General features: G+C 47.0%; 46 protein-coding genes, 18 tRNA genes, 3 rRNA genes and 1 pseudogene (2 of these 68 only partly in view). 49 read left to right on the forward strand and 19 right to left on the reverse strand.

The annotated features are described in order from the left end of the window. The 3 genes from EGM68_RS02730 to EGM68_RS25945 form a co-directional block, all read left to right on the forward strand. A protein-coding gene (locus EGM68_RS02730) for a MerR family transcriptional regulator (RefSeq protein ID WP_013369110.1) crosses the window boundary here: on the forward strand, nucleotides 1-301 show its final stretch. Its footprint begins 515 nt before the window's first position; the window shows 301 of its 816 coding nt (coding positions 516-816); its start codon lies off the left edge, out of view; the stop codon is at nucleotides 299-301. Nucleotides 302-446: 145 nt separating this feature from the next. Beyond that, the gene (locus EGM68_RS02735) at nucleotides 447-1,274 is read left to right on the forward strand and encodes a serine/threonine protein kinase (RefSeq protein WP_129548609.1); all 828 of its coding nucleotides are present in this window, start codon (nucleotides 447-449) and stop codon (nucleotides 1,272-1,274) included. A gap of 107 nt (nucleotides 1,275-1,381) precedes the next feature. Continuing rightward, nucleotides 1,382-1,501: a hypothetical protein gene (locus EGM68_RS25945; RefSeq protein WP_013369112.1), complete on the forward strand. Its 120-nt coding sequence runs from the start codon at nucleotides 1,382-1,384 to the stop codon at nucleotides 1,499-1,501. Nucleotides 1,502-1,684: 183 nt separating this feature from the next. On the opposite strand, the gene EGM68_RS02740 is transcribed toward EGM68_RS25945, so the two are convergent. From EGM68_RS02740 to EGM68_RS02750, 3 genes are all read right to left on the reverse strand, one after another. Further along, nucleotides 1,685-1,864: a hypothetical protein gene (locus tag EGM68_RS02740; RefSeq protein ID WP_080567850.1), complete on the reverse strand. Its 180-nt coding sequence runs from the start codon at nucleotides 1,862-1,864 to the stop codon at nucleotides 1,685-1,687. Nucleotides 1,865-1,955: 91 nt separating this feature from the next. After that, a complete protein-coding gene (gntK, locus tag EGM68_RS02745; RefSeq protein ID WP_129548610.1) occupies nucleotides 1,956-3,503 on the reverse strand; it encodes a gluconokinase in 1,548 nt (515 codons plus the stop codon). Between the two features lie 239 nt (nucleotides 3,504-3,742). Beyond that, nucleotides 3,743-4,438 carry a GntR family transcriptional regulator gene (locus tag EGM68_RS02750; RefSeq protein ID WP_025678719.1) on the reverse strand — a complete coding sequence of 232 codons (696 nt, stop codon included), beginning with the start codon at nucleotides 4,436-4,438 and terminating at the stop codon, nucleotides 3,743-3,745. Nucleotides 4,439-4,630: 192 nt separating this feature from the next. Here EGM68_RS02750 and map point away from each other — a divergent pair, with 192 nt between their 5' ends. Beyond that, nucleotides 4,631-5,377 (forward strand): type I methionyl aminopeptidase, encoded by a 747-nt coding sequence (gene map, locus EGM68_RS02755; protein WP_013369117.1) that lies wholly within the window; start codon nucleotides 4,631-4,633, stop codon nucleotides 5,375-5,377. 281 nt (nucleotides 5,378-5,658) lie between these two features. On the opposite strand, the gene EGM68_RS26475 is transcribed toward map, so the two are convergent. After that, nucleotides 5,659-5,886: an SDR family NAD(P)-dependent oxidoreductase gene (locus tag EGM68_RS26475; RefSeq protein ID WP_129550282.1), complete on the reverse strand. Its 228-nt coding sequence runs from the start codon at nucleotides 5,884-5,886 to the stop codon at nucleotides 5,659-5,661. A 577-nt stretch (nucleotides 5,887-6,463) separates the two neighbouring features. On the opposite strand from EGM68_RS26475, the gene EGM68_RS02765 reads away from it, so the two are divergent. From EGM68_RS02765 to EGM68_RS02865, 21 genes are all read left to right on the forward strand, one after another. Then, nucleotides 6,464-8,017 (forward strand): 16S ribosomal RNA (locus EGM68_RS02765). A gap of 274 nt (nucleotides 8,018-8,291) precedes the next feature. Further along, nucleotides 8,292-11,217, forward strand: a 23S ribosomal RNA gene (locus EGM68_RS02770). A 78-nt stretch (nucleotides 11,218-11,295) separates the two neighbouring features. Beyond that, nucleotides 11,296-11,412 (forward strand): 5S ribosomal RNA (gene rrf, locus EGM68_RS02775). The 16S, 23S and 5S rRNA genes sit together here with 17 tRNA genes alongside, the layout of an rRNA operon. 82 nt (nucleotides 11,413-11,494) lie before the next feature. Further along, nucleotides 11,495-11,570, forward strand: a tRNA-Ala gene (locus tag EGM68_RS02780). A 4-nt stretch (nucleotides 11,571-11,574) separates the two neighbouring features. Next, nucleotides 11,575-11,650: transfer RNA gene (locus tag EGM68_RS02785), tRNA-Asn, on the forward strand. 3 nt (nucleotides 11,651-11,653) lie between these two features. After that, nucleotides 11,654-11,745, forward strand: a tRNA-Ser gene (locus EGM68_RS02790). A 19-nt stretch (nucleotides 11,746-11,764) separates the two neighbouring features. Beyond that, nucleotides 11,765-11,836, forward strand: a tRNA-Glu gene (locus EGM68_RS02795). A 9-nt stretch (nucleotides 11,837-11,845) separates the two neighbouring features. Further along, nucleotides 11,846-11,921, forward strand: a tRNA-Val gene (locus tag EGM68_RS02800). A gap of 29 nt (nucleotides 11,922-11,950) precedes the next feature. Further along, a tRNA-Met gene (locus EGM68_RS02805) sits at nucleotides 11,951-12,024 on the forward strand. 25 nt (nucleotides 12,025-12,049) lie between these two features. Then, a tRNA-Asp gene (locus tag EGM68_RS02810) sits at nucleotides 12,050-12,126 on the forward strand. Nucleotides 12,127-12,139: 13 nt separating this feature from the next. Then, nucleotides 12,140-12,215 (forward strand) — tRNA-Thr (locus EGM68_RS02815). A gap of 4 nt (nucleotides 12,216-12,219) precedes the next feature. Then, nucleotides 12,220-12,305, forward strand: a tRNA-Tyr gene (locus EGM68_RS02820). A 102-nt stretch (nucleotides 12,306-12,407) separates the two neighbouring features. Continuing rightward, nucleotides 12,408-12,482 (forward strand) — tRNA-Gln (locus EGM68_RS02825). Between the two features lie 4 nt (nucleotides 12,483-12,486). Then, nucleotides 12,487-12,562 (forward strand) — tRNA-Lys (locus tag EGM68_RS02830). A gap of 12 nt (nucleotides 12,563-12,574) precedes the next feature. Continuing rightward, nucleotides 12,575-12,655, forward strand: a tRNA-Leu gene (locus tag EGM68_RS02835). Between the two features lie 10 nt (nucleotides 12,656-12,665). Continuing rightward, nucleotides 12,666-12,740, forward strand: a tRNA-Gly gene (locus EGM68_RS02840). A gap of 5 nt (nucleotides 12,741-12,745) precedes the next feature. Further along, nucleotides 12,746-12,822: transfer RNA gene (locus tag EGM68_RS02845), tRNA-Arg, on the forward strand. Between the two features lie 12 nt (nucleotides 12,823-12,834). Then, nucleotides 12,835-12,914, forward strand: a tRNA-Leu gene (locus EGM68_RS02850). 7 nt (nucleotides 12,915-12,921) lie between these two features. Continuing rightward, a tRNA-Pro gene (locus tag EGM68_RS02855) sits at nucleotides 12,922-12,998 on the forward strand. Between the two features lie 7 nt (nucleotides 12,999-13,005). Next, nucleotides 13,006-13,076 (forward strand) — tRNA-Gly (locus tag EGM68_RS02860). A gap of 1,126 nt (nucleotides 13,077-14,202) precedes the next feature. Further along, a complete protein-coding gene (locus tag EGM68_RS02865) occupies nucleotides 14,203-15,165 on the forward strand; it encodes a glycoside hydrolase family 26 protein (RefSeq protein ID WP_129548611.1) in 963 nt (320 codons plus the stop codon). A gap of 230 nt (nucleotides 15,166-15,395) precedes the next feature. Here the strand turns inward: EGM68_RS02865 and EGM68_RS02870 are convergent, their stop codons facing one another. Further along, on the reverse strand, nucleotides 15,396-15,893 hold the full coding sequence (locus EGM68_RS02870; protein ID WP_025676051.1) for a CcdC family protein: 498 nt from the start codon (nucleotides 15,891-15,893) through the stop codon (nucleotides 15,396-15,398). A gap of 164 nt (nucleotides 15,894-16,057) precedes the next feature. Continuing rightward, a complete protein-coding gene (locus EGM68_RS02875) occupies nucleotides 16,058-16,534 on the reverse strand; it encodes a disulfide oxidoreductase (RefSeq protein ID WP_013369120.1) in 477 nt (158 codons plus the stop codon). 230 nt (nucleotides 16,535-16,764) lie between these two features. Here EGM68_RS02875 and EGM68_RS02880 point away from each other — a divergent pair, with 230 nt between their 5' ends. Then, nucleotides 16,765-17,391: a nitroreductase family protein gene (locus EGM68_RS02880; protein ID WP_013369121.1), complete on the forward strand. Its 627-nt coding sequence runs from the start codon at nucleotides 16,765-16,767 to the stop codon at nucleotides 17,389-17,391. A 105-nt stretch (nucleotides 17,392-17,496) separates the two neighbouring features. Here the strand turns inward: EGM68_RS02880 and mprF are convergent, their stop codons facing one another. After that, on the reverse strand, nucleotides 17,497-20,139 hold the full coding sequence (mprF, locus tag EGM68_RS02885; RefSeq protein WP_013369122.1) for a bifunctional lysylphosphatidylglycerol flippase/synthetase MprF: 2,643 nt from the start codon (nucleotides 20,137-20,139) through the stop codon (nucleotides 17,497-17,499). A gap of 211 nt (nucleotides 20,140-20,350) precedes the next feature. Between mprF and EGM68_RS02890 the strand changes: the two genes are divergently transcribed. The 4 genes and pseudogenes from EGM68_RS02890 (at nucleotide 20,351) to EGM68_RS02905 (ending at nucleotide 24,305) form a co-directional block, all read left to right on the forward strand. Continuing rightward, entirely contained in the window at nucleotides 20,351-21,112 is a 762-nt protein-coding gene (locus EGM68_RS02890) for an AAA family ATPase (RefSeq protein ID WP_019685961.1), read from the forward strand. Between the two features lie 47 nt (nucleotides 21,113-21,159). Continuing rightward, complete coding sequence (locus EGM68_RS02895) at nucleotides 21,160-21,678, forward strand: GyrI-like domain-containing protein (protein ID WP_058711009.1); 519 nt, start codon at nucleotides 21,160-21,162, stop codon at nucleotides 21,676-21,678. A gap of 146 nt (nucleotides 21,679-21,824) precedes the next feature. Beyond that, nucleotides 21,825-23,027: an MFS transporter gene (locus EGM68_RS02900; protein WP_013369125.1), complete on the forward strand. Its 1,203-nt coding sequence runs from the start codon at nucleotides 21,825-21,827 to the stop codon at nucleotides 23,025-23,027. A 224-nt stretch (nucleotides 23,028-23,251) separates the two neighbouring features. Beyond that, a pseudogene (locus EGM68_RS02905) lies at nucleotides 23,252-24,305 on the forward strand (lactonase family protein). A 120-nt stretch (nucleotides 24,306-24,425) separates the two neighbouring features. On the opposite strand, the gene EGM68_RS02910 reads toward EGM68_RS02905, so the two are convergent. Both EGM68_RS02910 and EGM68_RS02915 read right to left on the reverse strand, forming a co-directional pair. Beyond that, a complete protein-coding gene (locus EGM68_RS02910) occupies nucleotides 24,426-25,382 on the reverse strand; it encodes an ArsR/SmtB family transcription factor (protein WP_025676046.1) in 957 nt (318 codons plus the stop codon). A 275-nt stretch (nucleotides 25,383-25,657) separates the two neighbouring features. Next, on the reverse strand, nucleotides 25,658-26,626 hold the full coding sequence (locus EGM68_RS02915; RefSeq protein WP_058830761.1) for a hypothetical protein: 969 nt from the start codon (nucleotides 26,624-26,626) through the stop codon (nucleotides 25,658-25,660). A gap of 143 nt (nucleotides 26,627-26,769) precedes the next feature. Here EGM68_RS02915 and EGM68_RS02920 point away from each other — a divergent pair, with 143 nt between their 5' ends. The 3 genes from EGM68_RS02920 to EGM68_RS02930 all read left to right on the forward strand — a co-directional run bounded on the left by EGM68_RS02920 (nucleotide 26,770) and on the right by EGM68_RS02930 (nucleotide 29,635). Beyond that, nucleotides 26,770-27,243, forward strand: a complete 474-nt coding sequence (locus tag EGM68_RS02920) for a GNAT family N-acetyltransferase (protein WP_013369129.1) — start codon at nucleotides 26,770-26,772, stop codon at nucleotides 27,241-27,243. A gap of 85 nt (nucleotides 27,244-27,328) precedes the next feature. Then, nucleotides 27,329-27,961 (forward strand): NAD(P)-dependent oxidoreductase, encoded by a 633-nt coding sequence (locus tag EGM68_RS02925; protein ID WP_013369130.1) that lies wholly within the window; start codon nucleotides 27,329-27,331, stop codon nucleotides 27,959-27,961. Between the two features lie 33 nt (nucleotides 27,962-27,994). Beyond that, a complete protein-coding gene (locus EGM68_RS02930; RefSeq protein WP_129548612.1) occupies nucleotides 27,995-29,635 on the forward strand; it encodes an NAD(P)H-hydrate dehydratase in 1,641 nt (546 codons plus the stop codon). On the opposite strand, the gene EGM68_RS02935 is transcribed toward EGM68_RS02930, so the two are convergent. Next, a complete protein-coding gene (locus tag EGM68_RS02935; RefSeq protein WP_025676247.1) occupies nucleotides 29,619-30,113 on the reverse strand; it encodes a hypothetical protein in 495 nt (164 codons plus the stop codon). The genes EGM68_RS02930 and EGM68_RS02935 overlap by 17 nt on opposite strands. 170 nt (nucleotides 30,114-30,283) lie before the next feature. On the opposite strand from EGM68_RS02935, the gene EGM68_RS02940 reads away from it, so the two are divergent. Beyond that, on the forward strand, nucleotides 30,284-31,120 hold the full coding sequence (locus tag EGM68_RS02940) for an HAD hydrolase-like protein (protein WP_013369133.1): 837 nt from the start codon (nucleotides 30,284-30,286) through the stop codon (nucleotides 31,118-31,120). A gap of 228 nt (nucleotides 31,121-31,348) precedes the next feature. Here the strand turns inward: EGM68_RS02940 and EGM68_RS02945 are convergent, their stop codons facing one another. The 3 genes from EGM68_RS02945 to EGM68_RS02955 form a co-directional block, all read right to left on the reverse strand. Further along, nucleotides 31,349-33,103, reverse strand: a complete 1,755-nt coding sequence (locus EGM68_RS02945; protein WP_129548613.1) for a methyl-accepting chemotaxis protein — start codon at nucleotides 33,101-33,103, stop codon at nucleotides 31,349-31,351. A gap of 171 nt (nucleotides 33,104-33,274) precedes the next feature. Further along, the gene (locus EGM68_RS02950; RefSeq protein WP_025676245.1) at nucleotides 33,275-34,306 is read right to left on the reverse strand and encodes a ribonucleotide-diphosphate reductase subunit beta; all 1,032 of its coding nucleotides are present in this window, start codon (nucleotides 34,304-34,306) and stop codon (nucleotides 33,275-33,277) included. Between the two features lie 20 nt (nucleotides 34,307-34,326). After that, entirely contained in the window at nucleotides 34,327-36,660 is a 2,334-nt protein-coding gene (locus EGM68_RS02955) for a ribonucleoside-diphosphate reductase subunit alpha (RefSeq protein WP_064964256.1), read from the reverse strand. 523 nt (nucleotides 36,661-37,183) lie between these two features. Between EGM68_RS02955 and EGM68_RS02960 the strand changes: the two genes are divergently transcribed. The 3 genes from EGM68_RS02960 (at nucleotide 37,184) to EGM68_RS26350 (ending at nucleotide 37,994) form a co-directional block, all read left to right on the forward strand. Continuing rightward, nucleotides 37,184-37,531: an MTH1187 family thiamine-binding protein gene (locus EGM68_RS02960; protein ID WP_013369137.1), complete on the forward strand. Its 348-nt coding sequence runs from the start codon at nucleotides 37,184-37,186 to the stop codon at nucleotides 37,529-37,531. Between the two features lie 73 nt (nucleotides 37,532-37,604). Continuing rightward, nucleotides 37,605-37,676 (forward strand) — tRNA-Thr (locus EGM68_RS02965). A gap of 195 nt (nucleotides 37,677-37,871) precedes the next feature. Next, entirely contained in the window at nucleotides 37,872-37,994 is a 123-nt protein-coding gene (locus EGM68_RS26350) for a hypothetical protein (RefSeq protein ID WP_276311692.1), read from the forward strand. A 305-nt stretch (nucleotides 37,995-38,299) separates the two neighbouring features. On the opposite strand, the gene EGM68_RS02970 is transcribed toward EGM68_RS26350, so the two are convergent. From EGM68_RS02970 to EGM68_RS02985, 4 genes are all read right to left on the reverse strand, one after another. Then, nucleotides 38,300-39,397, reverse strand: coding sequence for a GerAB/ArcD/ProY family transporter (locus EGM68_RS02970; RefSeq protein WP_058830613.1), 1,098 nt, complete (start codon nucleotides 39,395-39,397; stop codon nucleotides 38,300-38,302). 29 nt (nucleotides 39,398-39,426) lie between these two features. Beyond that, a complete protein-coding gene (locus tag EGM68_RS02975) occupies nucleotides 39,427-40,653 on the reverse strand; it encodes a Ger(x)C family spore germination protein (RefSeq protein ID WP_129548614.1) in 1,227 nt (408 codons plus the stop codon). An 11-nt stretch (nucleotides 40,654-40,664) separates the two neighbouring features. Next, nucleotides 40,665-42,281, reverse strand: a complete 1,617-nt coding sequence (locus tag EGM68_RS02980) for a spore germination protein (RefSeq protein WP_090739144.1) — start codon at nucleotides 42,279-42,281, stop codon at nucleotides 40,665-40,667. A gap of 261 nt (nucleotides 42,282-42,542) precedes the next feature. Next, the gene (locus tag EGM68_RS02985; RefSeq protein ID WP_129548615.1) at nucleotides 42,543-43,442 is read right to left on the reverse strand and encodes an AraC family transcriptional regulator; all 900 of its coding nucleotides are present in this window, start codon (nucleotides 43,440-43,442) and stop codon (nucleotides 42,543-42,545) included. A gap of 163 nt (nucleotides 43,443-43,605) precedes the next feature. On the opposite strand from EGM68_RS02985, the gene EGM68_RS02990 reads away from it, so the two are divergent. From EGM68_RS02990 to EGM68_RS03025, 8 genes are all read left to right on the forward strand, one after another. Further along, on the forward strand, nucleotides 43,606-44,367 hold the full coding sequence (locus tag EGM68_RS02990; RefSeq protein ID WP_129548616.1) for an SDR family oxidoreductase: 762 nt from the start codon (nucleotides 43,606-43,608) through the stop codon (nucleotides 44,365-44,367). A gap of 284 nt (nucleotides 44,368-44,651) precedes the next feature. Next, nucleotides 44,652-45,479, forward strand: coding sequence for a TIM barrel protein (locus tag EGM68_RS02995; protein WP_129548617.1), 828 nt, complete (start codon nucleotides 44,652-44,654; stop codon nucleotides 45,477-45,479). Between the two features lie 16 nt (nucleotides 45,480-45,495). Beyond that, nucleotides 45,496-46,842, forward strand: a complete 1,347-nt coding sequence (locus EGM68_RS03000; RefSeq protein WP_129548618.1) for an amino acid permease — start codon at nucleotides 45,496-45,498, stop codon at nucleotides 46,840-46,842. A 161-nt stretch (nucleotides 46,843-47,003) separates the two neighbouring features. Further along, nucleotides 47,004-48,017, forward strand: a complete 1,014-nt coding sequence (locus EGM68_RS03005; RefSeq protein ID WP_019685995.1) for an SIS domain-containing protein — start codon at nucleotides 47,004-47,006, stop codon at nucleotides 48,015-48,017. Nucleotides 48,018-48,111: 94 nt separating this feature from the next. Further along, complete coding sequence (gene frlD / locus EGM68_RS03010) at nucleotides 48,112-48,894, forward strand: fructoselysine 6-kinase (RefSeq protein ID WP_040102266.1); 783 nt, start codon at nucleotides 48,112-48,114, stop codon at nucleotides 48,892-48,894. A gap of 63 nt (nucleotides 48,895-48,957) precedes the next feature. After that, on the forward strand, nucleotides 48,958-49,686 hold the full coding sequence (locus EGM68_RS03015) for a GntR family transcriptional regulator (protein ID WP_129548619.1): 729 nt from the start codon (nucleotides 48,958-48,960) through the stop codon (nucleotides 49,684-49,686). 319 nt (nucleotides 49,687-50,005) lie between these two features. After that, on the forward strand, nucleotides 50,006-50,656 hold the full coding sequence (locus EGM68_RS03020) for a glycosyltransferase (RefSeq protein WP_206099041.1): 651 nt from the start codon (nucleotides 50,006-50,008) through the stop codon (nucleotides 50,654-50,656). Between the two features lie 468 nt (nucleotides 50,657-51,124). Beyond that, complete coding sequence (locus EGM68_RS03025) at nucleotides 51,125-51,940, forward strand: DUF2935 domain-containing protein (protein ID WP_129548621.1); 816 nt, start codon at nucleotides 51,125-51,127, stop codon at nucleotides 51,938-51,940. 239 nt (nucleotides 51,941-52,179) lie between these two features. On the opposite strand, the gene EGM68_RS03030 is transcribed toward EGM68_RS03025, so the two are convergent. Beyond that, the gene (locus tag EGM68_RS03030; protein ID WP_129548622.1) at nucleotides 52,180-52,722 is read right to left on the reverse strand and encodes a GNAT family N-acetyltransferase; all 543 of its coding nucleotides are present in this window, start codon (nucleotides 52,720-52,722) and stop codon (nucleotides 52,180-52,182) included. 347 nt (nucleotides 52,723-53,069) lie between these two features. Between EGM68_RS03030 and EGM68_RS03035 the strand changes: the two genes are divergently transcribed. Continuing rightward, complete coding sequence (locus EGM68_RS03035) at nucleotides 53,070-53,669, forward strand: dienelactone hydrolase family protein (RefSeq protein WP_040102258.1); 600 nt, start codon at nucleotides 53,070-53,072, stop codon at nucleotides 53,667-53,669. Nucleotides 53,670-53,727: 58 nt separating this feature from the next. Beyond that, nucleotides 53,728-54,897 carry a hypothetical protein gene (locus EGM68_RS03040; RefSeq protein WP_013369160.1) on the forward strand — a complete coding sequence of 390 codons (1,170 nt, stop codon included), beginning with the start codon at nucleotides 53,728-53,730 and terminating at the stop codon, nucleotides 54,895-54,897. 11 nt (nucleotides 54,898-54,908) lie between these two features. Here EGM68_RS03040 and EGM68_RS03045 read toward each other — a convergent pair whose 3' ends face one another. Next, the gene (locus EGM68_RS03045; RefSeq protein ID WP_129548623.1) at nucleotides 54,909-55,598 is read right to left on the reverse strand and encodes an ArsR/SmtB family transcription factor; all 690 of its coding nucleotides are present in this window, start codon (nucleotides 55,596-55,598) and stop codon (nucleotides 54,909-54,911) included. A gap of 98 nt (nucleotides 55,599-55,696) precedes the next feature. Here EGM68_RS03045 and EGM68_RS03050 point away from each other — a divergent pair, with 98 nt between their 5' ends. Both EGM68_RS03050 and EGM68_RS03055 read left to right on the forward strand, forming a co-directional pair. Beyond that, the gene (locus EGM68_RS03050; RefSeq protein ID WP_129548624.1) at nucleotides 55,697-56,335 is read left to right on the forward strand and encodes a flavin reductase family protein; all 639 of its coding nucleotides are present in this window, start codon (nucleotides 55,697-55,699) and stop codon (nucleotides 56,333-56,335) included. Between the two features lie 153 nt (nucleotides 56,336-56,488). After that, nucleotides 56,489-57,671, forward strand: partial view of a homocysteine synthase gene (locus tag EGM68_RS03055; RefSeq protein ID WP_129548625.1) — the 5' portion only. The gene runs 110 nt beyond the window's last position; 1,183 of the gene's 1,293 nt are visible here — the first part of the coding sequence; the start codon lies at nucleotides 56,489-56,491; the stop codon falls past the right edge of the window.

Here is a 57,671-nt window from a genome sequence, read left to right on the forward strand (position 1 = left end):
ACAGGAGTCTGTAGAGCCGCAAGAGCTGGCGCAGATGCAGGATATGGTGCAAACCGCTTTGTCGGAAATGCGGAGCCGTTTGGAGGAGCTGGAAGCAGAGCACAGCCGTTTGGTGGAGAAGAATGTTAGCTTATCTAACCAACTGGAGGATCATAAACGTTGGATGAAAGAAAGGGTCGAGGAAGAACGGGATCGGCAGTTAATCACTAATTTACGTACCTACCAGGGCCGGCAACGCAAAACGCGCAGTTCGCTGTTGTCCTGGCTCGGTCTGACACCGCGTAGCCGTAGAGAGGCATAACGAACATTATCTTGCCTAATAAGACCATCAGACCTAATCGGTTCTGATGGTCTTTTGGCGTGGATGATATAATAACGGAATACAAGAATACGAGGATAAGTCGCATAGGAAACGTGGTGCGGCATGTATAAGAAAGGATCTAAGTATGTTTGCTTGGTTGCGGAATATTTATGAATCATGGATGGATTATCCCAAACAGCCTGGTGATTTGCTCAGCGGACGTTATTGTGTTCGTTCGCTTTTAGGCATGGGTAGCTATGGTTTAACCTACCTCTGTCTGGATCGGCACAGCGGGCAGGAGGTGGCGGTCAAACTGCCCAGACCGAGCAAACGAGCGCAGGCAGTTCAGCTATTGCAGCGCGAGGCTCACATTATGCGACAGATGGAGCATCCTTATATTCCGAAGCTGCTTGAGAATGACATACATTCGGACGAAATGTATATGGTCATGGAATACGTCTCCGGTATGACCTTGGAGGAGCTTATCTTTGAGCAGGGGCGTTCCTTTACGGAACAAGAATGTATCGTCTACATTTTAGAGTTAATGGAGCGAGTTTTGCATGTGCATGAACGGGGATATATCCATCGTGATATCCGCATCCCTAACGTAATTCACCGCGAAGGGAAGCCGTGCCTAATCGACTTTGGGCTTGCTCTGGCCGTGGGAGAACGACAGGAGGATGTATTCACCGAAGCCATGCTGGAAAAGCGCGCACCTGAGCGACAAGATGTCGCTTTTTACAGCGATTTGTACGATATCGGGCATTTCATGCTCTTTATGCTGTATAGCAGTTATGAGCCTCAGCCGGATCAACCGCCTGGAAGCTGGCAGGAAGAATTAGTATTAAGTCAACCAGTGCGTCATATATTGGAGCGGCTTTTTCAAATTCGCCCACGTTATGAAAACAGTCGACAGTTTATGCAGGAGCTGGAGGAGGCGTTGTTGCTGCTAGAGGTTAATCCAGAATGGTAGCTGAAAATAAACAGGCATTCGCCGCAAAAATGGGGGAATGCCCCCCTTACGCATTAGGCCAGGTCTACATACAATGATCCTGTAAATGAGCGAAGGGAGTGTTGTAAATGAGTCATATGTGCGGAGTAGGCGGTATGGGTTGCGGTGTAGGTGCCTGGACCTCTGTAGGGGCGATTCTGGTACTGTTTATTTTGCTGGTGATTATCTCTAAAACTCTGTTTCTGTAATTTATGTAATTTCGGTTATAGACGATTTCCTGTAAAGTGCACTGATGTTGCTCTGCAAAACGAAGGGCGCACAACAATAAAGCGAAGGCCCTTGATGAGAAGGGGCTTCGCTTTATAAGTTTAAGGAGCCTGTGGTTTGCTTCTGTGTTACGTTGTACTCCGCCCCTGCTTCGTGTGGTTTGGCTAGGAACTGGAGTAATGACGGCGTTTATCCTTGTAATATCGGTGACCGTTATGGCTGTTCTTGTATCCGTCTGATGAAGAATGGCGTTTACGGTCGTAATAACGATCTGAGCTGCTGTATCGCCGCTTATGGGAATGAGAGGTGGAATGTAGCAGGCGGTGCAGTAAGTTTTTGAGCATCGTCTAATCCTCCTTCTTATCCTATCCAACTGACATAGACAGGTCTTATAAAACGATAATACGCAACAGTGTTAGAACAGGTTCCACTAATTTAAAATTGTAGGGACTTGGCCTGAAATTCTGCGATATCCTTGAACTCTTCTTCAAATTTACGGGAAATGCGAATATAGATCGGCAGTAAATCGCGATAGATATCTACATGCTCTGCCGCAGGTTTATGCTGATGAGTGGTGCCGATCATACCGGATACTGCATCTAGCGAATCAATTCGCCCTAACGCGTACAAGCCTAGAATGGCTGCACCTAGACATGAGCTTTCCAGACTTTCGGGAATAATGACTTCCTGGTCGAAAATATCCGCCATGAGCTGTCTCCATAGCTCCGAGCGTGCAAATCCACCCGTGGCATGAATGACTGACGGTCTGTCGATGACTTCTTCCATAGCGAGCATGACTGTATACAGATTGAACAGTACGCCCTCCAGTGCGGCGCGAATCATGTGCTCTTTTTTGTGCCGCAGGGACAGGCCGAAGAAGGATCCGCGCGCATTTGGGTCCCACAGAGGAGCGCGTTCGCCGGATAGATACGGAAGGAAAAGCAGACCGTCCGAGCCGGGCCGCACCTGTTCCGCGATTTGGGTCAGTACATGATACGGATCAATTCCCAAGCGTTTGGCAGTTTCCACCTCAGAGGCTGCAAATTCATCCCGTATCCAGCGGAAAACGATACCGCCGTTGTTCACCGGGCCGCCGATGACCCACAGCTTTTCGGTCAAGGCGTAACAGAAAAAGCGCCCTTTGGCATCGGTGAGAGGCTTATCAACTACAGTACGGATGGCTCCGCTGGTGCCGATGGTAACAGCGACAACTCCAGGTTTGATTGCATTCACACCGAGGTTGGATAAGACACCGTCACTGGCTCCGATCACAAAAGGTGTCGTCTCCAGCAGGCCCATGTCATGTGCATAGGCTGCGTCAAGCCCTTTTAGCACATGAGTTGTCGGCACCAGTTCGGACAGTTGCTCCTTCGTCACACCTGCAATAGTGAGCGCTTCCTCGTCCCAATCCAGCTGCTTCAAATTCATGAGTCCGGTAGCGGAGGCGATCGAGTGATCCACGACATATCGGTGGAATAACCGGGCAAAGACATATTCCTTTATAGAAATGAATTTGTACGTCTGGGCCGCAACATCCGGTAAATCTCGTGTAATCCACATCAGTTTCGTCAGCGGTGACATGGGGTGAATGGGCGTTCCAGTGCGTAAGTAAATATCGTGTCCATTGTATTTGTGTTTGAGCGCTTTAGCCCATTTGGCACTACGGTTATCTGCCCAAGTGATGGAGGCGGTCAGTGGTTTACCGTTCTTGTCTACCGCCAGTACGCTGTGCATAGCGGAACTAAAGGAGACGAACAGCACATGTTCGGCGGGTACTCCGCTTTGTGTCATGACCTCTTGCACCGTCGTTACGACAGCTTTGAAAATATCTTCAGGGTCCTGTTCTGCCGCATCTGGCTCAGGTGTATGGAGTGGATAGCCCACATGATACTGCGCGGCAATATTGCCGTTTTCTTCGAAAAGCACTGCCTTGGTACTGGTTGTGCCAATATCGACGCCGATCATATATCGGGTTTCAGTCATATTCATTCTCCTCTTCACTTACCTTATTAGCTCATTATCGTTAAATTAACACATTCAGCAGCATAATCAAACCGAAAGCGACCAGGGAGAGGATGGTTCCATAACATTCAAAAGAATGAAGGCAACAATATGTATAGATAAATGTATACTTGTCGACAATTGAGTCTAAAAAAAGAGCCGCGTCAGCTGGAGCACGCATAAAGACGCGGTACATTTGCTCTTTGCCAAGCATGTTGCAACTAGGATAATGTCTTTCTATAGGAGGACAAAACGCTATCGTTAACCGCGTTGCGGGTGTCTCGATAATGTTCCTCGATAAGTCGTGACAACTCCTGAGCATTCGCTTGTTTTAAAGCATTTGCAAAGGTGCGGTGCTTGCGAATTGTGACTTGAGATTCTTCGATGTTAGACGCAAATCGTTGTTCTGTCGCAGCCAGCATAACTGTCAGGATCAACTGTCTCATACCATTCCAGGTATGGAGAATACGGGTATGGCCTGCTTCCAGAACCAGAGCTTCATGAAAATTAAAATCCTGAAGAGAAAACTCAGCGATATCCCTGTGCTTGAGAGCGACTTCCATTTTGTCGATCATCTGATTTAAAGTGGTTACCAATATGCTATTATCCTTATGTACATACCTTTGAACAACAAAATGCTCAATCAGCATTCGTACGTCGAATAGCTCCTCCATATCACTGGGTGTCATGCCGATCACAACCGCCCCCATGCGCTCCAAACGGATAAGTCCTTCGCCTGAGAGCACTTTCATGGCTTCACGCACAGGAGAACGACTGGTACCAAAATCGGTAGCAATCTGATTCTCAGATAGAACAGTGCCGGGTGTCTGCATACCGCGTATAATCTGAAGTCGGAGTTCACAAGCAATCCTCTCTCCAAGCGATGCGCCCTGTAACCAGGTTGTTGGATATTTCATAGAATACTCCTATCTTGCAAATAATTTTGCATACTTGTATACAAATTATGGAGTATTATAAACCCCGTTTAAGCCCCTGTAAACGGTATCAATTGACATCGGTTCCATTTCACTGCTTTTAGCGTTACAATAGAAACAGAAAAAAGAAGCAGCGAAAAGTGGAACGAACACGGATAAGAAGGAGAACGTTTAATGATTATCATTAAAACCAAAGAACAAATTGAAAATATGAAGAAAGCCGGCGAAATTTTGGCTGCTTGCCACCGGGAAATTGCCAAAATGATTAAGCCGGGTATTACGACACTGGAAATCGACGCCTTTGCAGAATCATTTATGAAGAAGCACGGCGCAACGCCGGAGCAAAAGGGTTATAACGGCTACCAGTTTGCAACTTGTGGTTCACCTAATGATGTGATTTGCCACGGCTTTCCTAACAAAACACCATTGAAGGACGGCGACATCGTGACGATCGACATGGTTGTGAACCTGAATGGCTGGTTGGCGGATTCTGCTTGGTCGTACGCGGTAGGGAATGTGTCTGAGCAGGCACAAAAGCTGTTGGACGTTACCAAAGAGTCTCTGTATAAAGGGATTGAGCAAGCTGTTGTTGGTAATCGGATCGGGGATATTTCCCATGCGATCCAAACTTACGCGGAAGCGGAAGGCTTCTCGGTCGTACGCGAATTTATTGGGCATGGCATTGGGGAAGAAATGCATGAGCAACCGCAGGTTCCACATTACGGACCTCCGCACCGTGGACCACGCTTGAAAGAGGGCATGGTCATTACAATTGAGCCGATGCTCAACACAGGCACATACCGTAGTAAAATTGATGCGGACGGCTGGACCGCGCGTACGTTGGACGGCGGTTTGTCGGCACAATACGAGCATACGCTGGCAATTACAGCAGACGGTCCAATCATTTTGACCCAGCAATAAAAGCATGCATCCATCAGTAACGTACAGACTAACGAATTAAATAAGTAGACATATTACAGAAAAGAGGCTGTCCAAAGGACAGCCTCTTTTACCACGTGCATTCTATAAAAGAATTCTCTGACGCGGATTAGTTCTGTAAGTGGACTGTATTTCACGGTTCTGCATGTAGTGAGAATGACCGGACTGACAACCTATGGAAGAAGGCTACTTTTCTGCTGAAGAAAAGAAGAGCCTGATGCTGACGGTGATGGGAAAGCATATATGTGAAATATACAAGGATGCTATTTTTTTGGGTAAGTAATTTTAAAAAGTACCAAGCCAACATCAATCGTTAATGTTGATCCAATTATATAGGAAGCTTCGTCAGAGAGAATCAAGCGATACCTTTTGCAACTGCTGGATCGCCAGCTCGCTTCATTGGTAAGACCTTGAATTGCATGTTTTGATGCCACGTAAGCGCCGTATGCCGGAAATGTTTTCAGACCAGCAATGGAAGAAACATTGACAATTGACCCTCCGCCATTTTAGCATTTGTTGGATCTCGATTTTCATGCTTCAATATACACTTAAATGCATTAGTTTTATGGTGTTCAAAACAAGGTCATTATCTGACTTTAGCTAATGATGCTTGCTCTAAAGCAATTGCCTGCATGCAATAGATCCAGTTAAATACTCATGATGTCTATAATGAAGAAAAACAAATTCAAAGGTTTAATGGATACAGTTGTAGAACTGATGTTGAAAAAAATCGATTGGTGGTTATTAACTGGAATTTTTTACATGTTGTAATCAGTAAAGCTTAATGGTATATTATTTGAGCTGACAACAAAACAGCCGTTTCGAAAAAGAATAATTAGGGCGAAACAATCTTCGAAAAGAAGAAAAAAATAACCCTTGCATTTTTGGAATGAACATGATATGATCTTATAGCTGCTGAAAAACGCAGTGAAAAAGAATTTGATCTTTGAAAACTGAACAACGAGTGAGTAAACTGATTTTGTTCGCAAAATCAACAATGAGATATTTTATCTCGTCAGTTTCAACATGAGCTAATCGCTCTTTCTATAAACCAGCTTCGGTTGGTCTTTAATGGAGAGTTTGATCCTGGCTCAGGACGAACGCTGGCGGCGTGCCTAATACATGCAAGTCGAGCGGGGTTGTTTAGAAGCTTGCTTCTACATAACCTAGCGGCGGACGGGTGAGTAACACGTAGGCAACCTGCCCACAAGACAGGGATAACTACCGGAAACGGTAGCTAATACCCGATACATCCTTTTCCTGCATGGGAGAAGGAGGAAAGGCGGAGCAATCTGTCACTTGTGGATGGGCCTGCGGCGCATTAGCTAGTTGGTGGGGTAAAGGCCTACCAAGGCGACGATGCGTAGCCGACCTGAGAGGGTGATCGGCCACACTGGGACTGAGACACGGCCCAGACTCCTACGGGAGGCAGCAGTAGGGAATCTTCCGCAATGGGCGAAAGCCTGACGGAGCAACGCCGCGTGAGTGATGAAGGTTTTCGGATCGTAAAGCTCTGTTGCCAGGGAAGAACGTCTTGTAGAGTAACTGCTACAAGAGTGACGGTACCTGAGAAGAAAGCCCCGGCTAACTACGTGCCAGCAGCCGCGGTAATACGTAGGGGGCAAGCGTTGTCCGGAATTATTGGGCGTAAAGCGCGCGCAGGCGGCTCTTTAAGTCTGGTGTTTAATCCCGAGGCTCAACTTCGGGTCGCACTGGAAACTGGAGAGCTTGAGTGCAGAAGAGGAGAGTGGAATTCCACGTGTAGCGGTGAAATGCGTAGAGATGTGGAGGAACACCAGTGGCGAAGGCGACTCTCTGGGCTGTAACTGACGCTGAGGCGCGAAAGCGTGGGGAGCAAACAGGATTAGATACCCTGGTAGTCCACGCCGTAAACGATGAATGCTAGGTGTTAGGGGTTTCGATACTCTTGGTGCCGAAGTTAACACATTAAGCATTCCGCCTGGGGAGTACGGTCGCAAGACTGAAACTCAAAGGAATTGACGGGGACCCGCACAAGCAGTGGAGTATGTGGTTTAATTCGAAGCAACGCGAAGAACCTTACCAGGTCTTGACATCCCTCTGACCGGTCTAGAGATAGGCCTTTCCTTCGGGACAGAGGAGACAGGTGGTGCATGGTTGTCGTCAGCTCGTGTCGTGAGATGTTGGGTTAAGTCCCGCAACGAGCGCAACCCTTATGCTTAGTTGCCAGCAGGTCAAGCTGGGCACTCTAAGCAGACTGCCGGTGACAAACCGGAGGAAGGTGGGGATGACGTCAAATCATCATGCCCCTTATGACCTGGGCTACACACGTACTACAATGGCCGGTACAACGGGAAGCGAAGCCGCGAGGTGGAGCCAATCCTAGAAAAGCCGGTCTCAGTTCGGATTGTAGGCTGCAACTCGCCTACATGAAGTCGGAATTGCTAGTAATCGCGGATCAGCATGCCGCGGTGAATACGTTCCCGGGTCTTGTACACACCGCCCGTCACACCACGAGAGTTTACAACACCCGAAGTCGGTGAGGTAACCGCAAGGAGCCAGCCGCCGAAGGTGGGGTAGATGATTGGGGTGAAGTCGTAACAAGGTAGCCGTATCGGAAGGTGCGGCTGGATCACCTCCTTTCTATGGAGAATCGTTTCCTGCAATGGAAACATTCAAATATGAAGCGTAAGCTTCAAACTTACTCACTCGTTGCTCAGTTTTGAGAGTTCAAACTCTCAAATTGCACCTTGAAAACTGGATACCGAAACGAAATTGCGTTTTAGAATATTCCTTTAAGCTGATCTTGTGTAAACAAGTGAAATAAAGGTAGCAGATAAGGAAAGATATTTTGCTTGTAGCAAAAATCATTTTCTTATTAAACATCGACATTTTCTTTCTGCGAAAGAAAAGTCTAGGTTAAGCTACAAAGAGCACACGGAGGATGCCTAGGCGCCAGGAGCCGACGAAGGACGTGGCGAACAACGATAAAGCCTCGGGGAGCTGTAAGCAAGCTTTGATCCGGGGATGTCCGAATGGGGAAACCCGGCTGTCTTCATCGACAGTCACTACTCACTGAATTCATAGGTGAGTGAGAGGCAGACCAGGGGAACTGAAACATCTAAGTACCCTGAGGAAGAGAAAACAATAGTGATTCCGTCAGTAGCGGCGAGCGAACGCGGATTAGCCCAAACCAAGGAGCTTGCTCCTTGGGGTTGTGGGACGTCTCACATGGAGTTACAAAGGAACCGGTTAGATGAAGAGGTCTGGAAAGGCCCGCCAGAGAAGGTAAAAGCCCTGTAGTTCAAAACTTGTTCCCTCCGAGACGGATCCCGAGTAGTGCGGGGCACGTGAAACCCCGTATGAATCCGGCAGGACCATCTGCCAAGGCTAAATACTCCCTGGCGACCGATAGTGAAGCAGTACCGTGAGGGAAAGGTGAAAAGCACCCCGGAAGGGGAGTGAAATAGATCCTGAAACCGTGTGCTTACAAGAAGTCAGAGCCCGATCTATGGGTGATGGCGTGCCTTTTGTAGAATGAACCGGCGAGTTACGTTCCCGTGCAAGGTTAAGGTGAAGAGCTGAAGCCGCAGCGAAAGCGAGTCTGAATAGGGCGACTGAGTACGTGGACGTAGACCCGAAACCGGGTGATCTACCCCTGTCCAGGGTGAAGGTGCGGTAACACGCACTGGAGGCCCGAACCCACGCATGTTGAAAAATGCGGGGATGAGGTGGGGGTAGCGGAGAAATTCCAATCGAACCCGGAGATAGCTGGTTCTCCCCGAAATAGCTTTAGGGCTAGCCTCGGAAAAAAGAATCGTGGAGGTAGAGCACTGATTGGGTGCGGGGCCCGCAAGGGTTACCAAGCTCAGTCAAACTCCGAATGCCATAGATTTAGTTCCGGGAGTCAGACAGTGAGTGCTAAGATCCATTGTCGAAAGGGAAACAGCCCAGACCATCAGCTAAGGTCCCCAAGTGTGTGTTAAGTGGGAAAGGATGTGGAGTTGCACAGACAACCAGGATGTTGGCTTAGAAGCAGCCACCATTGAAAGAGTGCGTAATAGCTCACTGGTCGAGTGACTCTGCGCCGAAAATGTAACGGGGCTAAACACACCACCGAAGCTATGGCTTGATGCATTGCATCAGGGGTAGGGGAGCGTTGAATGCGGGTTGAAGGTGTACCGGAAGGAGCGCTGGACTGCATTCAAGTGAGAATGCCGGTATGAGTAACGAAAAGATCTGTGAGAATCAGATCCGCCGAAAGCCTAAGGGTTCCTGAGGAAGGTTCGTCCGCTCAGGGTAAGTCGGGACCTAAGGCGAGGCCGATAGGCGTAGTCGAAGGACAACAGGTAGAAATTCCTGTACCACCGTAATCCGTGATGAGCGATGGGGTGACGCAGTAGGGTAGTGACGCGGACTGATGGATGTCCGTCTAAGCAGTGAGGCTGATGTGTAGGCAAATCCGCACATCGTAAGGCTGGGCTGTGATGGGGAGCGAAAATTATAGTAGCGAAGGTCATGATCTCAGACTGCCAAGAAAAGCCTCTAGCCAGGAGAAGGTGCCCGTACCGCAAACCGACACAGGTAGGCGAGAAGAGAATTCTAAGGCGCGCGGAAGAACTCTCGTTAAGGAACTCGGCAAAATGACCCCGTAACTTCGGGAGAAGGGGTGCCTCGGTAGGGTGAATAGCCCGAGGGGGCCGCAGTGAAAAGGCCCAAGCGACTGTTTAGCAAAAACACAGGTCTGTGCGAAGCCGCAAGGCGAAGTATACGGGCTGACGCCTGCCCGGTGCTGGAAGGTTAAGGGGAGTGGTAAGCCTTCGGGCGAAGCTATGAACCGAAGCCCCAGTAAACGGCGGCCGTAACTATAACGGTCCTAAGGTAGCGAAATTCCTTGTCAGGTAAATTCTGACCCGCACGAATGGCGTAACGACTTGGGCGCTGTCTCAACGAGAGATCCGGTGAAATTTTAATACCTGTGAAGATGCAGGTTACCCGCGACAAGACGGAAAGACCCCATGGAGCTTTACTGCAGCTTGATATTGAATTTGGGTACGATCTGTACAGGATAGGTGGGAGCCGTTGAACTTTGAGCGCCAGCTTGAAGGGAGGCATCCTTGGGATACCACCCTGATCGTATCTAGGTTCTAACTTGGTACCGTGATCCGGTGCGAGGACAGTGTCAGGTGGGCAGTTTGACTGGGGCGGTCGCCTCCTAAAGAGTAACGGAGGCGCCCCAAGGTTCCCTCAGAATGGTTGGAAATCATTCGAAGAGTGCAAAGGCAGAAGGGAGCTTGACTGCGAGACCTACAAGTCGAGCAGGGACGAAAGTCGGGCTTAGTGATCCGGTGGTACCGCATGGAAGGGCCATCGCTCAACGGATAAAAGCTACCCTGGGGATAACAGGCTTATCTCCCCCAAGAGTCCACATCGACGGGGAGGTTTGGCACCTCGATGTCGGCTCATCGCATCCTGGGGCTGAAGTAGGTCCCAAGGGTTGGGCTGTTCGCCCATTAAAGCGGTACGCGAGCTGGGTTCAGAACGTCGTGAGACAGTTCGGTCCCTATCTGTCGTGGGCGTAGGAAATTTGAGAGGAGCTGTCCTTAGTACGAGAGGACCGGGATGGACGTACCGCTGGTGTACCAGTTGTTCCGCCAGGAGCACCGCTGGGTAGCTATGTACGGAAGGGATAAGCGCTGAAAGCATCTAAGCGTGAAGCCCCCCTCAAGATGAGATTTCCCAGTATGTAAGACCCCTTGAAGACGACGAGGTAGATAGGTTGGGGGTGGAAGTGCAGTAATGCATGGAGCTGACCAATACTAATCGGTCGAGGGCTTATCCTAAAGATAAGACGCAAGGAAGTTTCGGATCCAGTTTTCAAGGTGTAACCTTGAAGTTAGAATTTGCGAGGCAAATTCATGTTTGGTGGCGATAGCGGAGGGGTTCCACACGTACCCATCCCGAACACGACCGTTAAGCCCTCCAGCGCCGATGGTACTTGGACCGCAGGGTCCTGGGAGAGTAGGACGCCGCCAAGCATAAGCCCCTTCTCTGGGGATTTTTTTTCGCCTGTAAGACTAACCTCTACATAATCAGAATTTTAATGGTTATTTCTAAGATGGGGCTATAGCTCAGCTGGGAGAGCGCCTGCCTTGCACGCAGGAGGTCAGGGGTTCGATCCCCCTTGGCTCCACCAATATTCCCTGATAGCTCAGTTGGTAGAGCACTCGACTGTTAATCGAGTTGTCACAGGTTCGAGTCCTGTTCGGGGAGCCATATGGAGAGGTGTCCGAGTTGGCCGAAGGAGCACGATTGGAAATCGTGTAGGCGCCAAAAGCGTCTCGAGGGTTCGAATCCCTCTCTCTCCGCCAGCTCTTATAATAGATATGTGGCCCGTTGGTCAAGGGGTTAAGACACCTCCCTTTCACGGAGGTAACAGGGGTTCGAATCCCCTACGGGTCATAGTAGTATGGAGGCTTAGCTCAGCTGGGAGAGCATCTGCCTTACAAGCAGAGGGTCGGGGGTTCGATCCCCTCAGCCTCCACCATGAATAATATTGAGAGATACCTTTAATGTCGCGGGGTGGAGCAGTTCGGTAGCTCGTCGGGCTCATAACCCGAAGGTCGTAGGTTCAAATCCTGCCCCCGCAATTAATTTCCTATTAGAAATGCCTCTGGAACTGTGGTGTAGAGGCCTAACATGCCTGCCTGTCACGCAGGAGATCGCGGGTTCGAATCCCGTCAGTTCCGCCATTTAACTTAATATGCCGGTGTAGCTCAACTGGTAGAGCAACTGACTTGTAATCAGTAGGTTGGGGGTTCAAGTCCTCTCGCCGGCACCATTTTGGAGGATTAGCGAAGTGGCCAAACGCATCAGACTGTAAATCTGCTCCCTTACGGGTTCGGTGGTTCGAATCCATCATCCTCCACCAGTTTTATTATTATGGTGGTCGTGACGAATGGATTAACGTACCGAATTGTGGCTACGGCATTCGTGGGTCCAAGGCCCATTGATCGCCCTGTTAAATACATAATGGGGATTAGCCAAGCGGTAAGGCAACGGACTTTGACTCCGTCATGCATAGGTTCAAATCCTATATCCCCAGCCATTAAGAGCCATTAGCTCAGTTGGTAGAGCACCTGACTTTTAATCAGGGTGTCGAAGGTTCGAGTCCTTCATGGCTCACCATTATCATTGTATGCGCGTGTGGCGGAATTGGCAGACGCACTAGACTTAGGATCTAGCGTCTTTGACGTGGGGGTTCAAGTCCCTCCACGCGCATATTGTTTTTGCGGACGTGGCTCAGCGGTAGAGCATCGCCTTGCCAAGGCGAGGGTCGCGGGTTCGATTCCCGTCGTCCGCTCCATATTTGCGCCCTTAGCTCAGCTGGATAGAGCGTTTGACTACGAATCAAAAGGCCGGGAGTTCGAATCTCTCAGGGCGCGCCATTAACTTCATAAGCCGGTGTGGCGGAATTGGCAGACGCGCGCGACTCAAAATCGTGAGGGAAACCGTGGAGGTTCGAGTCCTCTCACCGGCATCTATTACGGGATGTAGCTCAGCTTGGTAGAGCACCTGGTTTGGGACCAGGGGGTCGCATGTTCAAATCGTGTCATCCCGACCATTTTTTTGCGGGTGTAGTTCAATGGTAGAACTCCAGCCTTCCAAGCTGGTAGCGTGGGTTCGATTCCCATCACCCGCTTTCTATAGATGAAAAAAGAGACGGCTTATGCCATCTCTTTTTTTTGTACTTTTAAAAAATATCGTGTTCTAGTCAATAAAGCTCAAGAGTTAGAACATTATAGTCTAAATCGATGAGATTGCAATTGTTATACTTCATGGATTTACACAGACTGGCTACTCATCGTCCTTACTAAGCTAACATACCCCGTTAGTTGCCCCACTATTTTAAAACTCCTTTTCTAATTCAAGTCGCTCGGAGCTCCAATCCCATAACTCGATAGCACGATTGTAGTTGTATGATTTCTCTGAAGATTTGATTTCTTTGGATCCGTCCCACTTTGAATAGAGTTGGTGAGTACAAGCTTTGTTAGACCATTTCCTGATTGTTTGGTTGTACGAATGCTGGAACGAAACGGAGTAATGGCATTACATTATTCGACATAAATCGCAGGAAGAAGAATAGGAAACTGGTGAATAATAGTTTCACCTCTAAAAACCGAATTTGGCCCAAAGGCCGAATATCGGTTTTTTTGTTTCATGAGTGCCAAGCCAACATTTTAAAGAAAATAAACGCTATGTTTTCAGAGTGATCAGTTTAGTTCTAATAGACGCTAGTGATCCACCGTTGCTAACTATTCTGCACGTGTGTTTATTTTCTAGGCTACTGATAACAGGATACGTTAAGTGTGTGATTATGAATCTTCTATATAGTCCAAAAATAGCAATAATTTGAATCCGAATTCATAAGAGTGAAATAAAAAGATTTCCTTTATTACACACTTAGTCTCTACCACACTTTGCGAAGGTTGTTTATTTATTGTTATACGAATTAATTTTTGATCTAATAGAACTATTTCAACCTTTTTCCTTGATGTCGATATAATTGAGGGTCGCAAAAGTGTATTCCTTTAGGCAAATGGAGATCAACTCGCTAAAACGAAAAATATGTAGGTTGCGAATCAGAATTGTCTTATTGAACAGGAGGGGTGTACTAGAAAAAAGACTCATTACGGAACTCAGAATTGAGGAAAAACGGAGGTTATGTTTATGGACAATAAGAATGATAAAAGTTGCTGGATGAAGTGATTGACCATAAGCCTTGCGATTACAAGCAGCAAGATATAAACATTAGGAGGATAACCAATATGAATTCATTCAAGAAAACGAAGAGCTTGATCAGCGCCCTGACCGGGGCTGCACTATTATTCTCGCTACCAATAACGGCAGGCGCGGAGAGCAATATCAACTATACAGGCATGTTCCTGGGCTATGACGGAAGTGTAAACACCAGCCCTGTCTGGACCTACAACCCTGACATTGTCTCCTATGATCTGCTGAACTGGAACCAGGGGGGCACCGATGCAGCCTCCATTACCTCTAATAGCGCCTCCGTCATCCAAGACCTGGGGAAAATCGTCACCGTTTCCACCCACATGCCCAATCCTCAGGGTGGAAATGTAAACGCCCCAATGTCTGATTCCGATTTTAATATCTTGGCCAATACAGACATTTCATCCATCAATTCGTCCAGCCCCGCATGGCTACAAAATTATAAGGCCCAGGTTGACAATGTTGTGACCGGTCTGCAAAAGTTTAACTCATCCCCCGTTTACTACAGACCCTTCCATGAAATGAACGGAGGCTGGTTCTGGTGGGGAAACAAGAATACGACAGACTATAAGAACCTGTACATCAATTTGTACAATTACATCGTGACGACCAATGGCATGTCCAACGTCAATTTTGTCTATGCCCCAAATAAAGGAGCTAACGCGGCTGCTTATTACCCCGGCTCTAGCTATGTCACATGGATTGGCATCGATGCTTACAGCGATGATCCGTCCAATGACAATGAAATCAAGATGGCTTACAATGACATCAAAGGACTTGGCAAAACTTACGGCTTTTGCGAAATTGGACCAGCCGTGGGTGGCGACCATGTGGATCGCAACAATAATCAGCTCAAGGAATTCGATTATTCGCTTTGGAACAACGCCCTGAATGAAGTCTACACTGGAGCAAGCTTCTTTATCACCTGGGATGGCGCTTATGCTCCGCAGAATAACACAAACGGCAGCGTGCTGTTTACAAAGCAGAGCTCCCAGTAAGTGCCTAGCGCCCGGCGTCCAGGCAGCATGGCATCAAGGCGTTAATCCCAAGCTGACCGCAGAACCTTGGGAGAGTGAGACGTTTTCAAGAACGACAACAAAAAGCACCACCTTAATGAATTGGCCCCTGATAGACTAAAAAGACCCAAAAGACACGACCTCCTGTTAGGAGAAGGGGTCTTTTGGGTCTACACAGCAACATGCGAGTATGCACGTTAAATATCGGTTGGTCAGATGCGGACTTCCGCCTCGTCCGGAACGAACTGACGATATTGAAAATACATACGGAGCCGCCAGTGTAACAACGTCCCGAAGGCTAGTATGAAAAATAGCCCTGCTGTTTGCGGGATGGTAATGTAATGCTGAATAAATTCATGCAGCAGCAATCGGACGATCAGCAGGCTGATCAGGATAAAAAAGAAGGTGCGCGAGCGTTGCACGAAAACCAGCCCTTCTTGTAACTCAAATTTGGTGCTGCGGATCAACGGGTAGGAAAAAATAAACCAGCCGATCAGAAAAGCGCCCAGCGCCCAAAGCCAGGGAACCCGTACTTCTGGCACCACAAACATCATAAAGCCAGTGCTCATGCCGAGCGGAGGAATGATGATTTTTTTGGCATTAATCGGGCGATGACCTGTCTTCATACGGATGAAAATAGCCGATATAGCGATTAAGATCATACCGAAAGTTGCGCCATATTGCAGCAATGGGGTGCTGATATGAAACATGGACTGGCCCCCTCTATAAGGAATATAAGCGTTATTGGACAGACTGCAAACCTTTTACATTATAGCACATATGCAATGGATATATTTAGTTACAGTCTTTCCTCCGGCAAGCGGATTATACGCCTTTTGGTGGTAACCGGCCCTATAATCGGGTCTCTTTCATCTTATGCGAGTTCTTGTGCTTGTACCTCACCTGCGGCTGATTTTTTCTCTTGGCGCATGATATAAACCATCGCTGCAATAATAAGGATAAAAGCAATGAGTGCGAGAAACGGAATGGTGATGAAATCCAACCAGTTCAAATAATCCTGTTCACAGGACACTCTGCCGCAGGCCGTTGAAGTTTGTGTGGCAGCTTTGGCGGCTGCATGGATGCGCTGAATAATAAAATGATAGGCCGAAATCGCACCACCGATGACGGCTAATGGCATAACGTAAATACGTATTTTCGTATCGCCTCGAAAATATGCGATTCCGAGCAGAAGGGTCAGGGGATACATTAGAATGCGCTGAAACCAGCACAGCTTACAAGGCTCATACCCCAAGATTTCGCTGAGATACAGACTGCCCAATGTCGCCACACAAGCTACTACCCACGCGGCAAATAAAGCAATATCCGTTTTTTTAAACGATCCGATCATAGTAACGCTCCTTTTTAAATTCAAATGAGAACAGTATGAACTCATCGTGTCTTGTCCCATCGGCAGGCATTTGCCGATATGCATGTCTTTATCCGTATTGTACTGTATTTTGAGTGCGGGGTCATACTTAAACATATTGACATCATTCACTATCATTTTTATAATTGCAGTAGTTTGGGAAGTTAATAAAGATTCAAGATATATATTAAGAAATTAGGAGTGTGCCCAGAATGTCGAGCAGCCGGAAAAATGAAACCTTATCTGTTATTAGTGAAAGACACGCGGTAAAAAGCTATGTAAAGGATTTTAAAATGCCAGAGGAAGATCTAGAAGCTATCTTGACTGCCGCGGTAGAAGCTCCTTCCGCTTGGAACCTTCAACATTGGAAATTCCTTGTTATCGAAAGTGAAGCGGACAAACAAAAATTGCTGCCTATCGCCTACAACCAAGGTCAAGTAGCAGAGAGCTCTGTTACGATTGCCGTACTGGGTGATTTGGAAGCCAACCGCAATGCTGTCATTTATGATCAAGCGGTAGAAGCAGGCGCATTGCCAGCGGAAATCCGTGACGCATTGGTAGGTCAAATCAATGGTGCTTATCAAAACCCGCAGGTAGCTCGCGATGCAGCGATCCTGAACTCTGCTCTTGCAGCACAAAACATTATGCTGGCTGCTAAATCTTTGGGCTACGATACTTGCGCAATGGGCGGATTTATTCCAGCACAATTGATCGAGCAATTCAATATTCCAGCACGATACCTGCCAACCATGCTCATTAGTGTAGGTAAGGCACAAGTGCCAGCACGTCCATCAGGACGTTTCCCACTGTCTGACGTTGTTGTAAAAGGCAGCTTCTAAGAAAAATAGTGAATATAAAAGGGTGTTCCTGCAACCATTTGTGGCGGGGAACACCCTTTTTTACATCGTTTTAAACTGTCAAAATCCTTTTGTATCGTACCTTGTTTAGTCCGAGCGTTTGGACACGAGATATACCAGCTCCAGCGTCAGGATCGGCAGAAAAACAGAAGCGGGATAGGCCAGATAGCGCGGCTCCCACTGCGGCTTGAATTTATCCTTAAAGCGTCGAAGCCCCTGGAAGCCGTAAAAATGTCCCCCGTATTGAAAAACGAGTCGAGCCAGCTTTTCCTCGCGCAATGCCTTTTCGCTTTGTCCTACCTGGGACAGCGGGGCCATGCCCAGGTTAAATGTCGTATATCCACTTTCCTTGGCCCACTCAATGACCCGTGTGAATAAGTAATCCATCGTTCCATTGGGTGTGTCGGGCAGGTGACGCATCAGGTCGATAGAGACCGTCTGCCCATGATCATAAGCTGGGGCCATCGTAGCGAAAGCAATGACCTTCCCTTCGGAGTCTCTAAGCAATGCAATTGGAGCCAACTGAAGGTAAGATTCTTTGAACCAGCCGAGAGAATATCCCTTCTCCTTGCGCCCATCCAGCCAAATATCCGAAATATGACGCATCTCCTCAATTAATGACGCCTCTAGAGGCGGCTGGACCATTTCGAATGAATAGCCTTCGCGGTCAAAGCGATTTTTGGCGCTGCGCAGCGCCTGATTGCTTTTGCCCGTTAGTGTAAAGGACTCGAGCGGCACGAGCGCCTCCTCGCCCAATTTAAAAAAGCGATAGCCGTTCTCGTGATAGATGGACAAATATTCCGGTGATGCTTGGTAAAATACAGCCGTCAATGCATATCGATCCGCGAACCGTTGGAATTCCTGAATGGCTTCACTCACACGTTCTTTTGGACCGAGAGGGTCACCTAATACAATCAGTTTGTCCCGGCTGCGAGCATAGGGGAGAACCACCTGTTCGTCCTTGGTCCAATACAGATATTTATCGCCCAGAAAAAGCATATGAGAAACGAGGTTACCACCCTGTCGTTCCAAAAATTCTTTTAGCTTAACCAGCTCCTGTGCGTCGGGTAGATTGCTGATGCTACGCTGAGGACGAAGAAAGAAATACACCGTCAGGAATACCCATGCCAAAATCAAACTAAATACGGCTGTAACTCCGTAATCGCTACGGTTCATAAAAAAGTCCAGATGGACCTTGGCATGTATATGACGCATAAATGGTGTATTGGAGCCTGCCCCGATCATAAAATAAGCGCCGGTTACGAGTAGAGATAATCCGCCCCATATTAAAATGTTGTGCCGATTCAGCGGCGCACTGACCCGATAAAACCGTGAACGCGAAATCCACAGCATTAATGCCACGAACAGCAGGAAAAAGGCTTCTTCAAAATCCAGACCTTTAGTGAAGGTGAAAATGGCTCCTGTCAGCAGAAGTATCAAGGTCAGCCGCAATGCTCTGCGAATACGCAGAGAGATTCCGTGGGACAGAACGACAAGCATAATTCCGATGATGACCGAGATTTCGTGCGATAAGCGCATAACGGGCAGGCTGAGCAAATGTTCAGCAAAACGGAGCCGATACAGCAGACCAGGCGTAGCGGCCGACAACAGAAGCACCACGCCGGAGATGAGTACCAGTTTCCCAAGCGCCCATACCCCCAGATCGGCCAAAAACCGGAATTGACCAGGCCAGCCCCATACCTTCTGCCAGGCATTAAGGGAGTAATCCCAGCCTGTCTCAGCGAGCTGGCTCAGGCGCTCGTTACGCGGAATCATTTCCAGCGCGGCTAATACCAAGCCGATGAGCCACGGAATGATGTAATAAAAGACGCGAAAGACCAGCAGCACAGCCAGCGCCCGGTCCGAGTTGGCTCCTGCCATTTGCAGCCCGAGCAGGGCGATAATATCGAATGCACCGACTCCTCCGGGTGCAAGACTGATTAACCCCGCAATTGCGGCTATTACATAAATACCGAACACAGCATGGAGCGGCAGCTCATGGAGCAAGTGCGAGCCGATCCATGCAAAGGTAAGACCAGCCAGCAGCCATTCCAGCAGAGAGGCGCCAATGGAGGCAGAGATGGTGAACCAGGAGAGCTGTCCTTCTCCCTTGTTGAACCATGTGGCATACCTTTTGGAGCGCTGCATGATCAGAAATAGAGGCAGGTAAAGTGCCATTCCCCATAGCGCCCAATGAAGCCATGGGTGAGCATCCAGCACAGGCTGCACCGGATACAGATGAACAATAGCACCCCAAGCTAGCAAAGATAGTCCGGTAATGACGACAGGCGAAAGAAATACGACTGCCGAGGTAATGACACCCAATGGCACACCGCTCTTTTTATACAGCACAGTGCGCAGTCCAGCTCCCGTAAAGCCTGCAAAGCCGAAGACATTATTGAAGGTATTGGATATCCAGGCGTACCGGAATGTCGTTCCAGGCTTGACTTGAAGCTTGAAATGATGCCTGATTACATAATCGTAAGCACTCATAGCAGCCACGGCTACCAGGGAGAACAAGCCAATTTCGATGAGAAACGTGGCGTCCATTCGCCGCAGCTCATGAAGCATCCGTGCCAGATTAAAGTCTTTTAGCTCTCGTCCAGCCTCCCATATAATAAAAGCCAGTACAGCCAACGGCAGTAAAATACGCGTCAATCGCTGCCTGTAGATGGTCATCATATACTGTACGATTTTAAAGGATTGGAACGGTTTGTGATTTGAATTCATAGATTCACCTGCTTGAAAAGGATAAGATTGAGACTGATAATGCGCGAAAACTTCCTGCCCAAATAAAAGGCTTCGTTATATTATACCTGTAATAATAGCTTGAATAACAACAGAAGGGTTACGAAATGGGAGTTCAAATTGATTGCTGTAAATAATTCCAATATAATGATGGAATACCTAGTAAATTGCTTGGCAATGGAGCTGACTGAACATGAGTATATGGGATCGCAATCTTTTTATACGTCGATTGGAGCTATTGTGGCCTCCAGATGCTGACAGGAGCCAATACCCTTTTAACTTAAAGGCTCTTCAACAGTGGAATGAACTCAAATTCCATCCTTCCGTTACCTATATTGTTGGAGAAAACGGTGTAGGTAAATCAACGCTTATGGAGGCAATCGCGGTCGCGTGGGGTTTTAATCCAGAGGGTGGCACTAAAAATTTCAACTTTTCTACACAAGCCACGCATTCCTCGCTGCATGAGCATATCCGGTTGGTGAGAGGGGTTGAAAAACCGAGGGATGGCTTCTTTTTCCGGGCGGAGAGCTACTATAATGTGGCGACTCATATTGACGAGCTGGATCGAGAAGGAGGAGGGCGACCCATTCGGGATTCGTACGGGGGGAAGTCGCTGCATGAGCAGTCGCATGGCGAGTCTTTTTTTGCTGCATTTGTGCATCGGTTTGGAGGACAAGGATTGTATATTTTGGATGAGCCAGAGGCAGCGCTATCGCCTTTGCGTCAGATGGCCATGCTTGCCCGGATTCATGAGCTTGTGCAGCAGGGATCACAGTTTATCATTTCTACCCATTCCCCCATCTTGATGTCTTATCCAGATTCGGTCCTGTATCATCTGACACATGAAGGGATCGACACACGGACGCTGGAGGAAACCGATCATTATATCATTACCAAACAATTTCTGAATAACAAGGAAAGGTTATTGCAGGAGCTATTCGAAGATTCACCATAAGCATATAGTAAGTTTGGTAGTATCCACTTTGATGAGGAGGAAACCGTATGAGTTCAAATCTCGATGTAGTTATTCAGCGGATATCGGCTTTCAAGGTAGCAGCGCTGACTGCGCGAGCCCCTTTTGCCGAATTGGGTGATGAGGTACGCAGACAGTGGCAACAAGTGCAACAGAACGTCCCAGAGAACCACTCAGGTCGTCTGGACGCGGATATGGGCTATGTGTTAACTCCCCAATGGACAGTTGTTGAGGAGAACGGAAGTACTGCGGTCAAGGTGGGCGTTAAAGTGTCCTCGTGGAATGAAGTACCGGATAGTCTTGAACGCATCGAGGTGCCCGAAGGAGAGTATGCAGTGACCCGTTTTCAGGGAGATCGAGAACGATTAAATACGATTTATGATGATCTATTTGCTTGGTTGGACCGTAATGGCTATGAGCGTAATACAACAGAGGGGGTATATTGGATCGAGTCGAATCGACTAAAGCCGGTGAATCCTTTTGATATTCCATCCGCAGAAATTCAGAAATTTGATTATGATATTGCGATTGCTATTGTACAAAAATAAAGGAGTAACATTCAGGGGTATCGGAAGTATTTTATGATTGTTATTTGCCTCCCACTCTATTAATATAATGAAGAGTTTTGCTGAAATGGTTGCAAAATAAGAATTTCGTATACGAAATAAAGAACCTGAGGAGGACAAAACGCAACATGTCGGATTCACAACAATTGAAAATGGGACCGCTCGTCATTTTGATGATTAATATGTTTATTGCCATGCTGGGAATTGGACTCATTATTCCGATCCTCCCCAAGTTCATGGGTTCCTTGGGAGGCAGTGGTGAAACGGGAGGCTATCTGGTTGCCGTGTTTGGCTTGACCCAGTTTATATTTTCGCCGTTAGCGGGGGAATGGTCCGATAAATACGGACGTAAAAAAATGATTATTATCGGTCTGGTCATCATGACGGTGTCTTCTGTATTGTTTGCAATTGGACACTCATTGACCATGCTGTATATTTCCCGTTTGCTTGGAGGCGCAGGAGCGGCATTTATGATCCCTCCAATGATGGCTTATATTGCCGACATCACAACAGTCCATAACCGCGGCAGAGGAATGGGGCTGTTGGGGGCCGCGATGTCGCTTGGTTTTGTGATTGGTCCTGGTGTAGGTGGTTTGCTGGCAGATATCTCGCTTCGTACACCCTTATACGTTTCGGCGGCGGTATCAGGTTTAGCGGCACTGATCTCATTGATTTTACTGCCCGAAACCTTGTCGTTGGAGAAGCAGTTGAAGTTTCGAAATGTTAAGGTGAAACGGGACAATGTGATTAAACAGTTTGCGCTGTCTTTCCGCAAGCCGTACTTTATGCTGTTGATTATGATATTCACGTTAACCTTTGGCCTGACGCATTTTGAAACGATGTTTCCGTTCTTTGTAACAGGCAAGTTTCATTACAATGAACGTGATATTGCTATCATTATTACGGTAGGTGCGTTGGTCGGAACTATAATTCAAGCTGTGGTCATTAGTCCGATGTTGAACCGTTTTGGTGAAAAAGGTGTGATTATCGGTTCTTTTCTGTTTTCCGCGATTTCCCTTGTGCTTATGTTGCTCTCAGGGAACTTCTATTATGTACTCGGAGTATCGCTTATCTTCTTTACCGCTACGTCGTTGCTGCGACCAGCCATTAATACTGCTTTATCCAAAATGGCAGGGGATGAGCAGGGAGTTGCAGCCGGGATGAACAATGCTTATATGAGTATTGGTAATATTTTGGGACCTGCGCTTGCTGGTACATTGTTTGAGGTGCATATCAATTTGCCGTACATTTTTGGGGCGGTCATTCTCATGCTTAGTTTGGGGCTGGCTGTAAAATGGAAAAGCAGAGATACGCAATCCACAGCGGTTTAATGTTGTTTTTTCTGTAAAATAGTCTCTTTTGGTGTGAACTGTGGCGTTCTTATGAACTACTACAGATTACAGCGGAAGAGGCTATTTTTTTGCATACATAGCCAAATGTTAATGAAACGGCAGAATCTTGGGTAATAATGCATGATAAGTTTATAACCAGTTAGAAAGTAGAACTTAAAAGTCGGATAACTTGTGAGGAATACGCTAAAAGGAGCTGAGATCGGATGAAAGAGCGGAATGAGCAGTTATTTTATATAGGAACTTATGCGTCTCGTGAGGAAAGAGGAATTTATATAGGAGCTTTGCATACGGACAATGGTGATTTGCGTATGGTTGGAGGTGTGGAAGGAATCGAGAGACCTTCTTTTCTGGCACTGCATCCGAATGGGGCAGAGTTGTATGCTGCCAGTGAAACAGAACCAGGCGAACTGTGCACGTATCAGGTGAACACTCAAACGGGGGAATTGCATCCTTTGGATCGAAAAGGAACGGAGGGCGCACATACTTGCTATGTATCCGTAACAACAGATGGACGATATGTGCTGGCTTCTAACTATTCTGGGGGCAATGCCGTTGTATTCCCTGCGACAGAAGCAGGAGGATTGGGAGACATGTCGGGGCAGGTTCAGCACACGGGGTCAGGGATTCGTCAGGACCGCCAGGATGCGCCACATCCACACTCGATTATTCCTGATCCTTCAGGACAGTATGCCATGGTATGTGATCTGGGGCTGGATCAGATTATAGTATATCGTTTGACCGAGGATGGGAAACTGGTGACCCACCGTGAGACAGATTTGCCACCTGGTTCCGGCCCACGCCACCTGGTTTTTCATTCCTCAGGTCGATATGCCTTTGTCGCCAATGAATTGAATAATACCGTTACTGTGTTTGTGGTATAACGAACGTAATGGTAAGCTTACCTTGCTGCAAAGTCTGTCCACACTGCCAGAAGGCATTATAGATGTAGAAAATACAGCAGCGGATATTCGAATTACACCCTGTGGACGTTTTCTGTATGTATCCAATCGAGGACACAACAGCATCGTACTCTACCATGTCGATCTAGACAGCGGCAAGCTAAAGACGATTGAATGGGTCGAGACTTTCGGCAGTACGCCGCGTAACTTCAACATCTTGTCTGGTTATTTGCTAGCGGCGAATCAAGAGGGAAACAACGTCGTATCCTTTGCTATCCATGGGGATGATGGACGGTTGACCCGAACGGGATATGTATTGGAGGTTCCTTCACCAGTTTGTATTGAACCTGTACGCTAATTACACAGCGCATGGCAAAAAGGGGCCATTAAAAGAGAATGAGAAAGTAAAACACGGCGCTTTGTCTCCCAAGAAAGGCATGGGCAAAACGCCGTGTTCAGGTTTTGAATGGTCTAATAATTATTTGCTGCTATCGCCAGCTTCTACCGTTGCTGTTTTGGTATGGTTTTCCGCAGGTTTGTAGTACAAACGGAACAGGATATCCTGGTTGTAGTTACCAAATCCAGTACCGAACAGGGTTACCCCGCCAATATGCTGGGCATCATCCAAAATGGCAATACGGAATTTCCATTGCTTTTGATCAATCAGTACGTCGCTTAGCGTCACATCGGATATCTGCTTGCCATCCATAAAGGTACCTTCGGACGTCACGCGAAGTCTCTTAAGAAGGCCATATTGATTGATAAAATCAGGCCACCATGAAGGTGTATATTTACCACGATTATCACCGAAATCCCCCGGGCTGGTCCAAGTGCCCAAATTCACATCATTTAGAAAAAACGTGATGTCTGAAGGCCAATTATCATTGGTAAAAGGGGCCTCCGATGATAATTCCATCGAAATTTCCAGTTCCTCAGCTTTTTGACTGGACAATAGGAAATTCGGCACTTTATAATCCATATACCCTTGGCTAAACCACAGAATTTTGGAATTGAAGCGCTCAGGGTCTAAGAACGAACGAGGCTCATCGAATTCTCCGATAATCTTTTCGACGGTGGCTAGGCCGCAGGTTGCCTGAATTTCAAAATCTGTAAAGTGTCCGACGGAAATCTCCGTCTGATGAAATTGCCGTACATCCTGCTGATAGCGTGGCATGGCGATTTCAATTTTGTCCGTAGCCAATGAGCATACCTTCTGAACCCCGCCTCGTCCGGGCAGCATTTTAGTCGAAATAATGGATGCTCTCTCCAGTTTCTTAACATGCATGGTCATAATCGCACTACTGAGTCCCAGGGCTTCCGCCAGCTCACGTATATTCATAGGCTTCTCCGCAAGCAGAACAATCATGTTCAGCCGAACCTCACTGGCCAGCGCTTCATAAACGGGAAGTGATTTTTCAGAAATGTCCAGTTGCATAGTTCCTCCAATTCTAACGCACATCATAAATTGATGGTAGTTTAACATATATGGATTTTTTTCGATATTAATACATATAAAACGATATGATTTACATTTATATAAACAATATACTCTTTCCTTGATCGTTGGCACAAGTCTAACCCCGTAAAAAGCCAAAAATTGTTCAAAAAACAGGACACCCCATAAACTCTTTCTTTGTGTGTTGGGATGTCCTGTGATGGTATGTGATTTGCGGGATGTATACAGGATCTAATTTCAGGCGCAACGGGTGTTTAGGACCGCATATGTTCATCAGCCAAAGAAGAATCAGCGGTTGTATCTTTGTCAGTTGCGTGTAATTCCTGATTCTGCGAAGCATCGGCCTTCATCAAGCTGGGATGACCCACATAAGGACGATCACTTCGCGAGCGGCCTCGGGTAAGTCGGAAGCCAATCAAGAACAGCACAAGCTGTGCAGCCAGTATGTAGGGAGACGCTTCTGGCCCGAGCCACTGAAACAGGGCGACAACGGCAATGACCATACATAACAGGCTTGTTGGGAAATGGGATGCCGTCACGTCCAGATCATTTTGTCTACGCAGGGTCATCAGACGATAGACATACAGCAAGGCGATCAAGCCAGAAACGAACCTTATCCATGCATACCCTATAAGCCATGATACAGATTGTGTGGTGTCGGGTAGACTAACATCGACATGACTGTAAGTCATCAGTTCCACAACCAGTCTTGAGGTCAACCAGACGATTCCCGCCAGCGTCAGCGGACCGGCCGCTGGGCGTAATAGCTTCCATAATGCTGTTCCCCAGCCTGGAGCATGGGATTCCAGCAGAACAAGTCGCCGTTCCTCGATCAGTTTGTTCATTTCACGCTCCAGTGACTTGAGAAGCAATTCCCGGCGGAATGGATCACATTCCCGAAGGGATGCTTGAACCTGCTCTTGAAGGTGAGGGGTCAAATAGGGGGCGGCCTTAGCCTCCTGAAGAGCATGGATTAGTCCATGCTGGTGCTGCTGCTTTTCGCTGTTGTTGATCGCGTTCTGGGTAGCAGTCTGGAGATAACCAGCTAACCGCCCATAGATACGCAGTGATTCCTGTAATTCTTCGAGCCGCTGCTGACGCGAATTCCGAAGCTGGGCTGCACTATGAACATACAGCCATACCAGCAAGGATAACGCCAGCAGGAAGGCGATCAGACCGGGTGAGATATATGCGACTAATGCCGCGAAGTCCGTCGGGGACACCCGCAATCCCTCCTTCCATTGTTCTTTCTACACTATTGCACAGACCACACAGGCATTTCAAGGGCTTGTATATCTCTAAACCAAGAACTATGAAGTATTTTTTGGTAAAATAGACAAGATTACAGCAGGAAGGGAGATTCGGCATGAATAAAAATATAGATTTTGCAACAGAACATCATGAGACATCGAATCAACCGTACGAGCTGCTTCGCGTAGATTACGCTATTCCAGCCGTCGAGGAATATCAGGCTTTACGCAAGGAGGCTGGTTTGTCGCAAATTACGGAAGAAGCGGCAGCTAAGGGCTTGCCGAACAGCCTATTTGCTGTAACGCTACGGCTTGGACAGGAATTGATCGGGATGGGCCGGGTGAGCGGTGATGGCGGTGTGTTTTTTCTGGTTACGGATATTGCAGTCAAGCCTTCCCATCAGGGGAAGGGTTATGGACGTAAGCTTATGGAAGAGATTATGGAGTATTTGAAACGGGAGGTTCCGGCGGGCAGCTTTGCAACGCTGATTGCGGATAAGCCAGCCGACCGGTTATATGCGCAGTTCGGTTTCCAACTGGTCAGTCCAAGGTCGGAAGGGATGTACTGGCGACAGCCGGGAGAACTGTAAGCTGAAATCCTGCACGAGTTTGAGCTGGTTATAAAACGGATAAATAACAGTAAGAAAATTATAGATAGGAAGAAGGCACGTTACTATGAAAGTGATTATTTTCGGAGCAACAGGAACAATTGGCAAAGCGTTAGTAAAGGAAGCAATCAAGCGTAAGTATGAGGTGACGGCGGCAGTGCGCGATCCGCAACGAGTGACAGAGCAAAATGAATATTTGACGGTGGTTCAGGCGGATATTCTAAACCCGAATTCCGTTACGGAGGTAGCCAAAGGGCACGATGCTATCATTAGCGCCTATGGTCCCAAGTTTGGAGCTGAGGAGGAATTGCTCGAAGCGACTCGTTCTTTACTGGAAGGAACTCGGCGTTCCGGTGCGGAGCGCATACTTGTCGTTGGCGGAGCGGGTAGTCTGAAAACAGAAAACGGTGAGCGTCTCATGGATACCGCTGAGTTTCCAGAGGAAGTGAAGCCACTGGCGGCGGCGCATGCTGATGCACTGGAGTTGTACCGTGCTGCGGATGTAGACTGGACATATTGTAGTCCTGCCGGAATTATTGAACCGGGTAAACGTACAGGGCAGTTCCGTATTGGTTTGGATCATTTGGTAGTGGACGAATTAGGCCATAGTCGCATCTCTGTTGAGGATTATGCGGTAGCCCTGATTGATGAGTTAGTAGAAGGGGAATTTGTCAATTCCCGCTTTACCGTCGGATATTAATCACAGGGATGGCTATATGGGAGGCGAATAAGCATGTATATGGTGACCGCCGAACAAATGCGGCAACTGGATCGGTACACGATTGATAAGCTGGGGATCCCGACCCTGACCTTGATGGAAAATGCCGGGCGAGCAGTAGCTGACGAGGTACTGAAACTTTGTGCTGAGAGACGTGGAAAAAGCGGTGGCATAAATGAGGTTACACACACAGGAGCGGGGGATGTACCGGAACATGGCAGTGTTATACGGACGGATTCATCGAGCCGAGGGCGATATGATGTATGTGAACGAGCACACTGGTATATCCTCGTTGGTAAAGGCAACAACGGTGGTGACGGACTGGTGGCAGCCCGCCATCTGACCGATGCAGGTCTGCGCGTCACCGTTGTGTATGCCGAGCCGCCTGAAACGCTACGCGGTGAAGCGGCTGCCCAGCGCGACATCATCGCGGCGCTGGATATCCCGGTTATCCTCTATGGTCGGGATAACCTCGAACTGCACGGTGCCTCCGGCATCGTCGATGCCCTGCTGGGCACGGGCACGCAAGGTCCACCGCGTGAACCCTATGCCTCGCTAATCCGCGAGGCCAATGCCAGCGGCGCGCCAATCGTGTCGGTAGACGTGCCTAGCGGCCTCGACGCCGACACAGGTGCACTGCACGAGCCGTGCATTCATGCGCGTCTCACCGTATGCCTCGCCTACTTGAAGTGTGGGCTCGCCCAATATCCGGGCGCCGGAAACGCTGGTGATGTGGTGGTACGCTACATCGGTATTCCGCCCGGCCTTGCCCGTGAGCGCGGCGTACAGTTGCAGCTCCTGACCAGCGCTACGCTACGCGACGCGCTGGACGTGGATGTCAGCCGTAGTCGTGTGCCGGACGGGCACAAGGGCACCTATGGCCACGTTCTGGTCGCGGCCGGAAGCCTGCGCATGAGCGGTGCAGGCCTACTGGCTGCACGCGCCGCCTTGCGCATCGGCAGCGGCCTTGTGACGTGGGCGGTGCCTGAGGCACTGCTTCCGCGTGTCATTGGCGCCGCGCCGGAGCTGATGCTCGCTGCCGCAGCAACAGGCGGAGACGGCGAATGGAACGCCGACTCCGCAGCCGAGCTGCTACAGCTCGCGCAGGCGCGCGATGTGCTGGCCGTCGGGCCCGGCCTCGGCCGCTTCGCAGGGGACACTGGCTGGCTGCGCCGCCTGTGGGAGGAATACAGCGGTCCGCTCGTGCTCGATGCGGACGCCTTAAACATCCTGGCCTCGGCGGAGCTGGATGCCTGGAAGTCGAGAGATGCGGCGGTCGTGTTAACGCCGCACCCCGGTGAAATGGCTCGTCTGCTGGGCATACCGACAGCAGAGGTGCAGCGTGACCGAATCAGCCATGCCCGGGAATACGCCCGGACACGCGGAGTCACGCTGGTGCTCAAGGGAGCACGCACGGTCATCGCGTGTCCCGACGGAAACGCCTACGTCAATACCACAGGCCATGCCGGCATGGCGACAGGCGGTGCCGGCGATGTGCTGACAGGCATCATCGCAGGGTTGTTGGCCCAAGGCTTGAACGCTTCGCAGGCAGCAGCCTTTGGCGTGTATCTGCATGGCGTGGCTGGGGAAACGGCCGCGCATCATCGCCAGCATCCCGCTTCAGTAGTAGCCGGCGATATTATTGAAGCCCTATAACCCATAGCAGCAGTGGCAGGAGGAAGGCCAGCATGATCTGTATTCCATATTCACGGTTCAGCCAGTGCCTTCCCCCATAATAGAGTAGTGTAATCCCTGCACCTGCTATGCCGTTGCTCCATGATATACCTGTTCCAGCAGGCGACATCAGAGATCCTAGCAGAAGAAAGACACTGAACCCTACGGCAAGGTATAGCGTGAACTGCTCAGGCTTGCGAAGCCAGGGTAAAAGATCACGTAGCGCATCAGCGGCAAGAGCAGCCGGAAGGGCAAAGCCATAGGCCCACAACTGCGCGGTCAGTTCACCGCTATTGCCTGCTATACTCACAGGCAATCCCGTGATTTCCTCTGTCAGATAGCAGTAGACCCATAAGAGACCAAAAACCAATCCTCCACAGGCTAGCTTATTCAGGGCATAACAACCAAGCTCCATCCGCCAAGGCATTTTGGAATTAAACTCATTCCAAGGCTGTCTCATATTGCGACTCCCTCCTCATTTCAATCGGTAAATCAAAACCATTCAAGGAATTTATTTTCAATTACAATCCGCTTACCGTTTGAGACATTTGAGTTTACGTTAGCTGTGTATCATGTTCCTAAGCGAAATAAAGATTGCGGATAGCCGCGGTACGGAAAGGCGGGGATTGCATGATACAGGCGGTTATTTTTAATCTTGAAAGTACATTGTTAGACCCCGGAGGACGGGGCTTAATCCAGGGAATGTGCGACATCTTCAGATGGAAGGGCATACAGGTGACTGAAGAGCAGGTATCTCATGGACGGGGACTGCCCATCCGGGATCATATTGCGAATGTGCTCGGACTTTCAGAGGTTCGTAGAAAATGGTTAGAGTGCTTTGGTGCGCATCCTGGCAGAATGGATATTGAGCATATTTATCTTGAGCTTGTCCCTGTTCTTCGCTCTTTGATCCAAGGGGCTGAGACTGCTACCGGTATAGATAGGGCGCTGCAGGAGCTTCAAGATCGCCGCATTCAGTCAGGAGCTACTGCATCTTGCCCGATGGAGATGCTGAGTCACGTATTCACGCCTGCACAGTCACCCTATACACTGGATTGTATGGTAGCCCCTTGTGAAGTTTCGCAGGGGAGGCCTTATCCGTGGATGATCTATGAAATTGCACATCGCCTGCAGGTATTCCCGCTTAGCGATATTGTGAAGGTAGGAGACACAGCAGCCGATATGCAAGAAGGACGGAATGCCGGCGTTTGGACGATTGGTGTGTTGAACCATAACGAGAGTGCTTTGACCCCGGATCACACTACAAGCTGTGAAACGGACGACAGAGTATCTGAGGAACGACGCAGACAGAGTATATATGGCTTGAAAAGGGCAGGGGCCCACATCGTGATGAACTCGGTCGCTGACTTGCCGCGTATTTTGCGTGAAATTGAAATGCTCCAGCATACGGGAGGCTATCCTTCTTATATGAAACCGATGAAAACAGCCGCGGCTCCCCCATCGTGAGAATAACGGCACAACTCTTAAGTACCTTTAATAGACCTTCTAGGTTATATATGTATGCATCTATCTGGATAAAGGTGTACTCAGCCCGGCTTTCTAACCTCAAAAGGAGCATTCGCTATGTTAGCGAATGCTCCTTTTGAATGTACTCCCTTTCGTTTGGAAAATGACCCGTAAGATGGACACTTTAGATCAAGTGTCCATCTTACGGGTCACAGTTCACCGAAATCATTATTGGTCTGAACTCTTTACCCGGAACTGATCAGCATGACGCTGTAGATTGTTTGATAGTGTAGTCAGATTACGGGCTACTGCGGATAGTTCTTTTACCGCTAAAGCCTGCTTCTGTGCGCTTGCGGATACATCTTCCGTCATTCCGGCAGTTTGCTGCGCCGCGCTGGCTGTGTGATTCAGATGTTGATCTACGCTGTGACGTACCTCGTGCATTTCTGTCGTCAATTGGGCCAGATGTGCAGCCAGTTCCTGAACTTCCTCTGAAACCTGGGTGACTTTGTCAACAGACTGTAAACATAATGCAATTTGTTTTTCTTGTTCATTGACAGTGTTTATATTTTGATCAAATTGATCGCCCATTTGCTCAATTTGCTCGACAAAGCTGCTTAGGATTTGGTCGATTTCACGAATGGACATGGCAGATTGTTGGGCAAGTTGTCCCATCTCATGAGCTACGACAGAAAAACCTTTACCAGCTTCACCTGCACGCGAGGCCTCAATCGAGGCATTAAAGGATAAAATCTGCGTCTGCTTTACGATGCCCTGTACCTGCTGCCCGATGTTAGCTGCTTCGCGGGATTTTTCGGTTAGCGCGTGTGACATACGCTGCATTTGCTTGATTCGCAGGGCGCTTTCTCGTCCCTTCTCCAATAGCTGTTCATGTTCACTGGCTACCTGATTACGGACCTCATTGAGATGGCGCGCCGTATCCGTAAACTGGTGCACATGGCTTCCGACTTCATCCAGCGTTTGCCCTAAGCGGTCAGATTGCTGAACCGATTCTAACGTTTGATCCGCTTGGTTTGTAGATACATCAGCAATTTGCTGGAGTGTGCGGGACAGTTCCTCAGTCTGGTGGAGTGTTCCTTCTGTTGTCACGACGATATTCTCTGATGCTTGCTGAAGTGTACTTGAACTGCTTTGAATGTCCACAATCATATTGGACATGGCTTCCACCATTCGGTTCGTCAAGCCGCTGATTTCACCTAGCTGATCATACGTAACTTGCTGCGATGTAACCGTAAGATTGCCGTCGGCTACTTGCTCCAGTGTATTTTTAATGAATCGCACCTGACGCAGTATTCGACGGGTTACCAGCACCATTGCCGCAATGGAAATGATCAGAATGATGGAGACCACAGGGATAACTAGCCGGTAGGCCTCAGGCAGGGTTTTCTCGTATACTTCAGTTACAGAGGCAAGGGATCTGTCAATTCCCAGATAGCCTATGATGGTTCCATCTGTATCCTTAATGGGTGTAAAGGAAGAAAACATCGTTCCCCAATCAGGGTCCGTTGTGATATCTGTAGTGACCGTCTCCCCTTGTTTCAATCTATCTGCCGTTTCTTTACGGGTGAAGCTAACAGGACTTCCCAAAGGACTGTAGTCTTTGTCGTCCCAAGCAGCTCCGTCCACCGTGAGCTTCCACTCATCGCCAACACGGTTGTACATATACATATACAGGACTCCGCTTTGCAGCCTAAGCGTATTTAACTCGTTCCGAAGTTCTTTATACTCGCTGCTCTGCTCGGATGGATTCGTATTTAAGCTTTTGACGGCTGATTTGTCCAATAGCTTGGCCGTATTCACTGCCAGCGCTTCATTGTTGAGTTGCATGGTTGATAGAGAAGCATTCTGAATAGACAGTTTGGTCGTCCACAGAATCATGACGCCAATCACAACTAAAGGAATGAGCAACATGAAGTAGAGTTTGGATTGTAATCCCATTCTTTTTTTGACTTTGCTTTTCATAATATGCTCCTTACTATATTATTTCACCTTCATATAATATCGTGTTCAAGTAGGGGAATATGAATAGTAATTCATATGTTTCATGAAAATTCTGCGCATTTGTGCAAATTTCATCCCATAGAAAAAAGCCTTAACTCAGTAATAACCGAGTTAAGGCTTGTAGCGTATGACTTACAAATCGTCAAATCCGTTGTCATCTCCGACTTTGCCATAATTGCGTGATTTTGCTTCAAAAAAGTCCGTTTTTGTTGCATTCAGGGCTTCATCCGAAAATGGCTTGATCCAAGGCATACTATTTACATCTACACCTTCATAGGCTTTGTCCATACCCAGAAGTCTCAGGCGCATGTTTGCCATGTATTTGATATAATCGCTCAGCTCGTTCAAGTCAATGCCACGAACCTCCTTGAGCGTGTAATGCGCCCAATTCGTTTCCAGCTCCACAGCGCGGTTGATCATACGATAAACGTAGTCCATGTTCTCTTTCGTGTTCAACTCAGGGAAATCAGCCAAAAGCTGCTTGAACACTTCGGCAAAGAAGTAGCAATGCTGATTTTCATCGCGCTGAATATACGAGATCATCTGGCTGGTAGCCATCATTTTTTGGTCACGGGCCAAATTGTAAAAGAAAGCAAACGTACTGTAAAAGAAAATACCTTCCAGAATCAAATCCGCTACCATCGCTTGGAAGAAGGTTTGGGGATTCTGCTCATCGCGGAACTCCTGGTAGATCGCCGAGATGAATGTGTTGCGCTCCAGCAGAACAGGATCGTTTTTCCAGTATTCAAAAATTTCTTTCTGCTCCTGTTCCGATACCAGGGAAGATAGCACGTAAGAGTAGGACTGGTTATGCACGACTTCCTGTTGTCCGATAATGGCCGAAATGGCTTCCAGCGATGAATCGGTAAAATATCGTTTTACATCTCCGACAAACATGGTCTGCATGGAGTCCAGCACGGCCAGCAGGCCGATATTAATTTTGAAGGTGCGCTGTTCTTCGGCATCCAGCATAGGGAACTGGGACGCATCTTTGGACATCGGAATTTCATCCGGAATCCAGTGGTTCAGCAGCAGTACTTTATATAGTTTGTACATATGCGGCATCCGAATATCATTCCAGTTCAAAATACCGGAGTTTTCGCCTTCAATAATACGGGTAGAGCGGTTAGGCGCTTCTGTGTTAAAAATCTTTTGTAACTGCATGAGAGGCTCTCTCCTTTAGTTTAGGATGCGCAGCTTTCGCATTCTTCAATCGTCAGTGCGCGGCTGCGTACATAATAGGTCGACTTCATACCTGATTTCCAAGCATGGATGTGCAGCTCTAAAAATTCGGTAGCTTTGATATCTGGGCGCACATACAGGTTAAAGCTTTGACCTTGGTCAATATGACGCTGACGTGCAGAAGCCATGTTGATCGAAGCATGTTGATCCAGCAAGAAAGCTGTCTTGTAGTACCAGATGGTTTTTTCATTTAAGTCTGGTGCAGGGTTTGCGATCTTGTAGGTTGTTTTCTCTTCATAGGAAAGCAACTCATACAGTGGATCAATGCTAGCGGTAGAGCCTGCAATGATGGACGTGGAACCATTAGGCGCGATGGCGAACAGCCATGCGTTACGGACACCGTTTTGTTGGACTTCTTCCGCAAGCTCACTCCACTCGGACGTAGTGACGAATTTGCCTTCACGTGTACCGTCTGTATAGCCACGGGAAGTGAAATAATGTCCGGTCGCCCAGTCGGAACCCTCGAATTTGGCATAACGGCCTTTTTCTTTCGCCAGCTCCATGCTGGATTTTACAGCCAGGTAGTTAATTTTTTCATACAAATGATCGTTATAGGTTACCGCTTCATCGGACTCCCAGCGGATACCCTCAAGTGCGAGCAGATGATGCAGCCCAAATGTACCCAAGCCGACTGCACGATATTGGCTGTTCGTGTATTGTGCTTGCAGCACCTCAATGTTGTTGATATCAATAACATTATCCAGCATACGTACCTGAATCGGTACGAGACGATCCAGCACACCTGCCGGAACAGCACGAGCTAGATGAATGGAGTTCAGGTTGCACACCACAAAGTCGCCAGGAATTTTGGAAATAACAATGCGTGTTTGTCCGTCCTTGGTGACCAGTTCTTCTTTTTCTACTACCGTTGCAGATTGATTTTGCATAATTTCCGTACACAGGTTGGAGGAATACACCATACCATGGGCACGGTTCGGGTTAGCCCGGTTTACCGTATCGCGGTAGAACATGTACGGCGTACCTGTTTCCAACTGTGATTTCATCAGACGCTTCATGATGTCAATGGCAGGCACTGTAATACGAGAAAGGATCGGATGCTGTGACGCCTCCTCATACTTCTCGCGGAAGGAGCCTGAACCGAAGGCTTCATCATAAAAATCTTCCAGTCCCAGTGGACGACCCTTGTCATCTTTCCAGCCCATGACCTTCTTCACTTCATGCGGACAGAACAGATTCCATTCGCCCCGTGCTTCGACCCGCTCCATGAACAGATCGGGCAGACATACGCCGTGGAATACGTCATGCGCACGCATCCGCTCGTCACCGTTGTTCAGCTTTAGGTCCAGGAATGCCAGAATGTCTTTGTGGAATACATCCAGATAAACGGCAATTGCCCCTTTGCGTGTACCCAGTTGGTCTACGCTAACCGCTGTATTGTTCAACTGGCGAATCCAAGGAATAACACCAGAGCTTGTATTTTTATGTCCGCGGATATCGGAGCCGCGTGCCCGTACTTTACCGAGGTATACGCCGATGCCGCCACCCATTTTGCTAAGACGGGCTACGTCGGTATTGGAATCGAAAATACCTTCCAATGAGTCGTCTACGGTGTCGATAAAGCAGCTGGAAAGCTGTCCCGCCACCTTTTTTCCGGCATTAGACATGGTAGGTGTAGCTGCTGTCATGTACATGTTGCTCATCGCCCAGTATGCTTCCTTCACCAGCTCCATACGCTTGTCGGCAGGCTCTTGATGCATCAGGTACATTGCGATAATCATGTAGCGTTCTTGCGGAAGTTCCATCACGCGTCCGTCAAAATCATTGGCCAAATAGCGCTCAGACAGCGTCAACAGTCCGATATAGTCGAATAGCAGGTCATTCTGCGGCAATATGGAATCGCCGAGTTCATCAATCTGCTCCTTGGTGTAGCAGTCAAGCAGCTCTTGACGGTAGATTCCTTTTTGAACTAAATCGGTGATCAGTGGATAAAAGGCGCCGTAAGGCTCGTCTGCATACGATTTGTAACGGCGGTGAGTAGCTGCTTTTTTATATAAAGAAGTGAGCAAAGCACGCGCAGCGGCAAATTTCCAGTCCGGTTCTTCCTTGCTAACCAGTTCAAGGGCAGCCATTGCAAATGCATTGCTAATTTCATCCCCCGTGACTTCATCCCGGCGCAGCTTACTGGTTACACCGCGAATAAGTCGATCTTTATCCAGCTTGTTCAGCCCGCTGAGCACACGGTCAGCATATACGGATATACGTATTTCATCAAAAGCCAACTGGCGATTGTTTGGTTTGGTTACGAGTTGTGGCATAGGATTAATTCCTCGCTTTCTTGATTTGGAATTCATACTTAGGGAATAGGCATGAAAATGATCTGAGAAAAGAAAATGATGAAAAAAGCGATGGTCAGACAGCATTTTGGGGCTGTATGTAATCCAATAACATAGAAATAGCGATGCGCCTGCCAATGAAGGGGGAAAAGATGGTTCCCGTAGGATTTATCGGCTACATCACTATATTTAGAGGTGTTATGAATATTTAACCCAACATATTGTGTATATAAACTTAAAATTTCAAATAAGTGCAAGGAGTATTATAGCAACATTCGAAGCCATACGTAAAGGAAAAGGACTGGAAAATCAAAATATGCAGAGAAGTAACGGGCTGTATTTGAATTGAGACGGAGTGAACGGTACAATAAATAATATAGAGGTTTCCTACGGAAACAAGCAGTATACATATGGAACTTTTCTTGCAAAACAAGGTTGCTTTATGGACTGGGTTTTAGAATCTTAAAAAAAGAAGATTTTTTTAAATTAAAGGAGGAACTTGGTGATGGCTATTGCAGAAGTGACAGTGATCCCGATTGGAACGGGGAGTACGAGCCTGAGCGACTATGTTGCTCAAATGCAAAAAGTGTTGAAGACGCAAAAAGGAATTACCTATGAGCTTACCTCCATGAGTACGATTATTGAGGGTTCGTTGGATGATGTGTTCACCGCTATTGCTGCGCTGCACGAAGCGCCATTCCTGGCAGGAGCCAAGCGTGTTTCCACCTCGGTCAAAATTGATGATCGCCGTGATAAGCCTTCATCCAGTCGTCAAAAGCTCAGATCCGTTGCAGATAAACTATCCGGAGCCACGGCAGGGAATGTTACAGAATTAAATCCAAATCCTAGTTGATAAAGTTGATGTAAGTGATTGATTTTTATGTAACTAAGAGTATAATAGTTTTTGTTGTCAGTCACACTGACCTGCTGGTGTAGCTCAGGGGTAGAGCAACGCACTCGTAATGCGTAGGTCGGGGGTTCAATTCCCTTCACCAGCATTCTATAAAACTCAAGCACAGCGCGGCTTCCAAGCTTTTTGGAGGTCGCGCTTTTTTTGTGATTTTGGACAATCTTCTACCATTTTTCTAACCTTTAGTCTAGTAAAGGTGGGGCTATTTTCGCATTTTCGGAATCATACAGTTCTGAAACCAAAGCTGTTTTTTAAAATCTTATTGAAAAGGTGCGGATGACTAATGTTGAAAGAAACGGTACTGCTGATTATCGCGGCTAGCTTTTTGTTGTTTATTATAACTGTTCCAGATCAAGCCTTTTACCACCATAGTATACAGCCTCAGGTTACCATTGTAGGAGCTTAAACGTAAGCAAAGCAAATCCCCGCTAACCTGAACTGGTCGGCGGGGATTTTTGTTGAACAATCTAAGGACAGTGTATTGTACAGTACCCCTTGTACAAATTTATGATTCTCAGAAGTGATGAATTAATGTGTAATTAAAAGCAATGCTGCATTACAAATAATGTATACAAAATAAGCTGTCTGTTATGATTAATTGAATTGGCAGGTTAAGACAAAGTAACCATAAAGATCGGATAAATAGTCGAAGGGGTGCGCTTCAATAATATGGTTATTTACCTGCTTATTAACCAAAAGAAAAAATAGGTACTAACTATAAGCGCTTCTCTTCTTCTTCCGAATTAGCATGGTCAGCAAAAGGAGGACAGGCAGTGCAATCTGAAAAATCGGCCAGACTCGAACCAAGGCTACATGAAGACCGAACCACAAAAATTCGGTTAACCTAGGGGAGAGAAACGTAAGAGCATATATGATGATGCTTAGCAACAGTAACGCAGGCTTATATCTAAAGGGGGTTATCGTTTGAAGCCCTATGACGGCACCAAACATAAACCCCGCCGTTTTGACTCCGATTCCAATAAATAGAATCATCGTAAACAGGACATCAGCTCTCTCAACAATCTTCGGAAGCTGAATTAGTTGAGTAACCTCAAACAAGGGATAGGTGCTTGATGCCGCCCATTCTGGACCTAGAACCAGGACTGATAGTTCATTCATAACGATAAGGAACACAGCAGTGATCCAGTAAACAATGACGATCGATCGCTGTAATTTACGTTTGTCCGTAACAATCTTGAACAGCACAAGAAAAAGTACCGTCTGCCCGAAGGGAAAAGACACGATCTCGGGAATGGCAGCCTTCACTACGGGAGTTAGACCATTCTCCAATACAGGAAACAAAAATTCAAAGTGAATGAGTCCTGTAAAAGGAGTAAGCAATAATAAAATGCCATAACCAAAAACCAATAGAAGAAGGAAGATATGACATAGAAGGAACCAGACCCTCGGTCCAAACCACACTACATCGGCACAGACAATTAACGCTATAAACGTAATAACTTCGGTAGGAGTTCTGTTCAGTAATGTCAATGCGCCGAGCTCACCAATGTCCCTGACACTCCTGGAAGCTTCATAAGCAAAGTAACTGATGAACAGAAGACCACCCAGACTACCAACCCATTTTCCCCAATAATGGCATAGGAGTTCATACAAATCCCGGTGTGGGTCGAGCTTATGCATGTATAAATACATGATTAGCAGGACGAAGCCTGCAAGTGCACCGGTCAGCATGGCTAGCCATGCATCCTGCTTGGCTTTAGCCCCCAATAGGAATAATGTTGTACTGCCAACCTGAAACAAGGAAAAGGCGATAGCTAACCCGGATACCCTGGTGACGGTTTCCCTCATATTTTTTGAGTCCCTTCATACAAATTGGTTTAGGTTTGACTTCCGATACGCTTTTGTAGGAGTCCAGGACGCTTAATCCGTGCATCCACTCGAATGTCCAGTTCTATCCTCTTGAATTCCTGATCCCAGTCTTTTTCCACTATCTTCCACTTTTTTGGGAAACTCCGGTGAATCCGGTCAGCGAAACCAGTTGCATCTACCCCAAGTTCCTGAAGTTTAGCCCAGCCTTCATTTATCGTACTGGTCACTTCTTTTGCTATTTGTTCTTCCAGATCATGTATTGTCTTCGTCTTGGAAATATCCTTAGTGCATGTAGTTTCATTTAAAGTCCCGTTAATTTTCACTCCAACCTGCATAGTGTAATGAGAATTCGTTTTTCTGGGTGTAAGCTTTACATCAGCAGAGTTTACTAGCAGGGAAGAGTACATTTCCCTATTAGATTGTTCACCGCATGGAAACGAAACTTCAGTGTTGTTAACCTTTTGAGACAGATAAGATACTCCCAGACTCTCTTTCTTGTTGAGAAACCCTTTGAGCTTCCCTTTTTGGAACACCGCCAATTTAGTCAGTGCCAGCTTGAGCGGGGTTGAGGTTTTTTTGAAAACATCCAGACTCTCTGCTTCCTTCTCGTCCTGGTATTCTCTTTCTCCAATCAACTCGGCGACTGGTACTCCAATAGATTTGGAATCCGAGTTCATGCTTAATACGAAATCATAAACCCTAACTTTCGGAAACAACGATAAAATATCGCTCTCTTTGTCGACCAATTCAGCCATAGCGGCGCCTTGAAGTTTTTCAGGCGGCAATAATTTCTTTAATAGATCGGATGCTAGTCCGTCCGTTACAATCATATTTACCATTTCCCTCGCTTCCGTATTACGAAGATAAAAATCGATTAAACGGTCCATTCCTTTCTCAGCCGCTCTCCTACCGATAAATACAACACGATTATGTGCTACGTAAATTCGTCTTGATGTTTTTAAATTGCTGTATGATAACGCCTGGTTATAGGTTTTAGACTTTACAGAGAATACATGGGATGCCGGTTGGGAAGCCCCTCCTGTTCCTCCACCGGTACCACTTGCAAGGGCGGAGGGAACAATAATCTGATAGGACACCATCCACTGTCCGTCGTCCATCATATCTACTCCTGTAGCTGCAGTTACCCACAGTTCATTCAGTTCGACTCGGTTCCAGCAACCCACCAAACTGAATAACACGACCAAGATCATAAAAAACCTTCCTAATTGGGACATATCGGTCCTCCTTACGCCATAGGATCTCGGCCGTGTTCCCCTGCCTGTTCTGCAAATGATTCCTGTTCCGTTGCCTGTCTTACTGGATTGACATCCCCAATCATTTTCGGCCGTTTCTTCATCTTCCACCAAGGTACACGCACAAACAGGTCTTTCATATTGCTCTTATAGAAAGGTGCTAGCGGCATCATATAAGGAACGCCAAACGAATTCATAGATACTAATCGAACGAGGATGGGAACCACGCCCGCCAAAACGCCGTATAATCCAAACAAACCCGCTAACAGCATGAGTCCAAATCTGAGTAAACGAACAGCTCCCGCCATATTGATGGCAGGTAGCACAAAGTTGCAGATGGCTGTGAATGATACCACAATCACCATAGCAGCGGAAACCAAACCCGCCTGAACGGCAGCTTGTCCAAGAACCAAAGCCCCAACGATAGAGATTGCAGGCCCTACGGCACGCGGCATTCGTACTCCTGCTTCGCGGATAACTTCGAAGGTGAGCTCCATTAGCATTGCCTCAAGTAGGGCTGGCAATGGTGTATTCTCTCTCTGTGCAGCCAAAGTGATAAGCAGTGTTGTAGGCAGCATTTCTTGGTGAAACGTAGTTGTTGCAATAAAGAACGAGGGTAATAGCAATGCCAAGAAAAAGGATGCCATCCGAACGATCCGAAGAAAAGATGCCAGATCATAACGTTGGTAGTAGTCCTCACTGGAAGAGATGAAACGAAAAAAGGTTACGGGAGCAATCAGGGCAAATGGGGTCCCATCAACCAATATCGCTACTTGCCCTTCAAGCAAGCCCCCTGCTACAGCATCCGGGCGTTCGGTGTTGTATATAGTTGGAAAAGGTGTCCATACCCCATCTTGAATAAATTCCTCGATATATCCACTTTCGAGAATACTGTCCGTGTTGATGTAATCTAATCGTCTGGAAATTTCCTTAACTACCTCCGGATCTGCTATGCCTCGAATAAATGCCACCGATACCTTCGTCTGCGTGTATGATCCGATAATTCGAGAATCAAAGTGGAGGTCAGTTGATTTGATCCTTCTCCGGAGGAGTGCGATATTGGTGGATATATCCTCTGTAAACCCCTCTTTAGGGCCGCGAATTACTGTCTGCGATGTTGGCTCCTCAACCGCTCTTTTAGCCCCCCCGCTCATAGAAGCAGCAAAGGCCTTGGTGCTGCCTTCGACAAGGAGAACCACCTGTCCATAAAGAACGGCATGGATAAGTGCTTCCTCATTTTTAAGGCAAGTGATGCCCCCAATAGGAATACGATCCATCAACCAACTTTCAACATTACGATCAGAGAGATTCCCATTTCGAATACCTGCAGTAAGTTCCTCCAGCAGTGTCGTTAAAATTTGCTGATCAATCAGGCCTTGAAGAAAACCTACAGCGAGAACCGGATTGCCCTGTTTATCGTTCAAACAACGAAGAATGAAATCCGTGCTATGTCCTATTTCCTGCTTCAGCAGGGTCACGTTGTCCTTAAGCGTGCCACTCAGCTCCTTGGATAACTCAGTCGATTTTTCATCATCAACTGGCTTAGGGCTGCTGCCATTTTTAGATCGTGAAGGCTGTTTAAACAGCCATTTTTTTAACTTGTCAACCATAGCAATACAGTTCCCTTCTAGATAACGGTCAACTGTAATATGCTGCTATTCCACAGTTTATATGTACTGTTCTTGTCAAAAGATGGTCGCATATCAATCCATTGCAGCTATGTTTATTGTGGAGATGCCCGTTAGCTTAACAGTGTACTGGCAGTGCTTCTTTACTTCCAATTTACAGGGCGATGGGCTATTTATGTTCTATTTAAGGCAGATAAAAGACATCATCATCAGCTGACTCATCTGCCTGACGTTGGTAAACTTCTAAATTAGCTGGGATGGTAGTTCTATGTCACGTAGATGACTGATATCTCTCATCGGTGGGCGTCCGAATAAGCGAGCGTATTCTCGGTTGAACTGAGAAGGGCTTTCGTAACCGACCTGAAATCCTGCCGTTGCAGCATCGTAGCCTTCCGTGAGCATCAGTCGACGTGCGCTCTGCAATCGAATAATCTTTTGATACTGAAGGGGGCTTGTTCCCGTTACTCTTTTGAAGTGCTTGTGAAAGGTTGTTGGGTTCATGTTCACTTTTTTTGCTAACTCTTCAATGACTAGCTGTTCAGAATAGTCACGATTGATTACATGTATTGCATTTGAAATACCTTGTGCATAGCTTCCGATCACGGCGAACTGCCTGAGTAACGCTCCTTGCTCTCCCTCCAGCACACGATAAAATATCTCCCGGATGTAGAGTGGAGCTAGTATCTCGATATCCGTGGGTGAATCTAAAAGATTGACGAGGCGTAGAATCGCATCTAAAAGAAAGGAAGTGGACGGATTAACCAAAATGCCCCTTCCCGTGACTCCCTTTTTCTGCGAACTAGATTTCTTGCTTATATCTATAATGACATCAGGGCTAAGTGTTAATTGTAAACTTAGGTACGGCAACTGTGGAGAAGCATGAGTAATTTTCCCAATCACTGGTAGATGTACGGATGCAACCATATAACTGGACGAATCGCACATGAGGCTTTCCCCGACAAATGTGGCAGTTTTAGAGCCTTGGGCAATTATGTAAAGAGAGGGCATGTTGAGGGTATGCGTCGGTTTCGACTCCGCGGATGCGCGCCTGAAACAAAGCTCTGGAATCGCTGTTTGGTGTAAACCATCCTTAGGCGTATGCCGTGCTATTTGCTTAGCTAACTCCGTAATGAGTTGGTTCAAACTTATTCACCAATCCTTTTTCATTTAATCTGATATGAATATTGTAATTCAAACCGGACAGGAATAGGCAAGGAACGCGTATGAATCGTCTATCTGCTTTATTTTGATATTTCTTATAATTCAAGGCGAAAGACAAATTTCCAGATGAAAGAAGGATTCGGAAATGAGATTAATCCAGAATGCAACCCTGTCCGGAATCAAAGATAAAGTTGTTGTCATTACGGGTGCAAGCAGTGGGATTGGTGAAGCAACTACACTTTTACTGGCTGAGCATGGGGCAAAAGTCGTACTTGGGGCACGGCGACCTGAGCGCCTTGAAGCTCTTGCGGCCCGCGTCGCGGAGGTTGGCGGTGAAGTCGTGTATGCTAGCACAGACGTCAGACGGCGGGAGGACGTAACCAAGCTCATCCATTTGGCATGTGAGCGATTCGGCACGATTGACGTTCTCGTGAATAATGCCGGCTTGATGCCGATTTCTCCCCTTGACGACTTGCGTGTTGAGGATTGGGAGGACATGATCGACGTCAACATTAAAGGTGTTTTGTACGGCATCGCCGCAGCACTGCCTGTCTTTCGCAAGCTGGGTTCCGGACATTTCGTCAACATTGCTTCTACAGCAGGACATAAAACTGTACCGAACCAGTCTGTTTATTCTGCCACGAAATTCGCTGTCCGCGCCATCTCTGAGGGTTTGCGACAGGAAGCCGGTGATAGGGTGCGGGTAACGATCATTTCACCCGGTTTGGTTCGGACGAATTTCGCTGAAGGTGTGACGAATCTGGAGGTGAGGGCCCGGCTCGAAGAGTCTCGTGACCAGTTCGCGTTGCCACCGGAGGCGATTGCCCGTGCCATTGCGTACGCGATTGAGCAGCCGGTTGACGTTGATGTGAATGAGATCGTAATTCGCCCCACATCTCAAGTGTAAGGTATAAGGGGTATGATAAGTAAGCCAGTGCTTCAGCGAAAGTAATGTGGGCGCGATTACAAGAGCACTTAATCCCTGGACAGGACAAAAAAAGCAGGCCAAACGAGCAAATGTACTCGTTGAGGCTTGCTTTTTTTGCTCCTATAGGAGCTGAGCAATCCACATAGAAACCGGCTGAATGACTTTTTAATTTATTTTCAAAAAGACATTGAAACCTTTGTGACTACTAGTTATAATACAAGACATAACAATTAAAAGCGCTTACATGAGAGAGGGTGAAGCAGATGAAGATTGCAGGAATGAATATTACGTACAGGTATTTTCCTTTCGAGCACTTCTTGGACCAAGTCGCCGAGCTTGGGATTGAGCACATCGAGCTGTGGGCGGGCGAGCCTCATTTATACGTCTACCGGAATGTTCTTGGCAACTTGAGGCACGTGAGGCAGCAGCTGAAATCCCGAGACATGAAGGTCGTCTGTTATACGCCGGAACAGTGTGTCTATCCCTTCAATATTGCCGCTTCTGACCTCCAGCTACGGCAGAAGAGCATCGATTACTTCATAGATAATCTGTACGCGGCGCTGGAGCTGGAGACCGATATGATGCTTGTGACTTCAGGAATAGGAGACTTCGCTGTACCGCAATTGGAATCATGGAAATATGCGAGCGACTCCATCTATCAGATATCCAGGGTGGCTGAGAAGGAAGGGATGACTTTAGCGTTGGAGCCTCTGACCCGATTCGAATCGAATCTTATTATCGATGCTAAGGGAATCAAGAGGATGTTGGAGGAGATCCGTTCCCCGTCATTAAAAGGGATGATCGACACCGTAGCGATGCAGCTCGCTAGCGAGACACCCGAAGATTATTTCTCCTTACTCCCGGAGATGGTTCATTTTCATCTGATCGACGGTGACGGCTCGTCTGATGCGCATCTGGCTCTCGATGATGGGGTGCTGAATTGGCGGGAATATCTAACCAGTCTTCAGAGCCATAATTACGAGGGAGCTTGTACACTAGAGATTATGGGGTTCAATTATTATCAGAATCCGCAGGAAGCACTTAGGGAATCGGTCAGGAAAATAAGGGGAATGGAATTCTTATCACCTTGATTTGGAGGAACTCGTTATGAGTAATGACTCACTTACACGAAAACTGGGCTTTTGGTCGGCCCTAGCCATCGCTGTTGGAACTACGATAGGTTCCGGAATCTTTGTCTCTTCCGGTGATGTCGCAAAAGCTGCGGGTATGCCCTCGATCTCAATTCTAGCCTGGATTATTGGTGGGGTTATTGCGATTCCGCAGGTCATGGTGTTGGCCGAATTGGCGACTGCCTACCCGCAAAATGGAAGCGGTTACGTATACTTGAATAAAGCAGGATGGAGGCCCTTGGCCTTTCTATACGGATGGGCAACCTTCTGGGCACTCGATCCTCCGTCCATTTCAATTATGGCTCTGGCCATTGTTGCATACCTGGCGAGCTTCTTCCCTTTTTTCGTTGGAATTGCTGGCAAGCTGTTAGGGGTAGCAATCATTTTGATCATCACGTCCATCCATTACCGAAGTGTCAAGGCAGGCGGTAGTTTTCAAGTCATTATTACGGCTGTCAAAATCATCCCTTTCCTGATTGTTATTGTGTTGGGCCTCATGTACATGAACTTTGACAACTTTGCTTACACACCCGCCGCAGGAGCGACAAGTTCAAGCTTAATCGGTGGCGTATCTGCCACGACGTGGGCTTACACGGGAATGGCCGCCATTTGTTTTATGGCTGGAGAATTCAAAAATCCAGGGAAAGTTCTCCCTCGGGCATTAATTAGTTCGGTACTGATTGTATTGGGTCTATATACGCTGCTTGCGGTATGTGTCACTGGCTTAATGCCGTTCGATAAACTGATGGGTTCCAGCTCCGCTGTGTCCGACGCCGTCAAGTATATTCCCGGATTATCCGGTATGGCCTCATCCTTTGTAGCCGTTACCGCGATTATTGTTATCCTGGGTTCCTTGAGCTCTTGCATTATGTTTCAGCCTCGCCTGGAGTATGCCATGGCGAAGGATGGCCTGTTCTTTCAGCGTTTTGCGAAAGTTCATCCCAAATTCGAAACACCAAGCTTCTCGATCATTGCCCAGGTTACGTTGGCCTGTATTCTTGTGTTCTTCAGCAATTTAACCGAACTGCTTGGTTATTTCACCCTGATTCAGCTGGTCATTAACATTATGGATTTTGCCGCAGTCTATAAATGCCGTAAGAGAGAGGATTATAACCCGATTTACCGCATGCCAATGTGGAGAGTAACCACTATTCTGGCTATCCTTGGGGCAGGATGGCTGGCTTGGGGAACCTTTACGTGGGCTCCAGTGCAGGGCATGATTGCCGCGGCGATAGTCATCGCAACGGGTCTGCCTGTGTATTACTACTGGGAGAAGAAGTATGGATCTAAAAGCAGTCATGACAGCAGCAATATAGTCATTTAGCCCGGATGAAATGAAGGGAGCGAACTCTAACTTACTGATTTCCTTCAGATTTTACAAAAAGAGTTGTTTTAATTGTATTGCCTGGTTATACTACTGTATATAACAAATAAAATTGGATGATATTGGAGAGGAACCGCTCCAGTATTAGGGAGGGAACGTAAATGTTGAATTTTGACGAACAGTTATTCCTTAAGCTTGTGGAGCAAGAGGGCCTGGCCTTTAGAGGACAAATTGAAGAGATTGTAGACGGGATTGCCAAGAAAGGGTACAGCAATATTTTTCTGATTGGTGCGGGTGGCACAATTGCGATGATGTATCCTTATGAGTATATTCTTAAATCAAACTCGACCATTGATGTGCATGCGGCGATTGCCGCTGAGTTTATGGTGATGAACAACAGACATTTCAGTAAGGATTCCGTATGTATTTTTACATCTGTGTCGGGAACCACGCAGGAGACCGTTGCGGCAGCCGAGTTCTGTAAGGAACGGGGAGCGACTACGATTGCACTTGTGGCAGAAAGGGACACTCCGTTAACCAAAATTGTAGATCACTGCATCACTACTGGCTCGGAGAAACATTCCTTCGATACATTCTTCATGCTCTTGTACATGGTTGTGTTCCGGTTCATGTATAACAACAATGAGTTCCCTCAATATGAGCAGTTCACGAAGGAAGTTGCCTTATTGCCGCGTGCGATTCTGGACGCAGTCAAGACCTTTGACCCTAAAGCGGAAGCTTTTGCAAAAGAACATAAAGATACTGACTATCATATGATGGTTGGCTCCGGCAACCTGTGGGGGAATACGTACTCCTACGCGATGTGTATCCTGGAAGAAATGCAGTGGATTCATGCGAAGTCGATTCATGCGGCGGAATTCTTCCATGGCACGCTTGAGCTTGTGGTTGAAGATACCAGTGTTATTCTGCTGAAAGGCGAAGATGAGACAAGACCTCTGATGGATCGGGTGGAGAGATTCGCCGAGAAGATTACGAAGAAGCTGACCATTATTGATACCAAAGACTTTGCCATGGAAGGCATTAGCGAGGAGTTCAGAAAGCATTTTGCCGTAAGTATCAACTGGTCTGTACTAAGTCGTATCAGCGCCTACCTAGAGCGTGAGAGAAATCATCCGTTAACACTTAGAAGATACTATCGCCAAATGGAATATTAAGATACACAGTCTCTAGTTCATTCTATATTGATACATTGTTTTGAGCACTACTTTGTAGTGCTCATTCTTTAATAGCAGGGAAGGCGGGAGCAGGATGAGAATCATTACAGTCGGGGATAACTGCATGGATGTCTATCAAGCAAGCGGCAAAGCCTATCCTGGAGGCAATCCGGTGAATGTGGCCGTCTATTTAACTGAAATGGGTGCAAAGACGGCCTATCTGGGCTGGGTGGGCACCGACATTTATGGGGAGATCATGATCCAGGCTATTCAGGACAAGGGCGTGGATACTTCCCGGATTTCAAAAAAGGACGGAAAAACAGCGGTAACCCACGTAGAGATGGTGAAGAATGACCGGAAGTTCGGCGATTACGACGAGGGAGTTATGGCACAGTTCTTCCTTACAGCAGAAGAGCTCGATTTTGCTGGCCATTATCAGCTCGTCCACTCGGGGATATGGGGCCATGCCGATCCGTACTTTCCTCTCTTTAAGGAAAAGGGCCTGATCACTTCCTTTGATTTTTCAGATCAACTGCAGGATGATCGGGTACAGACGTTAACGCCATATGTAGACTATACATTCTTTTCGTACACTCAGGATGATGACTATATCCGCCAACTTTTGGTAGAGGTCAAGCAAAGAGGAGCGCAGATTGCTGTGGCTACCTTGGGAGAGAACGGCTCGCTTGCTTACGACGGGGAACAATTCTTTCCGCACGGCGTGGGTAAGGTGAACGTTGTGGATACGATGGGAGCTGGGGATTCCTTCATTGCCGGGTTCATTTACGGTCGATTGAAAGGGCTTTCGGTCGAGAGCTGCCTGGAGCTTGGGGCAATCACAGCTGGGAAGACGATAGGTTATTTCGGTGCATGGTGACTGGAGATGATCATCAATGTATAATACTTATTATAATCATTGATGGATAAGGATGAATTTACCATGAATTTGAATCCTTCAACCCCCCAGCCGCTGTACATGCAGATCAGGCAAATGTTGAAGAACGATATCCAGGACGGACGATACAAACCGGATGAACAGATTCCAACGGAAGCAGAGCTCTGTGATACGTATAGTGTAAGTCGAATCACCATACGGAAAGCGATTGAGGAACTCGTGCGGGAAGGAACCCTGACGCGAATTCCTCGTAGAGGCACCTTTGTGGCCTCCAACAAATTTCATAATGAACTGTTATCCGTAAGCGGTTTCTCAGAGTTCAGCCACCAGCTGGGCATGATTCCAAACTCACGGATATTAAGAAGCGAAGTAATCCCGGCGTCTGAAGAGGTGGCTGGACATCTTCATATTGAAGAAGGCAGCCCTGTGTTGGAGCTTGAACGGTTGATGTATGTAGATGACCGCCCGCTTTTCTATGATATAGCCCATTATTCACTCACCCGGTTTCCAGATTTGGAAAAGAAGATCGCAATGAAAGAATCGACTTACAAGATTCTGTCGGAGGATTATAACACCGAGATCGTGAGCAATGATAAGATCATTGATGTAATTGGTGCGACCAAAGATTATGCGAAATTGCTTGAATGTGATATTGGAGCGAACTTGTTCCGGATATTGAAAATTGCTTTTGACGCAAAAGATGAGCCTGTTCATCTCTCCACATTTATGTGTGAGACGAATCGGGTCAACCTGACGGTCCACCGGGCAAAATAAGTTATGCCCATCGGCATGGCCTATTCTCCAAAAGGATCTAGCATCGAAACGAGTATACGGCTACTTCAGGACGTAGCTCGTTCATCAGCATTGCTTCTTTTACTTGGACCATGGAATCATGGGCTCTGCTGGCTAAGCGCCGGCAGGCTTTTTTTGTGTGTTGAAATACGAAATCATGTTTTTATAAGATCGTTACAAGGGTGAACAGCATGTTAGATGGTAACGGCTGAAAGCTATAAATATTCCTGCGCATAGAATCGTATACTTCAACCATAATAAGACAGCCTGTTTATTCCAAACGTAAGAGGAGCAGATGAATATGCAAAATAAATGGTTACTGGCATTGTCGTTAACCTTGGCGCTCGTTTTTAGCATGACTCCGGTAGTAGTCGCGCAAGCGAAGGCGGGTGAGGAAAAGGGTACCACTTGCCTAAGTCCCAAAATGGTGCAACTGAAAGGAGATATGCAGAAGGTATGGATCGACCATACGATATGGACGAGAAGCTATATTGTCAGCGCCATATCTAATCGCCCAGACCAAAAGGACGTATTGGACCGGCTTTTACGGAACCAGCAGGATATAGGCAATGTGATCAAGCCTTATTATGGGGAAGCTGCCGGTAATAAGCTGGCTGATCTTCTGAGAGAGCATATTCTGATCGCAGGAAAAATTGTAGCCGCTGCCAAAGCGGGCAATCAGGCGGATATGAAAAAGCTAGATGCGGATTGGCATGCAAACGCCGACGATATTGCCAAATTTTTAAGTGAAGCGAATCCGAACTGGCAGTTCAAAACACTACAAGATATGCTGTACACGCACCTTCAGTTGATTACGGAAATAGTCCTTAACTGTCTCAAAGGAGATTGGAAAGCAGATATTGCAGCAACCGATAAAAATGAGATCCATATGATTCACCTAGCGGACATCCTGACAGAAGGCATTGTCAAACAGTTCCCTGAAAAATTTTAAGCGAGCGCTATAGACGCTGCAAAGCAGATTACAAAGGAAGAAAGCCCCTCTCGTTAATTATCTTGGAGGGGTTTTTCATTTTGTGAAAGTTGGCTAGTCCATGTACATAATACTGAGAAAATCTTGTTAGACGATATTGCACACGAACTGGTCAATTGAGCCGCCGTGCCTGACTATCGAATCCCCAAAAAGCATAGTTTTACTACAACAATTAAAATCTAATGTCACGGATGTCGCCTATCTAATAGGATTTAATAGTACAAGCTACTTTATTGATAAACTCCGAAATTCAATATTCTATTATTTTCTATAATATACTATTTGATGTTGTTATTAGATACGAGTCTCAATAGCTTAATTTTCGAAATTAGATTTGTATAAGACGTGGAACTTTGATAATCATAATGACCTGGCATATCCCATATGACTAAGTAGGTGCTTTTTGGCTCACATAGAGGAGGGATATGATTGGATGCATTCGTGGCGCGTTCATTAGATGAAATACGGTTTTGGTCGAGGATCATGAAGGAGCATTCCTTTTTTCTGGGGTTAGGTTTTAGAGCAGAAGATACTCAGCTTAAAACAGAAGCCAATCGGTTTTACGCCATTTTCGAGGATATTGAGAAAAGATCGTATGAATTTAAGACTGACACAGATCCTTATACAATTAGAGAGTTTAATACGGAAGTTCAGAATGCGGCGACGAATATTTGGGCATTTAAGAGAATGGTATTGGGCCTTATATTACAATGCAAACTTCCTGGGCAAACCAATTTCCCCTTACTGGTAGATCATGTAAGCCGGGAAGCAAATTACTTCAGAAATCGTTTAGGGGAACTCAATTTAGGAACGCTTGAACCCTTACCTGATGCTATTATTGACGAAAATGTATTTTTCTTAAAAATTATGGCCGATCACGCAAAATTCATAGGCCATCTGCTGGATCCCTCCGAACGTAAACTGGTTGAACAAGCTAGGGAGTTTAGTAATGATTTTGATACACTGATGTTTCAAGCGATTGATTTAAGTTATATGCGCCCACAGTCGCAGACGGTTCCACTTCTGAGTCAATTTGTGGATGAAAACCGTATCTCTGTGAAGTCCTTGCGAGATTTTAAGAAAACAGCGCGTGATTTGATCGACGAGTGTCGAATAAAAAGCATTATCCATCCTTTATTAGCTGATCATGTATTTCGTGAGGCTGAGCGTTTCCTTTTTATTCTCGATATGTTTGATCAGTCCTTATCCGGTGTCAAGGTGAATAAGAATGAAATTATGCACTGAGATCCCCCTACAAAACGAATACAGTTTCTGTAAAATGTGCATTGGAAATAAAGTTTTAGATTGAGCAAAAAAATCAAACAGCGGCGGACCAAGACTTAAAAATAAAGTCTTAGACTGCCGCTGTTGTTATTCCACTAACGTATTCTGTTAGGTTGTCCAATATTATTGGCTGCCGTTAATTCTGACTCCGATCCTCCGGTATTTACTACACCTCTCGGCTCTACTAGCGTTCACTAAACTTAGATATCCTCTGCCGGATTTATAATCGCCAGAACCTGATGGTCCTCCCACTTTCCATTAATTTTTACGTTGCTTCGAGAAATGCCTTCTTTGTGAAAGCCAGCCTTCTCAAGCACACGGATGGATCCTGGATTCCGAGGGGAGGCTTCTCCGACGATCCGATGAAACTTTAGTTCATCGAAAGCGTAGCGAACCACCTGCTTCACCGCCTCCGTCATATAACCTTTGCCGTTATAAGCTTGGTCTAGGCTGTATCCGATCATACAGCTCTGAAGGGGTCCCCTCACCACAAACGATAGACCTATGCTGCCTATAATCCGGTCGTCCTCCTTGTGGCATACCACGAAGGAATATTTCCGATCCTCCATCATGTCAGCCTTACTCTTAATAATCGTTTGGAGCTGGTGCTCCTCCGTATAGTGCTCTTCTTGGTGGTTTGGCGAAAACTTATCAAAGAACTCGCGATTGCGTCTGTACATCGCTGTCAATTCTGTGACGTCCACCTCTTCTGGGAATCGGACGTATACTTGCTGTTCCGACATCTGCACCATCCTTTCATACGATGATATTGAAGGAATTATATCACAGGAAGAGGATGAGGATGAGGATGCAGAAACTGACTTGATGAGTGTGTGTATGAGAAGCATTTCTCTAAATTGTAACCAAAAATATATAGCGAAATGATCATATTGGATATAGTATTTTCTAAAAAAGGGAGGCTGGAAAGTATGAATAATGCTTACCAAGTGCTCGAGGAGCGTATATTCGAGCAGCACTGGTTGTATCCATTGAACTGTTCAACCGGTTATCCTTAGAAGTGGCGCTAAGTATAAATATATGTATCCGGAGGATTTGTTTTACCATATTCAAACCTGTTTGGGGGAGCAACATGATAAGCATAGATAAAAAATCGGACACCCTAATTGTCGTGCTGCATGAGATTTATGGGATTAACCAGCATATACAAAATTTTTGTAGTTTATTATCGGGTCAGGGTTATGACGTCATTTGTCCAAATTTAATAGGCAAAGAAACGCCTTTTGACTATTCGCAAGAGGAGGCGGCCTATGCCCATTTTATGGGGAGTGTAGGATTTGAACGCGCTTCCTATCATATCGAAAGTGTATTATTAAGTATTCGAGCTCGCTATAAAAAGATATTTATCGTCGGATTTAGCATCGGGGCAACGATTGCCTGGTTGTGTAGCAAAGAAAAATATGCTGATGGAATCGTAGGATACTATGGCTCTCGTATTCGAAATTATTTGGAAATAACTCCACATTGTCCAACACTGCTTTTTTTCCCACAGGAAGAAAAATCATTTAATGTGGATGAGCTCATTTCAACTTTAGACAACTATAATATCCGGGTACATAAATTCAACGGACAGCACGGATTCAGTGACCCCTACTCTACCCGATATCACGTACACTCAGCGCAGCAATCATTTAACGAAATGGTAGAGTTCTTCAGGAAGGTTGATCAATAAAAGCAGTCGTTTGCTTCTAGCCCACACCTTTTTCACTGTTCTGGGGAAACGCACAGTCATGATGTGCCGATTAGTCATAGGTATATACATCATTGACTATGATGAAAAGGAGATGCATGTGGCTGTGGCTACCTTTTATCAAGCTTTCAAGTTGAAGAGTCGGATTTGGCGAACGATGCTAAAGCGAAACGGAGTAACAGGGATTGGAGTAGGTTATGCTGATCCCAATAGACCGGCAAAGGGTGCGGCGATTGTGTTATACACCTTGAGAAATCTTTCGGCTGTGTCGCAAACCAAATTACAAGCAGTAACCCAAAATATAAGTCGGGCTTCTGCGGTACCTATCCGAATTTTAGGTGTGGGTTCCTTCAAAAGGGAAGCGGCCACGCCTACCCAAACGAACCCTCGCCAAAGATGGCGCCCCGTGCCCGGTGCAGTCAGTGTAGGAACAACGGTTCCCACCACTGCAGGAGGGACCGGAGGACTCATTGTTATTAAGAATAATACTTTGTTTATTTTGAGTAATGCCCATGTTCTAGTCCCAACGAATACAAGCCAATTTCACAATACCATTCAGCCTTCTCCGGCAGATGGGGGTAGAACGGCGGATCAGATCGGGAGAGCTTTTCAATTTGTCCCGCTTACCACGACAGGTGTTAACTTTCAGGACTCTGCCATAGCTATTGCCAATTCAAATAGCCTGCTTAATCCGAGGTATCTGATTAACCAAAGTGGTGGTCTCATTACCGTACCTGGGCACTTATTGAGCTATCGTCTGGGGATGACGTTTAAAAGAATGGCTAAAACAAATGGCTTCGCCAGAGGAGTTGTGGAGGCGATTGGCGTGGAGCAAAGAGTGAGGGGCGATTCGGGAATCAAGACTTTCCGTGATCAAACCGTCATTCGTTTTACCCAGGGACGAACTGGGCCTGGAGATTCGGGTTCCGTATGGCTGAATGACAGTAACGACCGGCTGAACAATTATGCAGCCGCGGTTCATTTTGCCGGATCTACCGATGGAACGCGCTCTGTATCTTTCCCAATTGAACGGGCGATGAGAACCTATGGAACCTTGGTTGCCATTCCGGCTGCTGCTGGAGGATATAAGGCAGGTGTGGCAAAAGGAAAGGCTCCAAAAAACAATTATGCCTATGTCCGGCCATTGACCAGAAAACAAAGGTCCTTGTCTCCGGTCATAACATCCAATACAGAACAAGAAAAGCATTAGACTATGGTTATCTAGCCGATCTCTATCGAAAACACCTCTTTAAAACCTCTTTTACCCTCGGCTGTAATGCGTATCGCTCGGGTTGTGGGCAGATGCTCGACCCAATGTAATTCGAATAATCTGTCCAGAAGAGCACTTCCTAAAGCACCGGCAAGGTGATGGCGTCGTTCACTCCAATCCAGGCATTTATGTGAGAAGGAGCGACGCTTTTGTCTTGTGTTCTTGAGGTCTATCTGAAAGTCAGCGAAGAAAATCTCTCCTTGTTGGGTAATATGAAGTCCGTCCTGATCCTCGGAAAGAATCCCCCTTTGAATGAAAAAACTCATGATTTGTACGCCTAAATGACCCGCAACATGATCGTAGCAAGTTCTTGCCAACCGTATGGCCTCGTTTTCGGAGGCTTGTTTGAATGACTTGATTGGAACAGGTGGAGCTATGGATAAAAGTGACTCCATCACCTGGGCAACCTCGGGGTCTTGAATGCCATAGTAACGGTGCCGACCTTGTTTTTCTACGGTAACGACTTGTGCCTCGGTCATTTTAGCCAGATGGAAGCTGGCGGTTTGCGGTTTAATACCTGCCATATGGGCTAATTCACTTGCCGTGTGAAATCTGCCGTCTAATAGAGCGGTGAGAATGGCTGCACGGGAAGGCTCACTGACGAGAGAAGCAATCATGGCTACATTTGAATTGGTGCTCATGGCACGGTCATCCCCCTTTGTAATCCATACTTCGATGAAGGTTGAAATGTTTACATTTTACAATAAGGAGGCAGATCTGAACAGAAGGAGAAGAGAAAATGGACCCAATGAATCAAATAAATCAGATGAACTACAGCCCAAGTATAAAAACGATAACCCCTAGCATTTTATATTACGGAACCCCTGTGATTTTACTCAACACGCTGAATGAGGATGGAACGACCAATATTAGCCCTATTTCCTCCTCGTGGGCATTAGGAGATTGTGTGGTACTAGGCATTGGAACAGGTGGCAAAGCATTAGAAAATATGGAGCGGCATTCCGAATGTGTAATCAATGTTCCTGGGCCTTCCATGTGGGAAAATGTAGAGCGTTTGGCTCCTTTTACAGGTAAGAATCCCGTTCCAGTGGAAAAAGAGAAACATGGATTTACACATCAAAAAGATAAGTATGAGATCAGCGGACTGACTGCGATTGACTCGAATAGGGTCAAGCCCGCTCGGATCAGGGAGTGCCCTATTCAAATCGAAGCCAAGGTGAAGGAGGCCCGGATTCCTGACCATTCTCCTTATTTTGCGATCGTCGAAACCCAAGCCATTCAGGTGCATGTTCATCAGGATATCATCCTCGGTGAGAATCATATTGATCCGGCAAAGTGGAGCCCACTCATCTATAATTTTCGCCATTATTTTGGTTTGGGTGAGCATTTGGGCAAAACTTTCCGATCCGAAACCTGATACTTCAAATAAAATAATATTATCCTACCTGAATAATGAGAATTATCTTCCCAAATCGTCCTTTTTGTGCGAGAATAATTGAAAAATCATCCATGACTACGCATACAGGAAGAGACGATTCATACAGCACGTATAACAAGGGAGGAAATAATCATGTCAGAAGAACGCAAGCTGTCATTCGAAACCCTCGCTGTCCATGCCGGACAAGAGATTGATCCTACTACCTTTTCCCGCGCCGTTCCGTTGTACCAAACCACTTCATATGGATTTCGGGATGCCGAGCATGCGGCTGATTTGTTCTCGCTGAAAGAATTCGGCAACATTTATACGCGTCTGATGAATCCAACTACGGATGTGTTCGAACAACGGATCGCCGTACTGGAAGGCGGGGCTGGTGCGTTGGCCACAGCTTCGGGAATGGCGGCGATTTCCTTCTCCATTCTGAACATTGCGGGAGCTGGAGATGAAATTGTATCAGCCTCCAGCCTGTATGGCGGTACATATAATCTGTTTTCTACCACACTGCCTAAATTGGGTATTAAGGTGCATTTTGTCGATTCGGATGATCCGGAGAATTTCCGTCATGCCATTACGGATAAAACGAAGGCCATATTTGCCGAAACGATTGGCAATCCACAGGGCAATGTGCTGGATGTGGAAGCAGTATCTGCGATTGCGCACGAATTTGGTATTCCGCTGATTGTGGACAACACGTTCCCGAGCCCTTATTTATTGCGTCCTATCGAATATGGAGCGGACATTGTTGTGCATTCGGCAACGAAGTTCATTGGCGGACACGGTACGTCTATTGGCGGAGTGATTGTGGACAGCGGCAAGTTTGACTGGAAAGCGAGTGGCCGTTTTCCAGGACTGACTGAGCCGGACCCGAGCTACCATGGGGTTGTATACACCGAGGCGGTGGGACCTATTGCGTACATTATCAAGGCACGGGTGCAATTGCTGCGTGACTTGGGAGCAGCCATTTCTCCGTTCAATTCATGGCTGCTGCTTCAAGGCTTGGAAACATTGCATCTGCGGCTGGAAAGACATAGTCAGAATGCCCTGAAGGTAGCGCAATATCTCGAAAGTCACAAGGGTGTGGAGTGGGTCAGCTATGCCGGATTGCCGAGCCATCCATCCTATGAGTTAGCCCAAAAATATTTGCCAAAAGGACAAGGGGCAATTCTGACCTTTGGTATCAAAGGCGGGAGCCAGGCGGGAAGCAAGCTGATTGCGAATGTAAAGCTGTTTTCTCATCTGGCGAATGTGGGCGATTCCAAGTCTTTGATTATTCATCCGGCAAGCACGACTCACCAGCAACTGAATGCAGAGGAAC

Origin of the sequence: Paenibacillus sp. M-152 (assembly GCF_003856555.1) — a bacterium.
Taxonomy (GTDB): Bacteria; Bacillota; Bacilli; order Paenibacillales; family Paenibacillaceae; genus Paenibacillus; species Paenibacillus polymyxa_C.

What these genes read in the sequence shown, in the direction of transcription:
- EGM68_RS03040 (WP_013369160.1), top strand. Translation starts at nt 53,728, where the DNA reads ATGATGTGCCGATTAGTCATAGGTATATACATCATTGACTATGATGAA.
- EGM68_RS03015 (WP_129548619.1), top strand. Translation starts at nt 48,958, where the DNA reads ATGAATTTGAATCCTTCAACCCCCCAGCCGCTGTACATGCAGATCAGG.
- gntK (WP_129548610.1), bottom strand. Translation starts at nt 3,503, where the DNA reads ATGACTGAAACCCGATATATGATCGGCGTCGATATTGGCACAACCAGT.
- EGM68_RS02920 (WP_013369129.1), top strand. Translation starts at nt 26,770, where the DNA reads ATGAATAAAAATATAGATTTTGCAACAGAACATCATGAGACATCGAAT.
- EGM68_RS02880 (WP_013369121.1), top strand. Translation starts at nt 16,765, where the DNA reads ATGTCGAGCAGCCGGAAAAATGAAACCTTATCTGTTATTAGTGAAAGA.
- EGM68_RS02740 (WP_080567850.1), bottom strand. Translation starts at nt 1,864, where the DNA reads ATGCTCAAAAACTTACTGCACCGCCTGCTACATTCCACCTCTCATTCC.
- EGM68_RS02990 (WP_129548616.1), top strand. Translation starts at nt 43,606, where the DNA reads ATGAGATTAATCCAGAATGCAACCCTGTCCGGAATCAAAGATAAAGTT.
- EGM68_RS02995 (WP_129548617.1), top strand. Translation starts at nt 44,652, where the DNA reads ATGAAGATTGCAGGAATGAATATTACGTACAGGTATTTTCCTTTCGAG.
- EGM68_RS03050 (WP_129548624.1), top strand. Translation starts at nt 55,697, where the DNA reads ATGGACCCAATGAATCAAATAAATCAGATGAACTACAGCCCAAGTATA.
- EGM68_RS02975 (WP_129548614.1), bottom strand. Translation starts at nt 40,653, where the DNA reads ATGTCCCAATTAGGAAGGTTTTTTATGATCTTGGTCGTGTTATTCAGT.
- EGM68_RS02900 (WP_013369125.1), top strand. Translation starts at nt 21,825, where the DNA reads ATGTCGGATTCACAACAATTGAAAATGGGACCGCTCGTCATTTTGATG.
- frlD (WP_040102266.1), top strand. Translation starts at nt 48,112, where the DNA reads ATGAGAATCATTACAGTCGGGGATAACTGCATGGATGTCTATCAAGCA.
- EGM68_RS03030 (WP_129548622.1), bottom strand. Translation starts at nt 52,722, where the DNA reads ATGTCGGAACAGCAAGTATACGTCCGATTCCCAGAAGAGGTGGACGTC.
- EGM68_RS26350 (WP_276311692.1), top strand. Translation starts at nt 37,872, where the DNA reads ATGTTGAAAGAAACGGTACTGCTGATTATCGCGGCTAGCTTTTTGTTG.
- map (WP_013369117.1), top strand. Translation starts at nt 4,631, where the DNA reads ATGATTATCATTAAAACCAAAGAACAAATTGAAAATATGAAGAAAGCC.
- EGM68_RS03035 (WP_040102258.1), top strand. Translation starts at nt 53,070, where the DNA reads ATGATAAGCATAGATAAAAAATCGGACACCCTAATTGTCGTGCTGCAT.
- EGM68_RS02910 (WP_025676046.1), bottom strand. Translation starts at nt 25,382, where the DNA reads ATGCAACTGGACATTTCTGAAAAATCACTTCCCGTTTATGAAGCGCTG.
- EGM68_RS02945 (WP_129548613.1), bottom strand. Translation starts at nt 33,103, where the DNA reads ATGAAAAGCAAAGTCAAAAAAAGAATGGGATTACAATCCAAACTCTAC.
- EGM68_RS03000 (WP_129548618.1), top strand. Translation starts at nt 45,496, where the DNA reads ATGAGTAATGACTCACTTACACGAAAACTGGGCTTTTGGTCGGCCCTA.
- EGM68_RS03045 (WP_129548623.1), bottom strand. Translation starts at nt 55,598, where the DNA reads ATGAGCACCAATTCAAATGTAGCCATGATTGCTTCTCTCGTCAGTGAG.
- EGM68_RS02865 (WP_129548611.1), top strand. Translation starts at nt 14,203, where the DNA reads ATGAATTCATTCAAGAAAACGAAGAGCTTGATCAGCGCCCTGACCGGG.
- EGM68_RS02955 (WP_064964256.1), bottom strand. Translation starts at nt 36,660, where the DNA reads ATGCCACAACTCGTAACCAAACCAAACAATCGCCAGTTGGCTTTTGAT.
- EGM68_RS03005 (WP_019685995.1), top strand. Translation starts at nt 47,004, where the DNA reads ATGTTGAATTTTGACGAACAGTTATTCCTTAAGCTTGTGGAGCAAGAG.
- mprF (WP_013369122.1), bottom strand. Translation starts at nt 20,139, where the DNA reads ATGAATTCAAATCACAAACCGTTCCAATCCTTTAAAATCGTACAGTAT.
- EGM68_RS03020 (WP_206099041.1), top strand. Translation starts at nt 50,006, where the DNA reads ATGCAAAATAAATGGTTACTGGCATTGTCGTTAACCTTGGCGCTCGTT.
- EGM68_RS02875 (WP_013369120.1), bottom strand. Translation starts at nt 16,534, where the DNA reads ATGATCGGATCGTTTAAAAAAACGGATATTGCTTTATTTGCCGCGTGG.
- EGM68_RS02940 (WP_013369133.1), top strand. Translation starts at nt 30,284, where the DNA reads ATGATACAGGCGGTTATTTTTAATCTTGAAAGTACATTGTTAGACCCC.
- EGM68_RS25945 (WP_013369112.1), top strand. Translation starts at nt 1,382, where the DNA reads ATGAGTCATATGTGCGGAGTAGGCGGTATGGGTTGCGGTGTAGGTGCC.
- EGM68_RS02895 (WP_058711009.1), top strand. Translation starts at nt 21,160, where the DNA reads ATGAGTTCAAATCTCGATGTAGTTATTCAGCGGATATCGGCTTTCAAG.
- EGM68_RS02935 (WP_025676247.1), bottom strand. Translation starts at nt 30,113, where the DNA reads ATGAGACAGCCTTGGAATGAGTTTAATTCCAAAATGCCTTGGCGGATG.
- EGM68_RS02980 (WP_090739144.1), bottom strand. Translation starts at nt 42,281, where the DNA reads ATGGTTGACAAGTTAAAAAAATGGCTGTTTAAACAGCCTTCACGATCT.
- EGM68_RS02960 (WP_013369137.1), top strand. Translation starts at nt 37,184, where the DNA reads ATGGCTATTGCAGAAGTGACAGTGATCCCGATTGGAACGGGGAGTACG.
- EGM68_RS02970 (WP_058830613.1), bottom strand. Translation starts at nt 39,397, where the DNA reads ATGAGGGAAACCGTCACCAGGGTATCCGGGTTAGCTATCGCCTTTTCC.
- EGM68_RS02735 (WP_129548609.1), top strand. Translation starts at nt 447, where the DNA reads ATGTTTGCTTGGTTGCGGAATATTTATGAATCATGGATGGATTATCCC.
- EGM68_RS02890 (WP_019685961.1), top strand. Translation starts at nt 20,351, where the DNA reads ATGAGTATATGGGATCGCAATCTTTTTATACGTCGATTGGAGCTATTG.
- EGM68_RS02925 (WP_013369130.1), top strand. Translation starts at nt 27,329, where the DNA reads ATGAAAGTGATTATTTTCGGAGCAACAGGAACAATTGGCAAAGCGTTA.
- EGM68_RS02930 (WP_129548612.1), top strand. Translation starts at nt 27,995, where the DNA reads ATGTATATGGTGACCGCCGAACAAATGCGGCAACTGGATCGGTACACG.
- EGM68_RS02870 (WP_025676051.1), bottom strand. Translation starts at nt 15,893, where the DNA reads ATGTTTCATATCAGCACCCCATTGCTGCAATATGGCGCAACTTTCGGT.
- EGM68_RS02750 (WP_025678719.1), bottom strand. Translation starts at nt 4,438, where the DNA reads ATGAAATATCCAACAACCTGGTTACAGGGCGCATCGCTTGGAGAGAGG.
- EGM68_RS02950 (WP_025676245.1), bottom strand. Translation starts at nt 34,306, where the DNA reads ATGCAGTTACAAAAGATTTTTAACACAGAAGCGCCTAACCGCTCTACC.